The following is a 57671-nucleotide window of genomic DNA, read 5'->3' on the forward strand; positions in this document are numbered from 1 at the left end:
GTTAATAGGACAAAACAGTTGGTTAACAGGAGCGTTTATGGCCACAATTAAAATTTTGGTAGGAACCGTCTACGGTGGGTCCCGTGACGTTGCAGAGCATGTTAAACCAGAGCTTGAAGCAAAAGGTTGCCGCGTTGATATTTCAGAAGACCCGAGTATCGCTGATTTAGAGAATAAAACACTAGAAGGGATATTGATCGTTTGCTCAACCACTGGGTCAGGTGATTTTCCGCCAAATTTTGATAAGTTTTATCATCAGCTGCAAGAGAATGGTGCAGCATTATCTCAGCTTAAATACGGCATTATCTCATTAGGTGATAGTTCTTATGATGAGACATTCTGCGATGCTGGTAAAAAAATGGATGCCGTCTTGGCAGAATATGGAGGCCAGCGTATCGGCCGACCACTAGAGATTGATTCTGCAGAACATTTTGATGCCACAGAACCTGCCGGTGACTGGATTGGCCGTTGGATTGATCAGCTGCAGCAGACTGAAATAGCTTAAAGATAGAAAAAAACAAACAGCCTCACCAGTGGGCTGTTTGCTTATCACCATTTGTTTTATGGCATCATTCTTATTAATACACTACTAGCCAAAGTTACTGATCAGCCACCAACCAAGAGCCGAAAGCAGGGCGACCACAATCAAGAACCGGATAGCGGGCAGCTCTGACTGTCGTACCGATTGAGCCATTGATAACGGCACTTTTTTAACGCCGGTGACCATCGCTTTAATCAAACGCTCCCGCTTGAACGCATCATGAAACAATACAGCGGCCACGTGCAGTACAACTAATCCAATAAGAAAATCAGGCAACAGCAGGTGTATCTCACTAAGGCGCGAGATCCATTGGTCACTCAAGTATGGAACTAAAGGGCCGTCAATAAAAATGTCGTCCGTAGTGCCAAGGCCACTAAAACCCTGCGCAAGTAAGATAAGAATTAACGCAACCACCATCCATCCGCCAACCGGATTATGACCAACGTAGTGAGAATCGCTATGCACAGACATCACATCAGGTATCGATTTAATTGTTTTAATCGGAGAACGAATAAAATTAATAAAGCGCGCGTGATAACTGCCTAAAAACCCCCAAACAATGCGATAAATAATAAGGCCTAGCACGGTATACCCAGCCAGAACATGGTTATCCATCTCGACCCCTTCCGTGCCGCTCCACCATAAAAAACCAATAAGAACGACCAGAGACCAGTGAAAAAGTCGGATACTAATATCCCAAACTTTTACCGCCTGTTGTGCTTTATCTGGTGTCGATTCCATGCTCACTTCTCCTACTTGTATTCACTTATATTAAATAGCTGTTCACATTGAATAGCTTTTACTTGATGGGCCTATCTCGCGATCAGTTTAACCCTTTGGCCCGCTCAATAGCCGACAGTAGCGCGGCTTTACTGAGTATTTCACCCAGAAGGATTCCGTTTGGTGCCCCTGGGCCATAAACAGCATTAAAAGGGATGCCAAAGCGTTGATGGTCACTGAGATACTGGCTAATCACAGAGTCAGGGCGCGTCCAATCACCTCGCATAGGAACAACCCCTTCAGCGCTTAAGGCTTGTTGGATAGGATCGGTATTGATCACCGCAATCTTGTTCGCCATGCAGGTAACACACCAACGCGCGGTTATATCGATAAAAACAACATGGCCATCAGCCACGTAGGCATCGATGCGGGAAGGTTCAAAGGCTACCCACGACAAGGTGTCCTCTGCATCTTCAACAGCAAGAGTGTTTGTCGTTGATGGTGGCAACCAAGGGATTAAAGCTAAGGCGATAATCGGCAAAGCCCAAAGAAGACGATGACGTTTTATCAGTAACCACCAAAGCAACGCCAGGCTTATTATTGCAACGACACCGGTCAGCACGATTAAGTCAGACAACACCCAAAACAACCATCCCGCAGTAATTAACAGCCCCGTACCAAGCACTCGCTTTAAGGTCAGCATCCAACGACCTGGCTTAGGCAGTTTATAAACCCACGTCGGTTTTAAGGTCATCAAAAGATAGGGCAAGGCCAAGCCAACGCCAAGAGCAAGGAAGATCAGTAACAAGCTTTGATTGTCTTGGGAGAAAGCAAAGCCAATAGCGGTGCCTAAAAAGGGTGCAGAACAGGGGGTTGCCAGCAACGTTGCCAGCACACCTTGGGCAAACGAGCTTGTGAGTGAGTGCTCGTTATGCGCCGCGGTCGAATGGCTTTTATTGCCGATTTGAGCGACCCATAAAGGCAAACGAAACTCAAACAACCCCCAAAGATTACCGGCAAAAGCCACGACGATAAGCGCCAAGGCACCAATAAACAACGGTTGCTGAAACTGAATCCCCCAGCCAATGGCTTGTCCACTTGCTTTTAAAGCGATCAAAACGGCAGCTAGCAGCATAAAAGAGCTGACAATACCGGCTGCGGTGGCGATAAAACTGCGGCGAATTTGACCTTGAGAAAGCTCACTATGCTTAATTAAATGCAGCACCTTAATCGACAGTACCGGCAACACACAGGGCATGAAGTTAAGAATAAAACCGCCCACTAGCGCCATTAGCAGCATCAACCAAAGATCTGTATTCGGCTCACTGACAGCAGAGCCATGACTGGCGGTAACAGGGTTACCCTTAATAAGGGTTAGAGCTTTCTGCAAGGGCTGCCAGTCCACATTAAGAGAAAAATCACCCTGCTGCGTGCGTATCACTAAATGAGCGGGTTCTGTTTCACTGGGTAGGCGCTTGCGCTGAATAGGGAATTGGGCACGCCATAATTGATCGGTACTGTCTTCAATGGCTTGAGGCGCTGCGATAATCGGTGCATCTAGCTCTGGCTCCGGTGTCAGCTCGGGAAATAAATCTAAAAGCTGCATCGTTTTAGGCAACTGTAGCTGAATCTCTACACGTTTTTGCGCGGCATCCAATTGAATCTGAGACGTGTGAACCCCTGCGGTCGAGGCCTTGCGAGGTATTTGACTGATAAACTGACTGATTTCAAACGCCGCATCAACATCAAGCATACCGTTTTGGCTTAAATCACTTGGCAGTGCGTCCCTAGGAATCACGGGCTTAAAACTGACAGGGATACATAGCTCACGGCAGATTAAAATTCTAACATCCAGGGCAATATCGCCACTTCTTTCTTGGGTAGCAGGATCAAGAGAAAGAGATTCTAGGGAAAGTAACTCAAGTGTTAAATCAAGAGGAAAGATAACCCGTTTCTCATAACCGTAGAGCTGAAATCCTTGAAAATCGAGCCTTAATGGCGCGGGATAATACAAGGCTATATTTTGAACAACACTATTGTCTATCGCGATAATTTTTGGCGGAATACCAGCGGCTCCCGGCGTACGCCAGTACGTTTTCCAGCCATCATCCATGGTGATTTCAAGACCCGCTTTTAATGTCTTTGTCGAGGCCGTAGGCCCATCTTCAACAGCGGCAATAAGCAGGCGAGCTTTAGCTTGCGGTGTTTCTATCCAGTCACTTTTCGCCCCGTAGGCAAGGCTACTCTGGATAATAATAACTAGAAACAACACCCAAAAAAGGATGACCGAAGGATAGGCGGAAAAGCCAGAAGAGTGTCTCAAAGTCGATTCCTATTAAATAAAATATTATGTCAATAAAACAGCATGGCAAGCATAGCAAACTTGCAGCGGTGAGACAGTCGTCGGTTAAGCAAGTTCATGTTGAAGCTTTTTTATTAGATAGATGATCAACAGTTTGATGGATAGGCCAAGTACATGGAATAAAACAGGTTGAAGCGGACAAAAACATAAAACCTGACGCGATGTCAGGTTTTATTCACACTTTTCTTAACGTAAACGAAGACTACTCGTCATCACACTTCTGTTTAAAGGCTTCATGACCTTTTTTCGTGTGTTTACCAATTTGCTGCATCAGATCCATAACTTTATCAGAATCTTTAGCTTTTTCAGCCTCACCCAGTTGAGCTAAAAGGTCTTCAAGCTTTTCCATACCTTTTTGGTAGTTACCTTTCATTTTGGCTTGCTCACTTTTAGACTTGCCCTGAGCCTTGAAAGGTGTCTCTTCTTTTGAGCTAGCAGACAGCTCTAAAAGAGCTTCACGGCTATCAGCCATAACAGCCCAATCATCCGATTTAGCTGCATTTTTATAGGCTTTAAGGTGATCTTTCATTTCACCCATATGATCAGCCAATTTAGTTTCGCCACACTGACCCATTTGACCTTTACCGTGAGTATCGGCCATGACATTGTTCGCTCCTAGAAAAAGAGCTGACGCCATAGATACCGCGATTAAAGATTTTTTTAGTCCCATTGCCATCATTTTTTTATCTCCAGCTAATCATATTTATAGGTTCCATTTTATAAACAGGACACCTTTGTTCCATTAAAATCTAACGAATTCCTGCCCTAATCATAAACGAGCCATCCATAAGAAAGGACTTATATATCACAACAGAAAACCATTAGTCCAGTTAAGTAAGGTAAAGTTCCCTTCTTGTATTTTCTACTGATAAAAAAACTAATCAAATGTATTTTATTGATAGAAAACAATGAGTAAGACTAGCGTTCTAGCGTCGAACATTTTGCACAAAGGCCTCCACATACTCATCTGCAGGATTATGCAATATATGTTCCGGTGTTCCCTGCTGTACCAAAATACCATCTTTTAAGATGGCGATACGGTCGCCCAGCTTGACCGCTTCATCTAAATCATGGGTGATGAAAACGATTGTTTTGCGTAACCGGCTTTGCAATTGCTTTAGCTGATCCTGCATTTCGGCTCGAATCAACGGATCAAGAGCTGAGAACGCCTCGTCCATAAGCAAAATATCAGCATCGGTACACAATGCACGGGCTAGACCAACGCGCTGCTGTTGCCCACCAGAGAGCTGATTAGGATATTGTGCATCATATCCCTCCAAGCCCACTTGCTTTAGCCAGTAACGGGCTTTTTCCCGACGCTTGGGTTTATCAACCTTCTGAATTTCCAGTCCATAGGCGATATTATCCAATACCGTTCGGTGCGGTAGCAAGGCAAAGCGCTGAAACACCATAGACAGGTGTTGCTGGCGAAACTGTTCTAGAGCCTTGTTTTTTAGCTGGGTAATATCGGTGCCTTTAATCCATATCTCGCCCTCAGTTGGGTCGATCAAGCGGTTAAAGTGTCGTATTAACGTGGATTTCCCAGAACCCGACAGGCCCATAATGACAAAGATCTCACCGGGTAGAATATCCAGATTGATATCCCTTAGCCCTAGCGCATGTTCGTGCTCAGCTAATAAAGTGTCTTTGTGAATGCCCTGACGAACTAAAGGCATCACTTTTTGCGGTTGTTTACCGAAAACCTTAGACAGATGCTTAATGCGGATAATAGGCTCAGTCATGCTGCGCCCTCTGAAGATGACGCTGACTACGGTGGGCATAAGATTGGGAGATACGATCAAATACTATCGCCAATACAACAATAGCCAAGCCATTGAGTAATCCCAAGGTAAAATACTGATTAGTGATCGACTTAAGCACCGGCTGCCCCAATCCCTTCACACCGATCATAGAAGCCACAACCACCATCGAAAGCGCCATCATAATCGTCTGATTAATGCCAGCCATAATAGTTGGTAGCGCCAAAGGTAGCTGCACGCTGGTTAAACGTTTTAAATAACCGGCCCCAAAAGCAGTGGCGGCCTCTAACACATCTTTATCCACCAAACGTATGCCCAAATTAGTGAGGCGAATCACTGGAGGAATCGCATAAATAATAACCGCAATAACCCCAGGAATACGACCGATCCCTAACAACATAACCACGGGAATAAGATAAACAAACGCGGGCATCGTCTGCATCACATCCAGCGCAGGCGTTAACAAACTTTGCAGACGGTTTGAACGAGCCATCAAAATACCAACGGGAACACCAATAGCGATAGCCAGTAACGTACAGACCAGAATAATACTCATCGTCTGCATGGTGTCTTCCCACATACCAAAGTAGCCAATAGCAAAGAAAGCAATTGCGACGCCTAAACAAAGTTTAATCGAGCGGCTAGCCAAATAACTAATCGCCGAAATCACCAAAATAACCAGCCACCAAGGCGTGGTTAACAAAAGATGCTCAAAGCCGATTAATAAAGAGAGTAGAGGATCAAAGAAACTTTCGATCTGGTCGCCATACGCACGGGAAAAATCTCGGTAGGCGCCGTCCAGTGCTTTACGGATAGCACGTAGATCTGCACGCTCCATTTCAGGGAATTCAGAGAGCCAAAGGGCGTCAGCCATGGAGCATCCTGTAGGGTCTAGGAGTAAAAAATTAAGAGAATAAGGCCGCCCACGCGGCCCTAATCATAGCGAGATAACATCATGAAATAGCGAGGCTGTTTGAACATTGCCGCTTTTTTCGAAATTAAGCGCTTTAAAGTCGATCAATTAAAGGCGATCAACCGCGCGTTTTAGGTTTTCAGCCCTATCCGCTGGCAACCACTCTTGCCAAATATCAGGATAGGTGAGCATAAAATGCTCCATGGCGTATTCGCCATCAGCCTGATTATCTTCCATCCAAGCCAAAAGAGTGCTCATCTGCTGATTGGTAAAGCTGCGAGTGGCGATATATTGATAAGCAGCCGGTGCTTTCTTGGCAAAATCGGTAGTGGTAATACTATGTACTGGTGCAGCGGGGTATTGCGTCACGTGAGGACTCGTACAATCCGCTTGGGTGGTGCAGTTGCGGTAATGCTCCAAATCAACACCGGTGCCAAAATCAACCTTGACCATTGGATATTTACCCATCACCGGCGTTGGAGCCCAATAGTAGCCAAACCAAGGGGCCTTACGATCATAAGCTTTAGCCAAAGAACCCGTTAAAGCAGCACCAGAGCCGGGGTCTACCATCTCAAACCCCGCATCCTCTAAATTGAGGGCGTTAAACAAATGCCCTGCCGTAATTTGACACACCCAACCCGCAGGGCAGCCATAAAAGGCCGAACGGTCATCATATTCTGGGTGATCAAATAAATCAGCATGTTTACGGACACCGTCAATCGTTGCAAGCTCTGGATACTGATCAACCATATATTTTGGCACCCAAAACCCCTCTTCACCGCCTTCCGATAACACCTTACCGGCATAAAGCAAGCGACCCTCTTTTACACCTTGGTCCAGCTGCGCCTTTGACGAGTTAGTCCAGAGCTCCGGCGCAATATCTGGTTCTCCTTTCTCTATCATAGAGGTACTGGTCGGCACAGAATCACCGGGCACTAATTCAGCAGTACAGCCGTAAGCATTTTGCAGAACGAACTGATCAATATGCGCCATTAACGTGGCCGTATTCCAGTTCATATCCGCGATAATAACCTTACCGCAAGACGTGTCGTCAGCGGCTTGAGCCGTAAGCGGCACGCTGAGCGCTAATGCCAGAGGAAGAGAAGTGAGCAATGCTTTCATAACGGAGTCCGTTTTTTGAAGGTATGGATAAATTTTACAGACCTAAAGATTAGTGTCCAATCTAAGATAGGGTTTCATACGAAAAAATAACAAGACAGAGCTGCCACCGGTAATAAAAAAGCATTTTTTACCGACAGGGGATCTCGTGCTATAACCTATTGAGTCAAAAGGAGATACATAACATGAATACAAAATCATTAATAAAAGTAGGTGTATTACTATCAGGGCTAGCTTTGGTGTCAGCCTGTAGCTGGGTAAAACCTGTAGAAGGTAGTGATCAAGTTGCCTTAGTAAAACAGATGAATGTAGCGGGTTGCCAAAAACTGGGGCACACGGTTTCATTTGTAAAAGACAAGGTTGCAGGCTTAACCCGTAACCAAGAAACCGTTCTTGAAGAGTTAATCACCTTAGGTAAAAACCAAGCTGTTGATATGGGTGGGGATACCATCGTCCAGACTGATGCAGCTGAAGAGGGAAAAATCGGTTTTGATATCTACAAGTGCTTGCCATAAAGCAAAAGTACAAAACGAAAATACAAAATAAAAGTATAGGACAAGGCGGTTACTTAACCGCCTTTACCCCTAAAAATCAATCCGCTACAAAGTGCTTACCGAGTAAGGCGTAGTAAAAGTTATTATCATTGAGAACACCGGTAAACTGGCCGTCCTCCTGTAACAGCACCGGCAGGCGGCTGCTAAACCTTAGATTGATGGCGTCACGCATACTGATATCCGGTGTGGCAATGGCGAATTGGCCTTTAACGCCGTCGCCTTCCTGCCATTCACCAACCGGCAGTATGTCATCACCTTTCCCTGCTTGCTCAACCTTGCCGTTTTGTAAACGCACCCAGTAATGGTGATTGCGGTCAATAATAATGCGGCGCTCATCATTTTTTTGTTCTGTCGTAAGCAGATCAAGGCCTGTCATTAGCGTGCGTCCACCAAGAACATTCAGCGGGTTGGTATGGGCAACAAAATCTTCGACGTAAGGGGTTTTAGGATGCAGCACAATATCTTCTGGCTTGTCATGCTGGATGATTTTAGCCGATTCCATAATGGCAATATGACTACCAATCTTTAGGGCCTCATCCAGATCATGACTCACAAACAGGATGGTTTTTTTCATCTTGCGTTGCAGTTCGATCAACTCATCCTGTAGCTGAGCACGAATCAAGGGATCAAGGGCGGAAAAAGGCTCATCCATCAGCAGGATATCGGTATCCATTGCGAAAGCGCGGGCAAGACCAACACGTTGCTGCATACCGCCGGATAGCTCATGGGGCTTGGAGTGCGCCCAATCACTTAAGCCCACCATATCAAGCTGCTCCATCGCACTTTTCTGGCGCTCTTTTTTACCGATGCCTTTCATCTCTAAACCAAAGGCAACATTCTCTAGCACCGTCAACCAAGGCATCAGGGCAAACTTTTGAAACACCATAGAGATACGATGGGTGCGCAGGTGCTGCAGGGTGTTTTCATCGCAATTAGCCAGATCGATAACATTATCGCCGTCACAGACCTTCAAGCTGCCACGGGTGATCGGATTCAAGCCGTTTAAGGTGCGTAAAAGACTGGATTTACCCGAGCCAGATAAGCCCATCAGTACGCAAATCTCACCCTGTTTAACACTTAAGTTTGCATTGTGTACACCAACTACAGAGCCGGTTTGATCAATAATTTCCTGACGTGACAATCCCTTATCTAGCAGTGCTAAGGCTTGCTCTGGCTTTTCGCCAAACACCACGTCTAGATTTTTAATCTCTATCATATTTTTTTCTGTATTTGTGCTCATGGTGTCAGGCTCCTTAGCGATCACGGTTCGGTTGCTTGCACAGGCGATCTAACATAATAGCAACCAAGACAATGGCTAAGCCTGCTTCAAAACCCTGGGCGATATTAACAGTGTTAAGCGCACGAACAACGGGCTTACCTAAACCGTCAGCACCAACCAGCGCAGCGATAACCACCATCGAAAGTGACAACATAATGCACTGGGTAACGCCTGCCATAATATTTGGCATGGCCGCGGGCAGCTCTACTTTAAACAGTAACTTCGAGCGCGTCGCACCAAAGGCTTTTCCGGCCTCTAATAGCTCTTCAGGCACACTGCTGATACCCAACGCGGTTAAGCGAATAGGGGCTGCAATGGCGAAAATAATGGTTGAGATTAGCCCCGGCACCACGCCTAGACCAAAAAGAATCAAAGTAGGGATCAGGTAAACGAAGGTTGGGATGGTCTGCATCAGATCCAACACAGGCCGAATAGCAATATTGAATTTTGGATAGTGAGCCGCAAGAATACCGATCGGAATACCAAAGAGAACACACATAAAGGTCGCCATAAGCACCAATACTAGCGTTTCAATCATCTCTGACCAGTAGCCTAAATTGGCAATAAAGAGTAAAGAAGCGACCACAAAAATCACTAAGCCGATGGAGCGTTGTAGCCACCAGCTCAGTATGGCAATACCGGCGATTAAAATGCCAGCGGGGGTGAAAAGTAGAATATCGGTGACACCTAGAATCAACCATTCTAAGGAAAAAGCGATAGCATCAAAAAATCCGGCGGCATTTCCAGTCAGCCAGTCAACAAAGGACTCCATCCATTGGCCCATGGGAAGCTTGTGTTCAGTGATCCAGTTCATATCGGGTTACCCGAGTGTTGTTTACAACATACATGCGGCTGACAAAGGCAGCGAGGGATAGTTCAGAGGGTCTTACTTTAAAGCGTTACACTTTTTACGGCGTTAGACTTTCAAAATATTAGACCTCAAGGCTTTAAACGGAATGCCCATGATTCAGGGTGATCATTCAACAACCGTTTAAAGCCTAGGTCTGCTTTTCTAAAATCTAAACCAATTACAGTTTTAAGTATTGCTTAACCGCAGGCAGACCCGGTTTGCCATCCAGTGTTTTGACACCGTTTAGCCACTGTTTCAGTACCTCTGGGTTGTTACGCAACCATGCATTAGCCGCTTGCTGAGGTTTCTTACCATCGTCCAAAATCGCACCCATCACTTGGTTTTCCATGCCTAGGGAGAACTCAAGATTGGTCAGCAGCTTGCCCACATTTGGGCATTCTTGGCTGTAATTTTTACGGGTGTTGGTGTGTACGGTTGCACCGCCAAAGTTGGGGCCAAACCAGTCATCGCCACCATCAAGGTATTCAATATCAAAATTGCTGTTCATCGGGTGTGGCTCCCAACCTAGGAAAACAACCCACTTGTCACGGCGTTCCGCCCGTTTCACTTCAGACAACATACCCGCTTCAGAGGACTCGACCAGCTTGAAGCCGTTTAGATCAAAGGCACCTTTGTCGATCATATCTTGGATAAGACGGTTACCATCATTACCCGGCTCAATACCGTAGATACGACCTCGGAATTTGCTTTTGAATTTAGCAAGATCAGCAAAAGTGCGTACGCCACCATCAAAGGCCGCCTTGTTGACCGCCAGCGTGTATTTAGCGCCGGTTAAATTGGTTTTAACGGTTTCCACCGTGCCGTTATCGCGATATTTAGCGATGTCGCCTTCCATCGTTGGCATCCAGTTACCCAGAAAAACATCCAGCTCACCAGAGGCTAAAGATGTATAGGTAACAGGTACCGATAGCAGCTGGGTTTTTGGCGTATAGCCTAAGCCTTTAACCAGTTCAGAGGTAATCGCCGTAGTAGCGGTGATATCCGTCCAGCCAACATCAGAGAAGCGGATCGTTGAACAGTCTGCAGCATGGGCACTACCAGAAAGCGCAAGGGAAAAGGCACTGGCAGAAAGGGTTGCGGTAATGGCCGCGAGCGTTTTTGCGAGTGTCTTCTTAGCTAGGGTGGGCGTTTTCGTATTAACTTTCATTATTGCTTCCTTCTCTTATCTTTTTTTAGTCACTTAAGAATGGCCAGCAGGACGTTCCAGAGCTTGCCAGAACGTCCAAGAGCTTTTTAGCGCTGGCTGTTTTCATAGTCAGGATGAATCCAGACCGGCACATGGGCTTTAGAGAGCGGAGCCTTGTTTAGAATCATATCTGCGGCTTTTTCCGCCACCATAATCGTCGGCGCATTCAAGTTGCCGTTGGTGATGGTTGGAAATATAGACGAGTCCACCACTCGAAGGTGCTTAATGCCCCGCACGTTACAGCCCGCATCCAGTACCGCCATAGGGTCGTTATCATGACCCATTTTGCAGGTGCAAGAGGGGTGATAGGCACTTTCTACATTGTCTCGAACCCAAGCATCAATTTGCTCATCGGTCTCAATAGCGTAACCGGGCTGAATCTCGTTACCACGGTACTTTTCCAACGATTTTTGATTCAGAATTTCTCGGGTCAAACGGATACAGGCGCGCCAATCTTCAATATCTTGTGGCTCAGAAAGATAATTGAACAGAATGCTGGGTGCTTCATAGGGATCAGCGCTTTTAATATGAATACGGCCTCGGCTAGCGGGTTTATTCGGGCCAACATGCACTTGAAAGCCGTGGCCTTTAAAGGCTGCTTGGCCGTCATAACGCATAGCGGCGGGCAGAAAGTGATACTGAATATCCGGCCATTTCAGCCCTGCACGGGAGCGGATAAAAGCACAGGATTCAAAGTGATTTGTCGCACCCAAGCCATCTTTTAACAGAATCCAGCGGGCACCGATTAAGCCCTTGCTGATGAGGTTCAGCTTAGAGTTCAAAGAGATTGGCTCTTTACATTGGTACTGGAAATAAACTTCAAGGTGATCCTGTAGATTCTCTCCCACACCGGGAAGATCTTTAACCACCTGAACGCCTGCTTTCTCCAATATTGCTTTAGGGCCGATGCCGGAGAGTTGTAGCAACTGCGGCGAGCCAACGGAGCCTGCGGCAGAGATCACTTCCCGATAGGCATTAACGGTTTTGATTTGGCCTTTATGCTCAAACTCTACACCGGTGGCGACAGGGTTGTGGCCTGTTGTATCGGTAGTAATCTTACGGCTGTGCACGCCGGTTAGCACCGTTAGGTTAGGGCGCTGCATGGCCCGGCGTAGATAGGCATTCGAGGTTGAACTACGGACACCGTTTTTAACCGTCATATGCATGGGGCCAAAGCCCTCTTGACGGTAACCGTTGTAATCCTCGGTATAGCTGTAACCCGCATCAACACCAGAATCAATAAACGCCTGATATAATGGATTAAGGGACATATTATTGCCGTTACAGGTTCCTACAGGGCCGTTACCGCCACGATAATCATCCGTGCCCTTTTCCCATGTTTCGGCGCGCTGAAAGTAAGGTAGGCAGCTTTGATAGTCCCAGCCATCAGCGCCTTGCTCCGCCCATTGATCAAAATCACAGGCGTGACCCCGAACATAGACCATGCCATTGATCGAGGAGGAGCCACCAAGGGTTTTACCCCGAGGCGTGTGCAATGAACGATTGTTGACCCCAGGCTCTGGCTCGGTATGAAACTGCCAGCAAAGGCTTTCAGTGTTCATCGGGAAAGAAAGCGCCGTCGGCATCTGAATAAAAATGCTTTTGTCACTGCCGCCTTTTTCCAATAAAAGCACGGTATGTTCGCCGCTTTCGGTCAAACGATCAGCCAGTACGCAACCGGCTGAACCTGCCCCTATAATGATGTAATCGTATTCTTGCTTCATATCGTTACAGATCCTGCCCTAATAAGGACGTTCCAGTTCACCGGTTTCAACAAAAACGCTTTTGGTTTGAGTGTAGTGGTATAGGGTTTCGATACCGTTCTCACGACCCACACCCGATAATTTATAGCCCCCAACAGGCATCTCTGCTGGAGAAGCCCCCCATGTATTAATCCAGCAAATACCGGCTTGAAGTCGATTAATAACCCGATGGGCACGGCCTAGATCTTTGGTAAATACACCCGCCGCAAGGCCAAATTCGGTGTTATTGGCACGGGCCACAACCTCATCCTCATCGCTAAAACGCAGTACCGACATCACAGGACCAAAGATCTCGTCGATCACTTGAGGCATATCATCGGTGCAATCAGCAAAAACGGTTGGCTTAACAAAAGCGCCTTGATCAAGACCGTTTTCTGTGGCTTGCTCGCCACCGCAGATTAAGCGTGCGCCAGCTTGTTTGGCCGCTTCGATATAACCAAGAACTTTCTGCATATGGTCTTTGGAGATTAAGGCACCCACCTGAGTATCAGGGTGTGTTGGATCACCAATAATCATCCGCTCGGTACGGATTTTTAACTCATCAAGGAAGGTATCGTAGAGGCTGTCGTGGACAAAAACGCGGGTGCCGTTGGTGCAGACTTCACCCTGAGTATAGAAGTTTGCCAGCATAGCACCGGATACGGCTTGCTCAACCGGAGTGTCAGGGAAGATGATCAAAGGCGATTTACCGCCTAGTTCCATCGTTACCTGTTTCAAGGTTTTAGCAGAATCTCCCATCACCGCTTTACCGGTACCGCATTCACCGGTGAAGGATACTTTTGCAATCTCAGGGTGAGCGGTCAACATCTGACCAACGCGAGCATCCCCTTGAATCACATTAAAAACACCATCCGGTACGCCTGCTTCCGTATAGATTTCTGCCAACTTTAATACGCTTAACGGGGTTTCTTCCGAAGGCTTAAAGATCATCGCGTTACCTGCTGCCAATGCAGGAGCTGATTTCCAGCAGGCGATCTGAATCGGATAATTCCAAGCACCGATACCGGCACAAATACCCAAGGGTTCTCGGCGGGTGTAGAAGAAGTTTTGCTCATTCAGCTGCTGATAATCACCCTGAATTTTATCCGCCAGACCGGCGTAATATTCGATCACATCCGCACCGGTGACAATATCTACACAGTTCGCTTCTTGAATCGGCTTACCGGTATCCAACACTTCCAACAGAGCCAGTTCATCATTGCGCTCACGCAGTAGCGCAACGGCTTTATGTAAAATACGGCTACGCTCAATACCGGTCATCGCCGCCCACTCAGCCTGACCTTTTTTCGCCGATTCAACGGCTGCGGCCATCGTACCGCTATCAGCTTGAGCAATCGTTGCGATAACATCGCCATTGGCTGGGTTGATACTGTTAAAGGTTTCCGCTGGCGCTTCTGTCGCATAGCGGCCATTGATGTAGTGCTGTGTTAGCGATGCAGTCATAGGATCTAAACCTGATAAGTCGATGTGAAAATAGATGTTATATACGCCGTTACGCAATAGAGGCTAACAGTGACGGATAACCGATCAACGTCGCTTTAATTATGCGGGTCGCAACTGCTTAAGTAATCTTGCCAAACAGAATCCGGTAGCCGGTGCTTGAGGTAATCCAAAATCAAGCGTTCCGCCAATGCCTTGTCGATACCATTAGGGGAAAGTGCGCCCCGTAGCCAAATTCCGTCGATTAACGCCGCAACGCCTTGGGCGATAAAAGCCGCCTCATCATGGCTAACCACTTGCTTAAGCTCATAACGCAAATAAGAGAGCAGTCGTTGCTCATTAACTCGCTGTAAGCGATGGAGCTGAGGCTTATGCATGGAATGAGACCAAAATGTCAGCCACGTTTTTACAACCTTGCTATCTAATTGCTTAGGGTCAAAATTACCTTCTACCACCGCAATAATACGGGTAAGCACATTGTCATTTTTAACTTGAGCCAGCCGCTCACTAATCGCCGCAGCAAGATCCCGTAGCACAAAGCGCATGGTTGCTTCTAGCAAACCATCTTTTCCACCGAAGTAATGATTAATAATCGCAGGGGATACGCCCGCATATTTCGCGATCATCGCGACACTGGCCCTGTGTAAACCCACATCGTTAACCGCTTCCATCGTGGCATTAATCAACTGTGGCCTACGGATTTCAGGCATGCCTACTTTTGGCATTTAACCGGCTCCCTGTTTTTTCTTAAATGAACGTTTAATTAAAAATGACAGATTAACGGCAACCCTGCAAGCAAAAAATCATTAGTGGTCTAATCTAATAAAAAGCAGATAAAGTAAAATGAAGACAAAATCTGGAAATGATCAGCTAAAATCTTAAAAATGTGGTTATGGTGGTAAATATTAGAATTCGTATCTTTTAATAGATACTTTTGCGATTAAAGGATTTTATAAGTACCTTAATACAAAACAAGATAAGACAGAGCAGGGTAAAAAGCCTAACGGGACAAGAAAAAACAGAGGAATAGAAGATCATATAATGAGAGAAAACGAGAGAAGACATGAAAAAAAGCGAGAAAGAGAAAGCCTATAAAAAAGGCCTGAATATTCAGGCCTTTGATAGGGTAGAAAAGATATGGCAAAAAATCAGCCCCGACGAGCGGGCTTTTTACCTTTAGATACAGCGCCGCCTACTCGCTTAGCTTTAGCAACCCCAGCTCTACCACCAGCAGCAGGTCTACCGGCGCTTTTTACGGTAGGTCTACCCGCACCTTTTCCGGCAGCAGGCCGCTTGCCTTTTGCTGCAGTTTTTCCAGCCCCCTTTACAGCAGGTTTGCCCGCACCTTTGGCCGTACCCCTTCCGGTAACAGGTCGCTTACTTGTTCCTTTAGCGTTTTGGCCCTGACCGCTTCCGCGATTGCCTGAATGACGGTTACTGTTCTTACTATTATTACTGTTACTACTAGACGGTCGCTGCTTACGTCTACCTTCCGGTGCTTCTGAAGAGGAGTTCTCGACCGATTTCAGTAGGGTGCTAAGTTCTTCTTCGGTTAGATCACGCCAGTCACCAACGGCTAGCCCTTTCAAGCTAACGTTCATAATACGTACCCGCTCAAGCTTGACCACATCATAGCCAAAGTATTCACACATACGACGAATCTGGCGGTTTAACCCCTGAACTAACGTCATGCGAATCACGTTAGGCGCTTCCTTGATGACTGGGCATTTTTTCGTCATGGTTCCAAGAATCGGCACACCATTACCCAATCCCAACACCGCTTCGTCACTAATAGGGCGATCCAGTGTTATGAGGTATTCTTTCTCATGATTATTGCCCGCCCGCAGCACCTTGTTAACCAGATCGCCATTACTGGTCAAAAAGATTAAGCCCTGGGAGTCTTTATCAAGTCGGCCTATGGGGAAAATACGGGTACTGTGATTTACAAAGTCGACGATATTGTCTTTTTCTGTACTCTCGGTCGTACTGACAATACCGACAGGTTTGTTCACGGCGATAAAGATAAAGTCATCGTGCTCTGGCGGTTCAATAAGCTGACCGTTGACCTTAACCGTATCACCGTGACTCACTTTGTCTCCGATTTGAGCACGCTTACCATTAATATAGACGTTACCTTGCTCAATAAAACGATCCGCATCTCGGCGGGAGCAGATACCGCTTTCACTGATGTATTTATTTAATCGGGTCAAAGAAAGATTCAGCATATAAAGTCATCTTAAAACAGTGGAAAATGCAGGCTTAGCGACAGAAAAATAGGACAAGACACACAGCCAGAGCGAAGACGGCTAAGGATATAGCAGTTGCGATAAATTGCCAGTCTGGCCGGTGCCTATATTGATTCTGTCAAAAGATGCATTTTTTGGCTATTTGATCGATTTAGTCAAACGCTAAACTCCGCCAACAGCTTTCGGGTTTGGCCCAAATTTATTATCGTCATGGCTATCTTTAACAAAGAAAACAATGAGTACGATAGCGCCAATTAAGGGAACAAGTAAGATCAACTGCCACCAGCCAGAGCGACCAGTATCGTGCAGCCTTCTTGCTCCAACACTGATCGTTGGAACAAATAAACCAAGAGCAAAAATAGTTGAAAATACCGGCGCACCTATAACCGTATCGACTACCGTTAATACGATATAGAAAATAAAATAGAAGAGATAAAACATCCAATATTCTTTTCTTGTGCTACGCCCGTTAAAATCTGCGTACTGCTTAAGTGCTTTAATAAAATATTCCATTTCTAATTTTCCTTGCCTTTAACAAATAATGTTTAGAACCTAAAGCTACAAATGGTTGTAGATGAAACGATCTTCTTTATGCGGATATTGATCCATGCACGAAAACAAATAAAAATTTGTATATCGAGACAGACACAAGGAAGGGATTGATTAGAAAGGAAAATTCCATTTTCTGATCTCACGGCTTCCATGCTAAACGCGCTATTTTGTTCTCTGCCTTAAGAACGTCTATGAGCTTATTACCTTAAGCACATACTCCATAAATCCTTTGCCCTGTATACTACACTAAGCCTAATTACTAGGACAGTTGTGAAAAACAATAGACTATAAATTAGTTATAAATTAAAAAGCCGAATATCAAATATTCGGCTTTAAATAAGAACTAACAAAGTCATCAACATCATGCACTGACATCAGTGTAGTGCTTTAATGCTTATGCGCTAGGATTATGGAACCCTATAACTAATGCAGTTTCATCTTAGGTCGTACTACTTTGCCTAACTTTTCTGCCAAAATCACCATAATGGCTTTAGGCCAGCCGTGAATTGCAATTTGATGCATACGGTACAACGAAATATAAACAAACCGTGCAATCCGCCCTTCAATAAACATACGATCACCGGTTAGGTTACCCATCAAGCTGCCAACCGTGCTATAGCGACTTAAGTTAACCAATGAGCCGTGGTCTTTATACAGATACGGTTGCTGAGGTTCATTTTTATACACGGCGCTAATATTACGAAATACGCAGCTGGCCATCTGGTGGGCCGATTGCGCCCTAGGAGGCACAAAGGAGCCATCCGGCAGTTCACAGGCACAGCAATCACCAATAACCCAGATATCATCAAAACCTTTTGCTTGCAGCGTCGGATGCACTAAAATTTGATTATTGCGAGTGGTCTCAAAGAGGCCCAACTGACGGATAAAATCAGGGGCTTTTACTCCCGCCGCCCAGATCATCATATCGGCGCTAATGGCTTCACCATCAGCGGTAACAAAGCCGTCTTTGTTAGCAGAAGCGACTCGCACCGATTCCCTTACTTTTACGCCAAGACGAACAAGCTCTTTGCGGGCAGAAAGGGAGATACGATCGGGCAGAGCGGGAAGAATCTTTGGCCCTGCTTCAATCAGGCTGATCTTAAGCTGCTTGGCAGTCATTTGCGGCAAACCATAAGATTTTAGTAGGTCAGTCACGTGATAAAGCTCTGCTGATAGCTCCACCCCTGTTGCACCGGCACCAACAATAGCGATATTTAACTCTTCATCTGTCGCTTTCTGATTAATACGCAAAAAATTGTTGATCAGCGCATGATGGAAACGCTCCGCCTGAGCATGGGAGTCTAAGAAATAACAGTGTTCGGCAACACCTTCGGTGCCAAAATCATTGCTTACGCTACCGATACTCAGCACTAGCTTATCGTAGGAGATATGCCGTTCGGGCAAGACTTGATCACCGTCACTATCAAAAGAGGCGGCTAACGTGACCCTTTTTGCAACAGCATCAAGCTTACAGAACTCTCCTAGCTGAAAATTATAGCTGTGCCTTGCAGCATGTGCGTGGTACACAACACCATCGATACTGGTATCCAGAGACCCCGTCGCAACTTCATGCAGTAGAGGCTTCCAAATATGAGTCCTGTTTTTATCGACTAGGGTTACTTTTGCCTTACCCTTGCGCCCAAAACGACGCCCCAACTGCGTTGCTAGCTCTAAGCCGCCAGCACCGCCCCCGATAATAAGAATATGTTCCATGATTTTTTCCTTACTAATGATATGGGGCTAAACAACCTTATGTTATTTACGCCCATATCATCAATGAGTTGCCGCGTCTCATTAAAGATCAGGTTCTAGCTGTCGATGGCCTGCGGACTCTATATAATAGCGCCTATTGATGGTCAGACTGATATACCTTTAACCGGATTTTCATAGCCCTATGCCAAAAACGATATTCACGACTCCTGTTGTTCGTCATTTATTTTACGGACTATCCGTTATTATTTTAAAACTGGCGGGGTGGAAGGCTATAGGAAACCGCGACAGCATTCCCGATAAAGCCGTATTTGTCGCGGCACCTCATACCACTAACTGGGATCTGCCCTTTGCTTTAATGCTGTCTTTCCAACTAAAGCTGCCTATTTACTGGATGGGGAAAGCCTCTATCTTTAGGTTCCCATTTGGCCGCTTAATGCGCTGGTTTGGAGGGATTCCCGTAGAGCGTAATCGGTCAACTAATTTGGTTGATGGGATGATTGCGCAATTTGATCGGACAGAATCGTTATTGCTGGTTATTGCACCAGAGGGGACGCGCAAAAATGTTGGCGAGTGGAAAAGTGGTTTCTACCATATGGCTCACGGTGCAAAAGTACCGCTGGTGTTAGGTTTTGTAGACTACCCTAATAAACAAGGTGGCGTAGGGCCGTTGTTTTATACCACCGGAGATTACAACGCAGATTTAAAAGAGATTAAAACCTTTTACCAGCCATTCAAGGGCAAACATTAGGTTCTGTTATTACCTTCCAAATTAAATATCACCTTCACATTAAATACTAAAACCCCAAATTAAGACGACTTCTGGCGGTTCTCCAGTTTACGGTGATACTTGAACCAGTATTGACGGTACAGTCGGTAATTAAGCGATAAAAAAAGACAGATACCACTTGGTAATAAAAGCGCCTGAAAGCCGACATGCTCAAACAGCAGGCCACCGCAGGCACCCCCGAGCATAAAACCAGTGATTAAGAGCAAAAACAGTATGGCCTTGCGCTGGTCAAAGCCTTTACCTTTTAAAAAGCGTCCTAGCATAATACCCAAATCAGTCATGATACCGGTTAGGTGCGTTGTGCGAATCACCGCACCACTGTAAGTAGTGGCTAGCGCATTTTGCAAACCGCAAGCCGCCGATGCCAAATAATGCCCATACAGCTGCCCTTGATTCAAAAAGTAGATGGTTGCTAACAGCAGCAGTGCCTCAATCAATAGTAAAGAATCATAATGGCGACCTAATTTAAGCGAGTTACCATGAAGAAAAATCCCCGAAATCACAGCCCCGATAAGAAAGCTCACTAACACCCCTAAAAGATGGATCGCATCTAAAGGTGAGGTTGACCAATGGGTTGCCATCAATGTGGCCGTGCCGGAAACATGGGATACAGCCTGATGCTTAAAACCTAGCAGGCCAACAGCATTAACACTGCCCGCTATAAATGCCAAAATAAAGGCACCATACTCAACCCACTTGGGTAATCGAGAGATCAAAACTACCTCCACAAATAAACATTACACCACCAGAGCTTGCGACAATATCCTATCAGGTGAGCGTTGTTGTAGCTTTGCCTTACCTAAATTCCTGTCCTGACAGCTATTTCTAGCGTAACGCTACGTTTTGAGTGGGCTCTACGCTTTTAGCATGACCCTAGCTTTGGCGCCGTATCGGTATAAATACGGTTTCGACCGGCATGCTTAGCGGCATACAAGAGTTTGTCGGCTCGCTCCAATAAAATATCTTGGGGTTCTGCCTGTTTGGCCGCTATAAGGCCGGCACTAAAAGTAATAGAGCCATGGGCAAGCTCTGCTTCATTCAACTGGTCTGACAACTTTTGGTAACAGGTTAATGCCTGCTCTGAGCCAAACGGCAGCAATAAAACAAACTCCTCACCGCCTAACCGTACGGCAAGTCCCTTATGTTCTAGCGCGATAGTATTCAATAAGCTTGAAAACTGACAAAGCACTTCATCCCCGTAACTATGCCCCCACTGATCATTCAACTTTTTGAAATGATCAAGATCCAATATACCTAAGGAAAATACGAGGCTTTCCTGTTGATAGTTACGAATATAACGGTCCATAGCTCGACGATTATGTAAACCTGTTAACGCATCTTGTTCCGACAGAACCCTAAGCTGTTGCGCCAAAGACTCTGCCTTATCGCGCTCTAATCGGTAGCGTTGAGAATAGCTTTTCATCATCAGCAACAGCAATAAACAAGTAACGACAAAACTAAAGCTTAAATCCAACGCTTTAGCTAACCCGTTAGGGTAGGTAAACACAAGTTCAGGCCGGTACAAATCTAGAAAAACTAAAGCTAACGGTGTGACAATGGTTAAAACTTGCCCGATTGTCCGGTAAACGCCAAAATCTCTAAAAGCAACACTAATATAGGCAAGGGTACAAAGGTTCAGAAAATAGGTTGGCCCAGAAAGTCCTGCATTATAAACCCAGTTGAAAGGCAAGGCGACTAGGGCCGTTAAAAAGATAAAAACGATCGCCATTGTATGGTATTGACGTTGCCATCGAGAAAAATACCAAATAACAAGAGTTGTTAAAAAGACTGAAAACTGGATATAGACGAGTATAATATCAGAGGTTTTTAACAGAAAATTAAAAACACTACAGGCTAAGTAACCCACTCCGCCCAATAATAATACGCCGTGGTGAGTATGCTGGTAAGGTGAGAGTTTACTGCCTAGTAAAAAAAATAAAACTCGATCCTTGAAAGATTTTTGCATCTTAAAGCCTTGCTAAATCGATGTCCGGTGAAATGCATCAACGGATCATCCTATTTTGAATGGCACCGGTTCATGCTGATGCTTAAAAAGCAAAAAACTATATCATAAATAAATGAAAAACCTAATACTCAACGTTCCCCTTCGCCTCTAACTGCAATTTCCGGTGAATATCTTTTACTACAAGCTCTAAGGCCTGTTCAGCGACCTTATTGCTAATAGCATTTTTTTCAAGTAGTTCAATTAAATCAACGGCAAGTTTTACATGGTCGGGAGCTGTCGACAATGACATATCGGTTCCTGCTTAAAATTCACTGATCGGTTAGTTCGGTTGGCTTATCATGCCGATGCTACCACAAACATCAATAATGCTTTACCGCTATTAAGCATAAAATAATAAGCAAAAAATAGGCAAGGAAAAGTAAGAGGAGAAAAGAAAAGAGAAAACCCAACAAGCCAGCTAAGCTGACTTGTAGGTTTTATTACGGCGATTAAATATTACCAAGCATCACGGAAAATTTGTTCAATCTGTTCCTGAGAGGCTTGAATAGGATTGGTCAAACTGCAGGCATCTTTTAAGGCATTTGCAGCTAAAAGCGGAATATCATCTTCTTTAGCGCCAAGATCTTTTAGACCTCTTGGAATATTAACCTTATCTTTCAACGCGTTAATTGCCTTAATTGCAGCAGATGCACTCGCATCTTGCTCTCCAAGGGCCGTAGCAATATCGGCTAAGCGTGCTCCAGCAACTTGAGCATTAAAGGCTTCAACCGCAGGTAAAAGTACCGCATTACAAACGCCGTGGGGGAGGTCATAGAAGCCCCCTAGTTGATGAGCCATCGCATGCACATAGCCTAGCGATGCGTTGTTAAACGCCATACCCGCTAAAAACTGAGCATAGGCCATCTGCTCCCGTGCTTCCATATCACCCCCGTGCTCTACAGCTCTAGGCAGATACTGAGCAATAAGCGTGATCGCTTTGAGCGCACAGGCATCGGTAATAGGCGTTGCAGCGGTGGAAACATAGGCTTCAACGGCATGTGTTAACGCATCCATACCGGTCGCAGCGGTAAGATGACTGGGCATCCCCACCATAAGATCAGGGTCATTAACCGACAGAATAGGTGTGACGTGCTGATCAACGATCGCCATTTTAATATGACGCTCTTCATCGGTGATAATGCAGAAGCGTGTCATTTCACTAGCGGTTCCGGCGGTGGTATTGATCGACACAAGCGGAAGCTGCGGAAGAGCTGAACGGTTAAGGCCTTCATAATCATGGATTCGGCCGCCATTGGCGGCCACCAATGCGATACCTTTGGCGCAATCATGGGGCGAACCGCCCCCCAGTGAGATAACCAAATCACACTGGGCTTTCTGTAACAGCGCCAGCCCTTCTTCAACATTAGAGCTGGTTGGATTAGGTTTAACATGGTCGTAAATTGTAACACCAACACCCAGTGCCTCAAGCTTCTGTAGTAGATCCTTCGCACTTGGCGTCGCAACAAGAACTTTATCCGTCACCAAGAGTGCGTTTTTAAAGCCTCTCTTGCCTAACAATTCAATCGCTTGGCCTAAAGCACCCTGTCCCATTAAATTGATTGCTGGAATATGGAATTCTGTAACACTCATCATCTATCTCCTTTTTGATAGGTTGTTGGCATTCCTTGATAAAGAGAATGCTGACATCCCTTGATAAGCTGCCCGCTTAGCGGGCTATCTGGCAGACTAGAAGAAGCCTAGTGGGTTGATGTCGTAACTGACGAGCATATTTTTTGTCTGCTGATAGTGATCCAGCATCATTTTGTGGGTTTCACGGCCTACACCAGATTTTTTATAACCACCGAAGGCTGAATGAGCAGGGTATAGATGGTAGCAGTTAGTCCATACACGACCCGCCTCAATACCGCGGCCCATACGGTATGAAAGATTCATATCACGGGTCCAAACACCAGCACCTAGGCCAAATTCAGAGTCATTGGCAATAGCTAGTGCTTCAGCTTCATCTTTAAAGGTGGTCACAGCAACGACAGGGCCAAAGATTTCCTCTTGGAAAACCCGCATATTGTTCGTGCCTTTCAATAGGGTTGGCTGAACATAGTAGCCACTGCCCAGCTCTTCCGGTAACTGCTCTTTGTTACCACCGATCAACACTTCTGCGCCTTCATCACGACCAATATCAAGGTAGCCCAGAATTTTTTCGTACTGTTCTTGGGAAGCCTGAGCGCCCACCATCGTTTCTGTATCTAACGGATTACCCCGTTTAATTTGACCGGCACGCTCTACGATTCTCGCAATAAAGTCATCATAGATATCTTCTTGAATCAGTAGACGAGAAGGACAGGTACAGACTTCACCTTGGTTAAAGAAGGCAAGAACCGCCCCTTCAACGCATTTGCTAATAAACGCTTCTTCCTGATCCATAATATCGTTGAAATAGATATTAGGTGACTTACCCCCTAGCTCAACGGTTGAAGGGATAATATTCTCAGCGGCACATTTCAGAATATGGGAGCCAACAGGGGTGGAGCCAGTAAAGGCAATTTTTGCGATACGGGTAGAGGTTGCTAAAGCCTGGCCTGCTTCGGCCCCAAAACCATTAACAATGTTTAGCACCCCTGGCGGTAGAAGGTCTTGAATCAGCTCCGCCATAACAAGAATCGATGCCGGAGTTTGCTCTGCAGGTTTTAGCACTACACAGTTACCCGCCACAATCGCTGGAGCCAATTTCCACGCCGCCATTAATAGCGGGAAGTTCCAAGGAATAATCTGACCCACAACACCTAACGGCTCATGGAAGTGATAAGCAACGGTGTTACCGTCAATTTCACCCATGGTGCCTTCTTGGGCACGAATACAACCGGCATAATAGCGAAAATGGTCAACACATAGCGGTACATCAGCTGCTAGGGTTTCACGAACGGCCTTGCCGTTATCATAGGTTTCAGCAACAGCAAGTAACTCAAGGTTTGCTTCTAAACGATCTGCAATTTTCAATAAAGCATTAGAGCGTTCTGTTACCGAGGTTTTACCCCAAGCCACTTTTGCCCCATGGGCGGCATCAAGCGCCAAGTCGATATCTTCTGCTGTTGAGCGGGGAATCTCACAAATTTCCTGACCATTAACAGGGGAGGTATTGGTGAAATATTGACCTTTAACCGGTGCAACCCATTCGCCACCGATAAAGTTACCGTAACGTTTTTTGAAGTTTACAATAGCGCCTTCTGTTCCAGGTTGTGCGTAGATCATCTTAATCGCCTCTATTTTGTTTTTGTCGTTAAAGGTCTTAGCAAAAAACTGCAGTAACACCTTTAGGGCATCATCGTTATTCATTAACAGCCTGTGTGCTGCTTCCTAAATATGTCTTCATCATGGTGGATAGTCTTCGTCTCAAACATGGCACTTTAGGGTTTAAGAATTAGTACTTTAGTACTGCTTTTATAGGACAGTGCTAATTTGCCACTTTAGATAAAGAGGTCTACAGTCCCAAGTGACAAAAACAATGATGCTAAATTGATCTGCTTTTTAGATGATCGACAGCTTAGCGATGTAGGAGTTAACTAAATGAAACTGGTTGGATCACACCCATCCCCTTATGTACGCCGATTGCGATTATGGCTAGACGGCCATCAGTACGAATTTCTTCCGTTAGATATATACAGCGAAGCAGGACGCGCAGAACTGGAAACGTACACCCCTGCGATGAAAGTTCCCATGCTGGTGGATGAGGAGCACTCGATTTATGACTCCAGGGTTATTCAGCGCTATTTAAATCAGACTCTGAAAAAAGAAACTCTGAGCTGGGAAGAAGAAAACTTGATGTCGTTGGTCGACAGCCTGCAGGAATCTTTTATTATTCTTTTGATGAACAAGCGTAGCGGTGTTGATATCGAACAAAGTGGCTTTATGGTTGATCTACAAAGAGAGCGTATCAGCCGAACAATGCCTGTATTAGAACAGGCAACCAAAGATGGTGACTTTAGTCGGTGGGGTTATCCCGCTATCTGCTTGTTTACACTACTTGACTGGATTCAATTTCGTGAACTGTTTAGCCTTGAAGGCTACCCCGCTCTGGCCGCGTTCCATTTGGCACAGCTAGGTAAGCCTCTTGTGCAGGAAACAGATCCAAGAAAATAGCTAATGTTATAGCGAGATAAAGCAGTACATTGCAGATTAATTTTTTGCAGGTGCTGTTTTTTTTCGACGGAACAGTAGGACAATCAACTTCCAGCGGTTGATTAGCATCGCGCTAAAGATAAGAGCACACCCCATAAACTGCAGCCCAGACATGGTTTCATTCAGCCAAATACTGGCAAAAATAGCCGCCCAGATCGGCTCTAATGTCATAATAATCGCCGCATGACTGGCAGGGGCCATACCTTGAGCCTTTGTTTGAAATAGAAAACGTCCGCTAGTTGCGATAATGCCACTTGCGAGGATCCAGCCCCATATTGAAAGGTCAAAAGACCACTGCCATTCTTCAATAGCAAGGGACACCGCAAAGGCCATGACCGTTGTAATAACCATCTGAATAGTGGTTAAAGGCAGTGCAGGAATAGCCGCTGCAAAGCGACTATTCAGCACAAAGAAAAGAGCAAAGAGCAAGGCGGCCACCAAGTAAGAAACCTCTCCCCAACCAAAATGGAAGCTGGCATCCAAAGATAAACAGGCCAACCCCGCAACCACTACCGGCATAGAATACCAAAGGCTTTTACTCGCTTTTTCACCAAAAAATAACGTTACGATAGGCACTAGAACAGCGCCTAAACTCGTAAGAAATGCCCCCACACCCACATGATTACCGTAATAAAGCCCTAAAATCCAGAAGGTCATCGCCATCGCGAAAATCATTCCCACAAGAATACTTTTCTTAAGTTCCTCTTTGGTTAAGCGTCTTAATGCCCCTGTTCCCATGCCGCCAAGAAATAAGCTGGCGATAAAAAAGCGTATCGATAGAAAGAGTACGGGAGAAAATGCCACCATCGCATTTTTAGAGAAAATCCATCCTGCACCAGCTAGCAATGTGACTAAAACTAAGAGTAGATCCGCCTGGGTGTGACGGGAAAGTGATGCCGCTATATTGCGCATGTTGTGTCCTTGTTAAGTCGGTTAAAAAACCAAACTCTTGCAGTATTTGAATAGAAAAAGCGGTGACACCCTGATTTTTCAGTAATTTTTATAGGGTTGTTCTGATTTTTATACGTAAAAAAGGCATAATAGCGCCTTCCACCGACTGGGAACATAGAAATGAGTATTGAACAAGCATTGATGGAGCGTAGTGGCTCTAAATGTGAGCTTTGCAGCTCAGAAGACAATCTGGCTGTATTTGAAGTGCCGCCTGTAGAAGCGCACTCCGATAAGTGCATTCTGGCATGCGGTACTTGCCGTGATCAGATCGAAAGCGAAGAGCTAGATCAGAATCACTGGCGCTGTTTGAACGATAGCATGTGGAGCACCACGCCTGTTGTACAGGTTGTTGCTTGGCGTATGCTAACCCGTCTGAATTCTGAGCCTTGGGCCCAGGATCTTCTGGATATGATGTATCTGGATGAAGAGATGGAAAAGTGGGCTCGCGCAGGCTTGCCAGCGGATGATGCTGTCGCCACACGGGACAGTAATGGTGCAGTGCTTGCCGCTGGCGACACGGTTACCCTAATCAAAGATCTTGATGTAAAAGGCACAGGTTTTACGGCTAAGCGTGGTACTGCAGTTCGTGGTATCTCTTTAACCGATAACCCAGAGCATATCGAAGGCCGTGTAAACGGTGTTCGTATTGTTATTTTGACTAAATTTGTCAAGAAAGCTTAATGTTTTCTGCGACAGACAGGTCATAATAAAAGCCTGTTACCTGTTATAAGAACGAAGAACGGCGGTAGCGTTAATACGCTACCGCCGTTTTTTTATTTATAGCAACGAGTTACCCTTTAACTAGACTAGACCTTAAAACCAGACATCAAGCGGCCAAGATTATCCGCCATAGAGGCAACTTGTTTACTGGATGTTTCAGCTTCAGACACACTCAGCGTGGCTTCTTCCAAAGTATCCGATAGCTCTGTCATATTACGGGCAATCTCATTGGATACTGCAGACTGCTCTTCAACCGCTGCGGCCACATTGCCATTCATGCTGGCAATTTCGACAATAGCCTGATCAATATGGTGTAACGCTTGATCCGTTTCTTGGGAACATTCGACACTTTTTGTGGCTTGGCTGGCACACTCTTCTATCGAAGTTACCGCCCGTGAGGTACGGTCTTGTAGCTCTTGAATAATCGCTTGAATTTCCGTGGTGGAGTCTTGGGTTTTCTGAGCCAGCATCCGCACCTCATCGGCCACAACCGCAAAACCTCGACCTGTCTCTCCGGCTCTGGCCGCTTCAATGGCCGCATTGAGCGCCAATAAGTTCGTTTGCTCTGAGATACTTTGGATGGCCTCAACCACACTGCCAATTTCAATGCTTTTCTGTTCAAGCTCTTGAATATCTGTCATCGAAATCTGTAGTTTCTCAGCTAATAGCTGAATGGACTGCACGGTTAACTCAACGGATGCTCGACCACGGGATGTTTCTTCAAGACCTGTTTCAGCTTTAGTCGCAGAGTCTGTGGCATGCTGAACAACCTCGTGGATGCTCTGACTCATCTCTTCAATAGCCACCACCACCTGATCGGTCATCTGCTTTTGTTGTGCAATCATCTGCGTGTTATGACTGGCGGCATAAGCACCTTGATCCGCACTAACTTCAAGTTGTCGTGTGGTTGAAGTAAGGCCTGCAACCAGCTGTTTTAATTTATCTGACATCTCGCAAACCGAGCGATAGATCCCTGTGTCCTTTGATGTCAGCGGCAGTTGTTTACTCAAATCGCCATTCGCGACCGCAGCCATAATCGCAGCAATCTCTTTAGGCTCACCGCCTACAGGTTTTTGAACGACTTTAAGCATAACCAAAGAGAGCAATATAGCCCCAAAACTTGAGATAACAGCCAGAGTCGTAACGAGAATAACGCTAGATTTAGTCTCTGTTTGAACCTGTGCCCCCAGTTGATCCTGCTGATCTTTAACGGAAAGCTTAACTTGCTCAACTTTCTCTGCCACAACAGGGCCGATGATATTTAGTGTGTTATTAACCAAATCATTGCTCTGTTCAACCGTGCTTTTAATATCTTCAAAGGCCGCAATATAAGCGGCTAAATGTGTTTTAAGCTGGCCAAAAATAATACGGCGCTGAGGGTTCTGTAATTCTGCATCAAGACGGCTAATAGCATGGGGCAAAACATCAACTAACTCTTTTAAAGCTCGTTCTGCATCCTCGCTTTTATTGGTTGTTAAGTATTTAACGGCATAAAGCCTACCCAAAAGTAGGTGCTCTTCAACGGTTGCCGCGTAAAAAGTGGCTTCTGCATCTTGGTCGGTATGGGCAGAATTAATAATGTCGGTTATAGCTTGACGCATAGCTAGACCATTAGGATCGAGCCGCTGACCGACAATATCATGACGTTGATGATACAAGCCGATAAAAGTGTTAAAACCCTTGTCATAATCTTGGATTTCACTTTGAATCTGGCTTATTAAACGTGCTCTTTCTGAGCTAGTGATCTCCTTTTTTGCTTGATCTAAAAACGTATCCGTCGCCTGTTTTCTCTGCTGATATTCATTAATTCTTTTGCTGTCACCCGTGTTGATAAAGCCAAACGCAGCTAAACGCATACTCAGCATATTGGCTTGTACACGACCTGCAAGATTGGAGTCCCTGGCCAGTTCACGATAACCGGTAAAGCCGTCGTAGGTTTTGGTTAAACCTTGATAAGCAACAAGAGAGAGCAGTACGAGTACAGCAATTAAGCTACCAAAAGCAAGGTTGAGCGTTGCTTTTAATGTAAGGTTTTTGAGCATAGAGTCATCTCTTTTATTTTGATATTGAAAGGGCAGGTCCATTGCTCAATTTGAAAATTGGCTTTTGGCTATCATGTTACAGGATATTGTAATTTCATTGGATCACAAAACATATAATAAAATTACATTAATTATACATTATAAATCACATTCCCTATGAGATTAATGATAAGGCATTTTTAATTAATTATAGGGTATTTTTAAATAGAGGGCTTTCGAGGGTTACGGAGGAAATCAATTTGAGAACGTTTAAGGGAAAAGTCAATGGCTGTTCAGGCAGAGCATTAGCCCTGCCGCCCATCGCAATCACCTTGGATCAAGCAAGAATTTCTTGTGCCTTAGGCTGCTGAAGAATTCGGCCAACATAGCGCCGGAGAACACTGTCATCTTTAACCAAGGCTAAACCACCTTTAAGGCCACAAGCGTAGTTGGCTAAAGGCGCGATTAAGGCATCCGCCAGAGTAAAACAATCACCACAGATGTAGTCTTTTCCCTTCAACTGCCCTTCAAGAGTAGCAATCGCTTTTTCCGCCATTGGCTTATTCTGCATCATCCTTTCAATATTGACTGCACCATCGGCACCTGTTGGCACAACAAACTCAATCATATAATGACGAATTAACGCTTGGTCAATCTGAGTGATCGCCATTGAGCACCAAGCATCATGCTCCGCCTGAGCATTAATATCTTCTGGCTGTAGCGGGTTTTCTGGAAATTTGTGATCAAGATACCGACATATCGCAAGTGTCTCCATCAGCGTAACCTCGCCATCGTAAATAACGGGGACTTTACTAAAAGGGTGCAGGCTTGCATGACGATCACTGCCAAACGTAATCTCCTCGCCTTTCAGTGACCAGCCTATTTGAAAGGCCTGAGACTTTTGTGCGCATATCAAGGCAACACTGCGTACAAAGTTACTGTGGGAAGGGCCTAGAATCTCAATCATCGTTATATCCTGTGAAGCGCTGCTTCTGTAGTTGTTCATTTTTATTTGTAAGACCACTCTAAGCAGGCTGACAATATGATCAAGAACATCTTTTGGCTTTATGGCATGATGGTTTATCACATATTACTGAGAATCGCTTTATGCCTTGGGTGCCAGAACATAAAGAGAAAACCCGAAATAAAATACTGCAAAGTGCCGCACGTTTATTTACCCATCAAGGTTTTGACCGGGTTTCGATCAATCAGGTTATGCAGCAGGCAGGTTTAACTCGGGGGGCTTTTTATAAATACTTTTCCTCAAAATCTGAGCTCTATTCCGAAGCCATTATTTATGGTGCAACACAAGCGGCAGGAAAAAGGTTAACAGATGCCATAGGGGTGCAGCAGGTGATTGATCTGTATCTCTCCTCAGAGCACCTTAATTCTAGCCGTGATGTTTGTCCGCTGGCATTTTTGGTATCCGATATTACTCAGCGTGAGCCAATGCAGCAGGAGACTTACAACAAAGTTTTACGTGGATTTATTCGTCTGTTAACGAAGGAATCAGGACAACCAGAAGAACAGGCTATTTTATCCAGTGTACTTATGATTGGCGGTGTAGCCTTAGCCCGCGCAGCAGGAGATAGCGCCTTGTCAGAGCAGATTCTGAGCGCTGCCAAACAAGAGGCTCAGCGACAACTCAAGGCAATCTAGCCCAACAGGCTAGCGGCAGACCATTGCAGCTAAGCGGCAAGAATAGTGGAACAAAACCTTGTCATCTGAGATAAATCCCAGATAGATAAAATATCTCGATTGCCTTTTATCCCACAGCCTATAAGCTACCGCCTGTCGACTCTTTCCATTCTCTTGTTTAAGCATATTATTGATGAAAGGCTATCTATGAAAAGCTGGTTGTTTCTTGCAACGGCCATCGTGGCTGAAGTGATTGCTACCTCCGCTCTAAAGTCTAGCGAAGGTTTTACTAAACTTTGGCCATCGGTCATCGTGGTGATCGGTTATGGTCTTGCTTTCTGGCTGTTATCCATCACCCTTAAAACCATTCCCGTGGGGATCGCCTATGCGGTTTGGGCCGGTGCGGGTGTTGTCTTAGTGGCGCTGATGGGGTGGTTTTTCTTTCAGCAAAAACTGGATGCGATGGGTATTTTAGGTATCGGTCTGATACTGAGCGGCGTGTTCGTTCTGAATGTTTTTTCAAAAAGTAGCGTGCATTAAGCTATTAAAAAGGCAGCCCGTAAGCTGCCTTTTGACTTCTAGGTTGGCTCCATTCAGATAGCGGGCCTAGTGGTTATTACCGGCTGGGCTTTTTGCTGACCTGTTTGGCTTTTTTTCCGCTACTGCTTTTCCCAAAAGGTTTGCCTGTGGGTTTACCGGCGGCCACCGATTTTTTTACCGATACTTTGGTATTTTTCTTAACCGCAGGTTTACTGCTGCCATTAGCGGATTTTACTTGGCCGTTTTTCAATGTTGGTCGATTAGTTGTATGGGACGCGCCGGTCTGCTGACCTGGCCGTGCTTTACGTGGCGAACGAGGATTAACCGGATCTTTATCTTCATTCGGTACCAACTGATTTTTACCATCACCGATAAGGTCTGCACGCCCCATATCTCGTAAGGTTTGACGCAGGGCTGGCCAATTCTTTGAGTCATGATAGCGTAAAAAGCCTTTTTGAGTCCGGCGTTGCTCGTAATCTTTTGCCGTGTATAGCGTTTCACTTTTATAAGTAACCTGCTTCAGCGGGTTCTTATTTGAGTGATACATGGCGGTAGCCAGTGACATCGGCGATGGATAGAAGTTTTGTACCTGATCAGGCCTAAAGTCATTGGTTTTCAACCAAAGTGCAAGGTTGAGCATGTCTTCATCTTCAGAGCCTGGATGGGCGGCAATAAAGTAGGGAATCAGGTACTGTTTCTTACCGGCTTCCTTAGAATACTTATCGAACATGCGTTTAAAGCTGTCGTAAGTTCCCATTCCCGGTTTCATCATCTTGCTGAGAGTGCCCATTTCTGAGTGCTCAGGGGCAATTTTCAGATAACCACCCACGTGATGCGTGACGAGTTCTTTCACGTATTCAGGATCTTCTACCGCTAGGTCATAACGCAAACCCGAGGCGATAGACACCGTATGTACGCCTTTTACTTCGCGGGACTTACGGTACAGCTCCGTTGTAGGGCTGTGATCCGTATTCAGGTTTTTACAGATCGTCGGATAAACACAGGAAAGCTTACGGCACGAAGCCTGAATCTCAGCATCATTACAGTTCAGATGATACATATTAGACGTAGGGCCACCAAGATCAGAAATATGACCCGTAAAAGCAGGCAGCTTGAGTTTAATATCTTCGATCTCGTTAATGATTGATTCTTGAGAACGACTTTGAATAATACGACCTTCATGCTCGGTAATAGAGCAGAACGTACAGCCACCAAAGCAGCCACGCATGATATTGATCGAGAAGCGGATCATTTCATAGGCGGGGATTTTAGCGCCCTTGTATTTTGGATGAGGCACGCGTTGGTAGTTAAAGCCGAATACCTTATCCATCTCTTCAGTTTCAAGAGGAATTGGCGGCGGGTTAACCCAGATCTCTTTCTTGCCGTGCTTCTGAATCAAGGCGCGGGCGTTGTGAGGATTGGCTTCTAGGTGCAATATACGAGAGGCGTGGGCGTATAAAACAGGGTCTTTGTTCACCTTTTCAAAGGATGGCAGACGCACATAGGTTTTACTCGCATCCAGTTTGCCTTGCTTTCCTTTAAGAGGCGCGGGAATAACGCGAATCGGCATAACGTCTGGATCTTCTTCCCCATCCTTACATTTGCTTTCGGGGATGTATTCGTAGGGGCTGGGAATCTGTTCAACCTTACCGGGCCAATCCACACGACTGGAATCGATCTCGGTATAACCCCCTGGCGGCGTGTCACGCACAATAGTGGTACCGCGAATATCCGTTAATTCCGCAAGATCTTTACCTAGCGCCAGCTCATGAGTCAATTCGATAAGCGCACGCTCTGCGTTGCCATAAAGCAGAATATCAGCGGTAGAATCGATCAAAACAGAGCGCCGGACTTCGTTACTCCAGTAATCGTACTGGGCGATGCGCCGTAGACTAGCTTCAATACCGCCAATCACAATAGGTGTATCGGAGTAGGCCCGCTTACACAATTGTGAATACACAATGACCGCCCGATCTGGGCGCTTACCGCCTTCACCATGAGGCGTATAAGCATCATCATTACGAACTTTTAAATCAGCGGTGTAACGGTTAATAAGAGAGTCCATATTACCCGCGGTAACACCAAAATAAAGATTTGGTTTACCCAGTCGCATCATCTCTTTTGGGTTACGCCAGTCAGGTTGGTCGATAATACCAACACGAAAACCCTGTGATTCTAACAGGCGACCTAAAACCGCCATACCAAAGCTGGGGTGATCCACATAAGCATCACCGGTGACGATAATAACGTCACAGCTATCCCAGCCCAGTTGATCCATTTCCTCACGGGTGGTTGGTAAAAAAGGCGCTGTACCAAAGCACTCGGCCCAGTACAAAGGATAGGAAAACAGATCGGGGGCGGTTTTATGTTTACTGCTCATGGCGCTCTTCAGGTTTTACAGTGGGTGACCGTTACAGTGGACGGAGAATAATAGCCCGCGCGCCGCTGATTTATAGTCAGAATCTTTAAACAAAATAGTTCAAAAAAATAGATAGATAGGATGATCGAACCGCGTATTCTCCCAGAAAAACAGTCGGGAATACAGAGCCAAGTCAACTTTCACTGTAAATATTGATAAGTATTCCGTTAACGATCTGAGATAATGGGCAAAGTTGGTTCCATGTGCAGATCCGCAAAAAGCCATAATCACGAAGGTCTGTTCTACAACGTTCAAGCTTTGATGGATGGTTTACGGGGTCTTAATAGATAGTTCACCTATCTTCGGATAGACTGAAATCTGCAAAATCCTCATAATAAAATATTCAAATTAACAGCACTTTATAGCCTATTCGTTGCCTCATAAAGAGCTAACGCTATGAATAACATAGCAATACTATAAACATGAAAAAGGATAATGATTGTGGCAATTAATCTACAGAAAGGCCAGCGCATCAATCTTGAGAAAGATAACGGCTCAAAGCTGAACGATATCTGCATTGGTGTTAACTGGGGCGCCATTGAGAAAAAAGGCTTTTTCGGGGGCAGTAAAAAAGAGGCCGTAGATCTGGATGCTTCCGTTGCGGTATTCGATGCCCAGAAGAAATTGATCTCTCTGGTGTATTTTGGTGAGCTGACCGCTCCTGGTATTCGTCATTCCGGGGATGATCGCACGGGAGATGTTGATGGTGATGACGGCTTAGATAATGAAGTCATTCAGGTAAAACTGAGTGAACTTCCTAAAACGGCAGAGCAAGTTGTGGTCGTTCTAAACAGCTATAAAGGCCACGATTTTAAAGTTATTCCATTTGCCTCCATTCGACTCTACGAAGGAACACCTAGTCGAGTTGATAGTGAGTTTGCTCGTTATGATCTAGCCAATGACGCTACCTTTCATGGTTCTAAAGGGATGATTCTGGGCAAATTCTACCTTAAAGGTGGCGAATGGAAATTCGCAACGATTGGCGCGCCAGTATCAGAGCACCGCCTTGAAGCTCTTGTTCAACGTGTCGTAGCAGAGCAGCTATAAGATACTGAAATACCAAAAGACCGTGTAAGGAAATCTCATGTCATTAATGCTGTGGTTATCGTTATTATTAATCTGCATGTTGGGGGCGATGTCTCCGGGACCAAGTTTAGCGGTGGTGCTACGTCAAACCGTGAGCAATGGTCGCGGGCACGGCATTGCCGCAGGCTGCGCCCATGCTATTGGCGTGGCGGTTTGGGCTGCGGCAACAGTATGGGGTTTGGCCCTACTGGTTAGCCGACATGAACTGATATACACGATGATTACTTGGGCTGGTGCAGCTTACTTAGCATGGTTAGGTTTCAACGCCCTACGCTATGCGGCTACTCCAGATCTTAAAGCAGAAAGTGGCAAGCAAGAGAGCTATGGTCAAGCGGCCCGCTCTGGCTTGTTGATTTCTCTTATGAACCCTAAACTCGCCGTGTTTTTTACGGCACTGTTCTCGCAGTTTGTTTCCGTTGACCAAGGTTTAGAGGCTCAGCTAATCATGGTGCTAACAGCGGCCATTGTTGATGGTCTTTGGTATACCCTAGTGGCTTTGCTGTTCTCTCAGGCGAACCTTTTGGCATGGCTGCGTCGCCATGTAAAACGGATCGAACAACTCACCGGTGTCGTTTTAATCGGCTTAGCGGTTAGGGTGGTTATGCCATAATGTAATCCACCACCATAGTACAATCCACCATAGTACAATCCACCCTATACAAGCCGCCGGAATTATTTTCCGGCGGCTTGTTTCAACAGATCATCCAATAAGGCTTTTCACCCGTAATTTTCAGGACAAAATTACGACTCCCTCGTTAGATGTTACCGCTAGTGTGACTCTTTATTTAGCAACGCGTCGCTTTAGTTCTCTGCCCGCACGGGTAGAAACCGTGGCTGTCGCTACGATTAAGATGATCAACACGAATTAGGAAAAAAATGACCACACCAGCAGAAATAGCCTCCATCGTTGAAGCGCTACATCGCCCGCAGTTTGCCACCGTACTGGCTAATTTTTTGCGTACCAAGTTGACTTGCAGTCACCTGCTTATGCTCGGATGTCGTGATGGCAAGCATCCTATCTACCTGTACGATGCCATAAGCGATAATCGAGACTACCTATTTCAGCGCTATCTAACTGACTCGTATCTGAATGATCCTTTTTATTGCCATGCTCAAAAAGCACTGTCCGGTGATATCTTACGCTTGAAAGACGTCCTTACGGAGCCCGCCCAACAACAGGATTACAAACAGCGTTTTTGCCAGCAAACCGGTTGGTATGACGAGCTGTGCTTCGTAACACGACTGAATCAAAACCGTTGGATTCTGCTTTTTATCGGCCACAGGAATGAAAGCCCAACCCGCTATCAACAGAATGTCGGTACATTAAAAGAGCTTCAACCTTTGCTTTCAGCCCTCATTCACCAACAATGGGCGGACGATCATTTACTGCAATCTGCAGCAGGGGCAGGGATAGAAGGAGAGACAGCAATAGAAAAAGAAGCGTTCAAAAGCGCCTTAAATCAGGCGATGGCCAGCTTTGGTACGGCCTTACTAACCACAAAGGAGCGGGAGATCACCTTGCTAATACTGCAAGGCTACGACAGTCAGGATATTGCCGCGTTACTACAGATCGCCCTTGGCACCGTCAAAAATCACCGTAAGAACATTTATCGCAAACTTAATGTCAGCTCGTTAAGTGCGCTACACCAACTATTTATGACACATCTACTGGCCAGCTAGCGGTTGCTTTACCGCTATTAATGAAATCTATCCCTATAGGGATATCGGCCTTAGGGGCATCAGCACATAAGCTTTCCACCATTGTGATCTAACGGCTAATTGCCGGCATTATACAGAATGGAATGTTATGAGTTTATTTGATGATCTAAACCTACGCGGCCTTATCGCCCAGACCTCTAACGCTGACACCCTAAAAGATTTTTTACAACATCCACAAACCGTTTACTGCGGCTTTGATCCCACCGCGGGTAGTTTGCATATTGGCCACCTAGTACCTCTGTTAATGTTAAAGCGGTTTTACGATGCAGGGCATAATGTGATCGCACTAGTAGGCGGCGCTACCGGTGCCATTGGTGATCCTAGTTTTAAAGCCACAGAACGCACATTAAACACCTTGGACACTGTTGCAGGTTTTGCCGGTGAACTGGAAAGCCAAATAGAACAGCTAATGCGACCGCACTTGGGATGTGAGCTTAAGTTGGTGAATAATAACGACTGGTTTCGTGATATTAATATTATTGCGTTTTTTCGAGATATCGGTAAACACTTCTCGGTGAACGAAATGATGCGGCGTGAATCCGTTAAACAACGTTTAGAGCGCCCCGATGTTGGCATCTCCTTTACTGAATTTAGCTACACCCTGCTGCAGTCTTATGATTTTGTGCGGCTAAACCGTGATCATAGCTGCACACTACAGATTGGTGGCAATGATCAATGGGGCAATATTGTTAGTGGTATCGACCTAACACGGCGTATTAACCAAGCTAAAGTTGATGGCTTAACTCTGCCCTTAATCACCAAAAGCGATGGTACCAAGTTTGGTAAAACGGAGACTGGCACGGTTTGGCTGGATGCTAAAAAAACATCACCGTATAGCTTTTATCAATTCTGGCTGAATATCGCAGACAGCGATGTTTACCCTATGCTGGGTTACTACACTTTTTTAACGCCAGAGCAGATAGCATCGATTAAACAGTGCGATAAAAGCTCTAACCACAAGCCTATTGCGCAACGAATATTAGCTGAACAGATCACCGAATTTGTACACGGCAAGGCCGCATTGCAAAGTGCCCAGCGAATGAGTCAAGCGCTCTTCTCTTCAGATGCAGGCGTGCAAGAACTCACCTTAGAAGAGTTCCAGCAATTAGAATTGGATGGTCTACCTTGTGTTCGTATTGATCCTCATGAAACGGTTGCCAATGTATTGGTTAAAAGCCAGTTCGCCAGCTCCCTTACCAAGGCTCGCGACCTAATCAAAGCAGGAGCCATTCGGATTAACGGTGAACCTGCGGAAGATAAAGCACTAGGGCATTTTTTCGCGTTATTTGATCAGTACTGGTTATTACAACGGGGTAAAAAGCACTTTTATTTATTGAAGAAATAGGCAACCAAACAACCGTTCAGCTAAACACTCTGAACGGTTGCTTTGGAGTCTGTGAGCTACTTCATTTCAACTTCAATTAACACGATATCTTCATCGCTATTGTTTAGCACGTTGTGCTCAACACCAACAGGACGGTAGTAGCATTCACCAGCTTTCATCTCTACAGGCTTAGCACCTTCGCCAGTATCAATATGCAGCACACAGTTCTGCATAGGCACAATCACGTAATCGCGCTCATGACGATGCCACTGGCTTTCACCGCCCGCAGGAAACAACAGGTGGTTGGTGCAGGTGCGTTCGTTATCAATCTGCTGGGTAATTTTTAAAACGGGACGTTCTGACATAAAATTTCCTCACCTTCTCATCATTTATTATGAATCGCCTAATACGTTTAGGCGTGAGTCTTAGCTTATCAGCACGTGCTGATTATTGCGGTTGCGAAATTCTGGCGCTGGGTTTGATTCCAATCAATCTAAACAATATAAGTAATTTGATTAATTAGTAGATCATTTAGCTCGCCCTGAAAGCCCCATCATCCCTAGCCGCTCTATTACGCCATAAGATCACGATTACCCATCAGCCCTTGTTATACTGTTTATCATTGAGTGTTATACTGCCCACCATTGAGTCAGCCTAATAACAGGCTTGGCCACCCTCTATATTTATTTAGTTGAGATCTCCGTGACTGATAGTGCCTTTTCCAGCCTTAATCTGCCGACCGCCCAAGTACAAAACCTAACTGATTTGGGTTATGTGCGTATGACCCCTATTCAAGAAAAAAGCTTACCGCTAATTCTTGAGGGTAAAGACCTAATCGCCAAAGCCAAAACCGGTAGTGGTAAAACCGCCGCCTTCGGTATCGGCTTGTTGGAAAAGCTGAATGTGCGTTCTTTCGCCTGCCAAACGCTTGTTATGTGCCCGACTCGGGAACTGGCCGGACAAGTCGCCAAAGAGCTGCGTAAACTAGCTCGCTATCAGCACAACATTAAAATCATAACCCTGTGTGGCGGTATGCCAATTGGCCCACAAATTGGTTCATTAGAGCATGGTACTCATATTGTTGTGGGTACGCCGGGGCGTATTCAAGATCATCTGCGTAAGGGCACGTTGGATTTAAGTCGTGTGAATACGGTCGTACTGGATGAAGCTGATCGTATGTTGGATATGGGCTTTGCGGAATCAATGGAAGGCATTTTAGAACAAACACCTGCACAGCGCCAAACCCTGCTATTCTCTGCGACCTATCCCGACACCATCAAAAAAATCAGCAGCCGCTACCAGAATAAGCCGGTGATGGTTGAAGCGGAATCCATACAATCCCCACTGAATATCAGTCAGAAATTCTACTCGGTAGAACGTGGCGCAGAAAAAGAAGACTTACTTCTGCAAGTGCTAGGGCATTATCAGCCAGAACACGCCGTGATCTTCTGCAACACCAAACAAACCTGTGCCGATTTAGCCGCCATGCTAAAAGATCAGCATTATTATGCTCAGGAACTGCACGGTGATATGGAACAGCGTGACCGTGATCAGGTGTTGATTAAATTTGCGAACCGAAGCACTCACGTACTGATCGCCACCGATGTCGCCGCACGAGGCTTAGATATTGATGACCTACCGATGGTTATCAACTTTGACCTAACCCGAGACTCCGAAGTACATGTACACCGTATCGGTCGTACTGGACGCGCGGGAAAATCAGGTCTAGCCATCAGCCTGTATACCGAAAAAGAGAGCTATAAGCTAGCCGATATCGCCGATCAGATGCAGGTAGAGATTAAGCCTTCCAGCAGTGATGAGCTGCATGATGGGGATATGAGCGGCCACCGCGAACCTAGCATGGTAACCCTCGCCATTGATGGCGGCAAAAGAAGCAAAGTCCGCCCCGGTGATCTACTCGGCGCACTGACCAGTGCCGGTGGCATTAGCGGTAGCCAAGTGGGAAAAATTGACATTAACGACTTTAACGCCTACGTCGCTGTCGAGCGCAGCGTTGCCAAACAGGCACTTAACCATTTAACGGAAAGCCCGATTAAAGGCCGTAAGTTTAAAGTACGTCGCGTGTAAGTTTTTTAACCTGATGATAAGCCCGCCTTAAAGCGGGCTTTTTTGTGGTTTTCAAAAGCACATAGGCCTTTTAACTAACGTCGTGCACTAATAGAATGGCAGCCACGTAGTATTAGGATCTGACCACCAAAAGGAATTCACCACTCATGTTTCTCTCTATATCTGCAGCAACTGCACGCATTATAACCATAGCTTCGGCAACAGCTATATTGGCAAGCACCTATGTCCTCGCTGAAGAGTCTGAGCGTATTGTTATTCCTATCGCGTTTAGCACGCCGGATACAGGTTTTGCAGGTGGGGCCGCGATTATATGGGTTATACCGAATCCAGAGGCAGGAGAAAATAAAAACGACACCGCTCGCACCTTTGGTTTTATTTCCCAGAAAGGGCAAGTAATGCTGGCTCTAAGTTCGAGCCTTTATCGTAGTAACGGTAATTTGCTGTTAGAGCCATCAATATCCTTGGGTAAATCATTTGATTCTAGTTATGGTTTTGGTAGTGATAGTAAGGCCTCTTCCGAAGAAAATTATCAATCTAAGTTTATCGATATTCGTTTTAAATCCGGCTGGAGTGTATTACCAAACAGCTACCTTGGCCCACAGGTACAGCTGAAAACTCTTGAATACACCGATTTATCAGAAGCCACCCAGCTTAAAGGAGTTCTTGCCGATAATGGCGAGTCACTTGATTCTCTCCAAGTAGGCCTTGGTATTCAGTTAAAGCGAGATACTCGCAACAGTAGTTTTTATAGCCAGAGTGGCGTGTTTAGTGAAGCAAGCTTGATGCGTTACGATACATCCTGGGGGAGTGATTATGACTTCACCAAATTTGAGCTGGAGCACCGTCGCTTTATTTCTCTAGATACGGTTTCTGTACTGGCTTTCCAAGGCAGTATTAAAGCCGCTAGCGGCCAAGTGCCTTTTGATAGCCTACCGTCCCTTGGGGGTGCTAAAAGTTTACGGGGAGTACTGCAAGATCGTTATCGTGATGAGCTAGCACTTTCAGGCCAAGTTGAATGGCGTCGAATTTTGAATGATAGTTGGGGTATGGCAATGTTTGCAGGCTTGGGAGATGTCTTTCCTTCGGCGAATGAGATAACCGCCTCTGAATTAAAATACGCCGTTGGCGTAGGTGGTCGATACTCCCTAAGTAAAGAACAGCGTATTAATCTGAGACTCGATTTAGGTTATAGCGATGCTCTAGGTAATGCTGAAGCTGACGGTTTCAATATTTATTTCCAAGTGGGCGAAGCCTTTTAGCTAGGTTAGGCGGTTTGGTGTTGACTTTCTAGCATCATTATTAAATGACTATGTTGCGCGACTGAAACCTATGACTAAAATCCACTACCGAGACGACAAAGGACACTATGAATTTTTCATCATCAGGCATCGATAGTTTATGGATAGGAGTGGCAAGCGGTATCGCTTTGCTTGCGATTATTCAAGCGCTTCGTCATGCTCAGTGGAAACAACTCTTTGCTGACCAAGAATTCCAACACCTGTATCTTGGTGCAACGGTCTTTGTCACGCTCCTGTGGCAATTAAAAGCAGACATTACGCCACTGGTTAGTTTGCACTTTTTAATGGCGATGACGCTAACCGTTATGTTTCGATGGCCCTTTGCACTATTAGCCTCAGTATTGGCCCTTACAGGATTAACCTGGACAGGTAAGGCACCATTCGAGCTTTTTGGTGTTAATGTACTCATCTCCGCCGTTGTCCCCATCGCCGCCAGCCACTTTATTTATCGCTGGGTTGATGAGAAGCTGCCGAATAATTTCTTTGTGGTGCTTTTTGTCGGATGCTTTTTTGGTAGCGCAATAACGGCCTTGGCGTCAGGTCTTTCATTGATGCTAATTCTTTGGCTTGGTTCTTCCGATTATGATTTCGCCCGTATCTCCAGCGAGTATTTTCTTTTTCTCCCGGTGATCCTGCCCCCTGAAGCCGTGGTTAATGGTATGTTGCTAAGCTCTTTAATGGTATTTAAACCCCAGTGGACCCAAAGTTTTGATTATCACCGTTACTTTGATGATCAGTAAAAGCCGATAATCCAAAGTAATAGATATTGGTAAACCGCGCTCTTTTTGATATTATCTGCGCCGTCCCGGGGGAGTAGTCGCTCTTCTATACGCAGAGGTTTACATCAACATAGTTGGCCCCCACGGCCATGGTGTAGACAGTAATATTGAATCGCCAATATTGCCTGACGAGACCTGTGACACAACATGCTGAACCGAGGCCGGAGCAGCGTGATGTGTCATAGTGTTTATTCTCTACCGGCCTCTAAAGTGAATCATGTGGATGCTTTTCTTTTTTCTACTTTATCAGTTGCTTTCGCAGAAATTGGCGATAAAACACAACTGCTTTCCTTCTTATTGATTTCTCGTTTTCGTAAACCTTGGCCGATTATCTGGGGTATTTTGGTAGCAACTTTAGCCAACCACGGTATTGCAGCATGGTTAGGTGCGTATGCAGCGGACTGGCTTACCGGAGAATGGTTAAACTGGGTTGTTGGTGGTTCGTTTATTGCGGTAGGTCTTTGGATTTTAATCCCCGACAAAATAGATGACGATAACGGGAGTTCTTTTGACCAATACGGCGCTTTTGTGGCGACATTAATATTGTTCTTTATTGCAGAGATTGGCGATAAAACACAGGTTGCGACCGTTATTCTTGGCGCTCAGTTTGAATCGCTGTTTTGGGTCGTGATAGGAACAACCGTTGGTATGATGCTGGCGAATGTTCCTGTCGTTGCTATTGGCCATTTAGCCGTGGATAAACTCCCGTTAAAATGGATTCGCCTAGGGGCCAGCTCGGTATTTATTGCTCTGGGTTTGTGGGTTGCTCTAGTAGAACAGGCGTTAATGTCGCCTTAAGACACCCCCTTAGCCTAGACGGCTTCTTTCATTATCGAAAGCCGTCTTTGTTAATACGTTTCAAACAGCTCTATTCACGAACAGGGCGTTTTTGTAGTTTGCGCTGCAAGGTGCGCCGATGCATACCTAACTGACGGGCGGTGGCTGAAATATTGCCATCGTTCTCGTTGAGCACCTTCTGAATATGCTCCCATGTCAGGCGGTTCACACTCATAGGTTTGTCTGCAATAGCATGATCTGGATTAGCGCTTGTTTGTTGAAGTGCCGCTAAAATCTCATCGGTATCCACGGGTTTTGGCAGGTAGTTAACAGCACCTAATTTAATCGCTTCCACAGCGGTGGCAATACTAGAGTAACCCGTCAAGATAATGACTTTGCACTCTGGCGCAAGCTCCAATAGACGAGGCAGTAGAATTAAACCCGTATCACCTTCCATCTTAAGGTCAAGGGTGGCAAACGCCGGTTTATGCTGTTCGATAAGGGGTAACGCGGCTTCGGCGGAATCCGCAACAAGCGTTTGATATCCGCGACGCGTCAAAGAGCGTGACATCACCTGAGTAAAAACAGGATCGTCATCCACAATCAGAAAAATATTATTCTGTAGGGGTTGGCTGCTCATTGCCGGTATCCTCTTATTTTAATGGTGGAAGATGTTCTGTCAGATGTTCGGGAAGATGCTTGAGTAGCGGAAGAGTAACTTCGGTTAAGGTACCGCCCTCTTTGTTCGATGCTTGGCCTAAGGCAGTATCTGCACTTTTCATATTATACAGTCGCACCGTCCCCTTAAACCGGTTAATTGTAGCGTGGGTCAAAAATAGACCAATGCCCATACCTTCCTCTTTTGTACTGACAAACGTTTCACCCAGCTGACTGGCTACATCTGGATCAATGCCGGGACCGTAATCTCGAATACGGAGAATACACTCAGCCCCATGCCATCGAACCGTAATATCGACCTTATCAGGGCTTGCATCTGCAGCGTTATTTAATAGGTTCAACAATGCCTGTTCAAGGGTTTTATCACTTTCAATAAGCGGCATAGGTTCTATGGCGGGGCAGTCAAGGCTGAACTTAATACTAGGCCTTAACACTTTCCAATCATCAATAATAGGGGTTATAAAATGGCATATAGGAATACAAGTGATTTTATCAATTTCAGCCTGCTGGGTTAATAATTGCAGCTTAGCCTTGCAACGGTCAACCTGCTGACGCATTAGGGCTAAATCATCCTGCAACATCAAATCATCAGGGTACTCTCGGCTAAGGTCCTTCAGCATAACAGCGAGAGTTGATAAAGGCGTGCCTAGCTCATGGGCCGTCCCTGCGGCTTGAGTTGCAACCGCTAGAATTTGTTCATCCCTCAATACTTTTTCTCGAACATCCCCAAGCATCTTTTCCCGATGACGCAATGTGTGGGCCATTTTAAAAACAAAGGTTGTGATTAAGCCGGTAGAAAGTAGAAAGTTAAGCCACATGCCCAGTAAGTGTAAATTAATACCCGCCCCGACATGGGTTAACTCTGGCACGACAATATAAAACTGCATTAGGAAGGTGTAAGAGCTCAGAATTGCAGCCGCAATAATCCACGTAAAAATCCAAGGTAACGTTGCAGCGCTAATCGTTAGGGGTACGAGAAAATAAGAGATAAAAGGATTGTTCGCACCACCAGAGTAATAAAAGAACAAGCTTAGGCCGATAATATCGGCCAACAAATGAAATAAATACTCTGAATCGGTCACTCGATAAGGTAACCCTAGACGCCACCACGTCAGCATATTCAGTCCAGCCATAACAATAATGACAAGAATGAGAGGCACCGCCAAGAGGTGAATTTTCAATACCTCGGTACCGATAATCACCGCCATAAGAAAGCCTGTCCATGCAATACCTCTAATTAGCGTTAAGCGGATCAAATTACGGCCCGGGGTTGAAAGTGGCAAGGGTTGATACATAAGGCGATAAGGCTCTTCACGAATAACGATAAACGGCGATAGCTGATACCAGAAATGGCATTAACACTCTGAATATAAAAAGAATATAAGAAGCATTATGCCCTTTTAGCATCGTAAACGGGAGCTTTTGCTTCGTAGCAAAATGTCGCAGGGCAATGAGTGAAATCAGTGATCTGGCTAGTCATGCCAAGCGTATAGAGATACAGATTCGACAAATGGCCACTCTGCTATGAACAACCATACTCATTCTATAGATGTGAGAAACAACGACCCTAGCGAACAATACTCTTGGTCGTTGGAGGAATACTTTCAGGGGAGAACCTATGCATGGGGCTTGTTTGAAGATCGCTTTGGCAAGGTAAGACGTCAGTTTACTGTTCAGGTTGATGGCCACTGGGACGGTGAAATCCTAACCCTTCATGAATATTTTCTTTATGACGACCAGGAGACAGAGACTCGAACATGGATCATCCATAAACATGACAATGCCTGCTATAAAGGGGCCTTTGGTGAGATTATTGGTGATGCAAAGGGACGAATTAAAGGTAACACCTTAAACTGGAAATACACCATGAATTTAAAAGTAGGCGAAAGAACATGGCGTGTTAACTTCGACGACCAAATGCTTCTGCAGCCCAACGGTATCATGATCAATCGTGCCACCATGAGTAAATGGGGCTTTGAACTGGGGCACGTGACGCTATTTTTTACCCCAGAGAAAATGCTTAGCGCACCGCCATTTCTATTGTCACCTAAGCAACCTTAAGCATCTACACCGCATTAGGCCTCAGCAATAGTAGACTCAAAAACAACACAGCGATTTCGCCCTTGATGCTTAGCCTCATAAAGAGCTTGGTCTGCTTGCTTTAAGATCTGCTTACTGGAACACAGCCCCTTGGTATAGCTGGAAATACCGATGGAAACATGAATAGAACCGATATTCGGTATAATCATCTGGGCAACTTGTTCCCGTAAACGCTCTGCAATAGGCAGTGCTGTCTCCGACAATAGTCCAGGCAAAATCAATACGAATTCTTCCCCCCCAGTTCTGGCAACAATATCCTGCTCTCGGCTAAGCTGTGTCATCGTTTCAGACAGTTTGATTAACGCTTTATCGCCAACGCTATGGCCGTAGGTATCATTCACTTTCTTAAAGTGGTCAATATCCAAAGCCAGCACCGAGAAAGGAGTGTGTTTAGCTTCAAGCTTGCTCAGCAACAGGTCAAGACTACGGCGGTTAAAAACACCTGTCAGGGGATCTGTTGAAGCATCATGGCGTAACTGACCAATCTGGGAGTGTAACAAGCCGATGCCTTTTAACATGGCCTGCTTTAACTCAGCACTTTCAAAATACCAAGACCGTACGTTGTTTAGCTTCAAATGAGTATTGGGCCGATCCATTGTTTTTGCGGTATCAGCCAACTGCTGCAATGGTCGAGCAATCATTCGAGCCAACAGCCATATCAATAGAAATGTCACAACGCTTAGGGGTAGCGTACGGTAAAGAACTTGCCCCATTAAGTCATCCAGAGAGGCTAATGTCGCGTTAACGGGTCGCTGAGTAACAACCCCCCAATTGGAAAGAGGTATAGGTGCATACCCTGCAAGCATCTCAACACCTTGACTATTAATCGTGGCTGTGGAGCCTTGCTTGCCATCCAGCACATAGTCAATAACACTATTATCATTAACGATAGAACCGATACGATGGCTGTCAGGATGGTAAATAATGCGTCGATCTTGATCCACAACATAAATATAGGAGCCGTCTTTATAGTAGTGAGTACCAAGCATATCATCAAGAATACTATGCTTCTTTAGATATATAGATCCCCCGACGTAACCGATATAGTTACTCTCTGTATCGTAAAGTGGGTGCGAAATAAAAATTAAAAGATTATTGCTTGCCGAAATATAAGGCGCACTAATTAAGGGGCGTTTCTCTTTAATGGCTTGCAGAGCCCCCTGTGATTTGAGTTGCCGGCCTTTAATGTCCAGCGTATCAGGGGAAGTCGATAGCACAAAACCCGTATTATTGGCGATAACGATCGAGTTAAAACTATCCGTCTGTAAGCGTAAGCGGTTCGCTTCGTTATCAAGATACTGGGAATCATAAATATGGAGCTGGATATTGCTGGCAGCATAGGCCAATTGCTGTTTAGCCGTACTCAAAAAGCGCCCTGTCGCAGAGGCGAGTTTAACAGCATAGGCGTAGTTACTATCAAGAGAGTGCTGGATCAGCTGCTTTTTTTGCACCTGATAATTGACGTAAAAGCCATTAAGTAAGGTTATCACTGTAGCGACGCAGGCTAAGACTAAAATAAGATGCCTTAAAGCCAACGTTTTATTTTTTAAGTGAAGGGCTTGTCTTTTTGTCGCTGCCGCTTGCTGGCTGAACCAAAGCGCAATAGATCTAAACATAATGAACTCTTCCCCTTTTTATAACGACTCGCACTAAGCCCTACCGTATCTCATCCATGAGCACCGCCTTAAATAAAAGCCTACCTAAAAGCTAGGCCATAAAAATTTAAGCCCCTGCCTCTATTTAAACCTTTGCCTCTATCTAAATTGATGAGTATCTCATTCATTAGAATGCAACACTCTTGCGGGCAACAAAACGCAGTATCATACCCCCTAGCGGGAGAAAAGCGAATGGTAATACCTATTTTTTGTGCGCTGCGATATATATCTCAACCCTTTCCCATTAGCCCCAGCCTCAAATTCAGCATTTAATGTTATAGATGCAGCGAGACAGTAAATCCGATGAGTTAATGGCAGGCTGGTGTCTATTTCTATTATTTAAAGATGGTGCGAGTTGATTTTTAGTCATATGGCCGCACTAAGATGGGATGCATTTTTTTGCATGTGATTGTTTGAGCAAATTTCAATACAGAACAGAAACAGTGTTTCTAATTAATATCTGTTATAACGTGATGAATTGAAAGTGCTTTTATGCCGCTTATATTAGAAAAGTAGGAAGACAACCATGATAAAAAGAATTCGCCGACTCATTTTTGCTACCAGCGCCACCTTGATGCTACTAACCAGTACAGAAGTATTTGCCCATGCCGAGCATTGTGAAGACACCGAACTTGGCGATCTAATGAAATCAATGAAAGATGATCTAAAGGGTTACGTCAAAGGCTTTAAACAATCCGACCAAAAGACCATGCAAAAGCATCTAAATGAGCTAATTGCTGACTCCAAAAATGCACGCACCCTGATGCCGCTTAAATACGAAAGCCAGTCGGAAACCTCAGTTAATATTGTGCGCTATCAGGAAGGAATGGATAAGCTTGTCGAACTACTATACGAGCTAAAGCAGGCCGGTGATGACAACAGTGCGATTAAGCCGCTGCTAGCCGAGGTTAAAAAGGCCTCTAAAAAAGGGCATGATGCTTTCCGTAAAGATTGTGACTAAGCCCAGACAAAACCGTCAAGGGGATTAAGCGCTTAAATAAGCCTTTAGCTTAACGTCATATTCCAGTAGGGCGCAGGTTGTACCTGCGCACCGCAAGGCTGTAAATCTCGTATAACGGTAGGTCGCCACACCAGATCAGTCGGCAACGATGCTCAGGCAAGCTCCATCAATATCCTCATCAATATACGCCATACCAAGCAGGGTTAAGTAGTCCATACGATCAGCTTTCATCAAGTCGATTTCAGGCACACCAAAGCCATTATTCTGATAGATACCGGCCAGATAGGCCATGTAGCGCTCCCCTTCACTAAGCAAGAGTAGGCTGGCAGCACCAACATCGGGTTTTACTCGGCTGTTCTGGGCTTCCGGTAGTGTTACCGCTAGAACAACAGGGGTTTCCTCGCCTTCAATACGTACGCTGCGGTTACGAACGGCTTGTTCGGCCCAGTAATACGCAAGCTCTTTACTGGGGGTCAGAAAAACAGGCTCCGTGGTTTCCGTGTAGTCATTACCAATGGTCGCCATCGTTTTTTTAGCTGCATCTCTTAAAGCCTGATCACCGGAACGCTTTAAGCCTTGCGCTGTAATGGCATCGACTAGCGCAGATGATGTCCCGTGATACCAAGTACGGCCGGTTATAAACCCTTGTTCGGTTAATTGTGTTTGAGCATCTTTAAGGAAGGCAGGTGTATTTGTCATATTCAAATCACTTAGTCAGTTTAAGGTGAAAGCAGCTTGCCATTCTAACGTAGAAAATCTGTTTATAAAAAAAGGCGACACCTTATTGCAAGGGGCCGCCTTTTATTTCAAGCCGTACCGTCAATCTGATGATCACTTGAGCGATCATCAGATTGCGTACTTAAAGCCTGTTCAACTTAGTTGAACTGGTTAGAGGTGTTTTTCGCACCGCCCGCTTTAAGCGCTGCTTCACCGGCGTAGTATTCTTTGTGATCATCACCCATGTCAGAACCGGACATGTTCTGGTGTTTCACACAAGCGATACCTTGACGGATCTCTTTACGCTGTACACCTTCAACATAACCCAGCATACCTGCGTCACCGAAGTACTCTTTAGCCAAATTGTCCACGGACAGTGCAGTGGTGTGGTACGTCGGCAGAGTGATCAGGTGATGGAATACGTTCGCTTCACGTGAGCAATCCGCTTGGAAGGTACGTACACGGGCATCAGCTTCAGCAGACAGCTCAGTGTCGTCATACTTAGCGTTCATTAGGTCTGCACGATCGTAGGCAGAAACGTCTTTACCCGCTTCAACCCATGCATCGTAAGCCTGCTGGCGGAAGTTCAGCGTCCAGTTGAAAGAAGGCGAGTTGTTGTAAACCAGTTTCGCATCAGGATGTACTTTACGTACGCCATCCATCATCTCTTTGATTTCATGAACCGTCGGTACAGCCGTTTCGATCCAAAGCAAATCTGCACCGGCATTAATCGCTTCGATACAGTCAAATACGCAACGCTCGTGGCCAGTACCCTGACGGAACTGATATAAACCAGAAGCTAGGCGCTTAGGACGAACCAGCTTACCATTACGGCTGATCAGTACGTCACCTTCAGCAGTATCTTCTGGAGCAACTTCTTCAACATCCAGGAAGGAGTTATATACGTCACCTTGATCACCTGGTTCACGTACAACAGCGATCTCTTTAGTTAGGCCGGCACCTTCAGAGTCAGTACGAGCAACGATCAGGCCATCATCAACACCTAGCTCTAAGAAGGCATAACGCAGAGCGCGTAGCTTAGCGTGGAAATCAGCGTGCGGTACGGTTACTTTACCGTCCTGGTGGCCACACTGCTTCTCATCAGCAACTTGGTTTTCGATCTGCAGGCAGCAAGCACCGGCTTCGATCATCTGCTTAGCCATTAGGTACGTTGCTTCAGCGTTACCAAAACCGGCATCGATATCGGCAATAATCGGTACAACGTGAGTTTCGTAGTTGTCGATTTTGTCTTGGATTTGTGCTTCCAGAGCAGAATCACCGGCTTCACGAGCCGCATCCAGTTCACGGAACAAACCACCCAATTCACGGGCATCCGCTTGACGTAGGAAGGTGTAAAGTTCTTTAACCAGAGCCGCTACCGTTGTCTTTTCGTGCATAGATTGGTCAGGAAGAGGACCAAACTCAGAACGTAGTGCCGCAACCATCCAGCCAGAAAGATATAGGTATTTACGTTCAGTTGTGCCGAAGTGTTTTTTGATAGAGATCAATTTTTGCTGACCTACAAAACCATGCCAGCAGCCTAGAGACTGGGTGTACTTGGCTTTATCTTTATCGAACTCAGCCATGTCACGACGCATGATGCCGGCAGTGTACTTAGCGATATCCAGACCTGTTTTGAATTTGTTCTGGGCACGCATACGTGCAACAGATTCTGGGTTGATCGCGTTCCAAGGAGAGCCGTTAGTTTCTTTCAGTTTTGCTACTGCGTCGATATCTTGAGTGTAAGTAGACATGCTTAATCCTCTACAGAGTGTGCCTGTTAGGTTTTGTTGCCTAAAGCATCCAAAGTTTGGTTATCAACTTTGTGCCTGAATGCTTAGGTATTCTTTGTTCTGCTTCGATGTGCCGTCAAAGCAGGCCATGTATATGTGCCTGCGATCATTTGTAAGCAAATTGTGTCGATCTTTCTTTGCTTGATCACATCAGCAATCGTTGCCGTCTTAAAAGATAGTGCCTTTAACTTTGGCTGAATAAGCCTAAGTTAAAATTTATCCAGCGCTTAAAACGAGCGTTTGCCGTTGGTGTGTTTTTACTATGCCTCAAGCAGCAAACCCTTTGCAAACGCTACTTTGGGCTATATAAGTCGTTGTAAAGAAACTACAAATTGATTCCTGTAGTCAGACTACCGTTTTAATCTATTTTGCATGCTGCACCGCACCAGTGTTGTAGTTTTACTTTCAAGAATGACCGTATGATGACGCCTATTTTCAACGTGATTATCACAGGATTGTCGACAATCTTAAGGTGTAACAAGAATAGAGCCTTGTCTTTTTTTAGGCACAGGGGAGTGATAGGCCATTTTAAGCCCATGTTTACGGGGTATTATCGTTTATTGCTTAATAGGGGAGAGGTAGATTTTGTTGATCTGTTTTAAGAGGTTAGTGACAGTCACAGGACGATCCCTGTGACTGTCTACAATGGTTTAGTCACTCAAATAAAGAGTACCACGATTTAACAGTTCCAAAATAATTCCGATAAAATCATTTGAAGATGAATATAATTCACTTTCGTCCAGAGATTTTTGCTCCGTTAAACGCAACAAAATCAGCTTATCGGCAACAGAAACATCAAATCCATCACCATCAGCGAATAATAAAAGGCCATTTTCTGCTTCAGAGAAGGCTAAACGACTACCTTCACTGATACAAATCACCACACCTTGAGCCATTTCTTTGATCAACTCAGCTTCCGTTAATGGTTTTTCTGCGGCAATAAGCTGGTCATGGTATTTGGGTTGTGTCATATAGCGGCCAAACCAAGCCTTAATCGTGGCTTCATTGGACAGTTTTTCCGTAATAATAGCCTTAACCCGTGCAATAGCCTCGTCACTAATCTCGCTGGTATGGGCCTGCAGTGTAAGGTCGGGGTCTTTATAACGGTCATCTTCGCACAGAGACTCACCAATAAAGTCCGCAAGCGACGTTACAATCTCGTCGGCAGAGGGCGCGCGAAAACCCACAGACCACGTCATGCAATCATCGGTTTGCGATACACCATAGTGGGCCAGTTGCGGCGGAAGATAGAGCAGGTCACCGGGTTCGCAGACAAAGGTTTCCATCGCATCAAATTCTTGCAAGATACGCAGAGCTACATCAGGAATAAATGGCGTTTTATCATCGGCAAAACCGCCGATTTGCCAGCGACGAGAGCCTTGGGCTTGCAGTAGGAAGACATCATAATAATCCAGATGTGGCCCAACACTCCCCTCTTTGGGCGCATAACTGATCATAATGTCATCAACTCGCCAGCTTGGGATAAAGTCGAAGGCTTCCATCAATGCCGCCACTTCTGGTACATAGTGATCAACCGCTTGTACCAGCAGTGTCCAATGGCTTTCAGGTAGACTGTTAAAACGATCCTCTTTAAAAGGGCCGTTCTCTAGGTGCCATTTTTCACCGTTTGGGCCAGTTTCCATCACCAAGCGAGACTCAACCTGCTCTTCCAGGGCAAGACCCGCTAGCTCATGCTCATCAATCGGGGATTCAAAGTCAGGAATCGCATTTTTGATAAACAAAGGCTTCTTCTGCCAGTAATCCCGCAGAAATTCTTCATAGCTGATAGAGCCCAGCAGGCTTTCAGGGAGTTGTAACATGATAGTGTCCAGATACTTGAATGATTTTGCCAAGATAACGTATGCGCTATAGAGAAACACAAGCCAAAGAAAAAGGCCCTGACAAATATCAGGGCCTTCTCTTGTAGGGTAAAGCGCCAGCGAATATAAGGTAAAAAAACCGCTTAGATAGCCTTAGCCTGATCGATAGCATTGCCGATGTAGTTATGCGGTGTTAGCTGCATCAACTCATCTTTGGCTTCCTGTGGCATATCCAGAGTTTGTACAAACTCTTGCAGCGTCTCTTTCGTGATCGCTTTACCACGGGTTAGCTCTTTCAGCTTCTCGTAGGGCTTTTCAATATTGTAACGACGCATAACGGTCTGAATCGGCTCAGCCAAGACTTCCCAGCTGTTTTCCAAGTCCGCATCCAAGCGCTCTGCATTGGTTTGCAGTTTGCTGATACCTTTCAAGGAAGACTGATACGCGATAAGCGATTGACCAAAACCAACCCCTAGGTTACGCAGAACCGTAGAATCGGTTAGGTCGCGCTGCCAGCGAGATACCGGTAGCTTAGCCGCCAAATGCTGCATAATTGCGTTTGCGATCCCCAAGTTGCCTTCAGAGTTTTCAAAGTCAATCGGGTTAACTTTATGGGGCATCGTCGAAGAACCAACTTCACCAGCAATCGTACGCTGCTTGAAGTAACCCAGAGAGATATAACCCCAAACATCACGATTAAAATCGATCAAGATAGTGTTAAAACGCGCAATAGCATCAAATAATTCTGCGATGTAATCGTGCGGTTCAATCTGAGTGGTGTAAGGGTTAAAGGTCAAGCCTAAGCTTTCCACAAAGACTTGAGCGTTGGTTTGCCAGTCGATTGCAGGGTAAGCCGATAGGTGAGCGTTATAATTACCAACGGCACCATTAATTTTACCCAGTAACTCTACGGCTTCAACTTGCTTGATTTGGCGTTGCAGGCGCGCGGCCACATTCGCCATCTCTTTACCAACAGTCGTAGGAGACGCGGTTTGGCCGTGGGTGCGAGACAGCATAGGTTGCTCAGCATTAGCTAAGGCAACGGCACGAATCGCTTCAACTACTTCCTTCATGCTCGGCAACATAACGTTGTCCAAAGCACCTTTTAACATCAGGGCGTGAGACAAGTTGTTGATGTCTTCAGAGGTACATGCGAAATGAACAAATTCAGTAATCGCTTGTAACTCAGCATTGGTTTCGATGCGCTCTTTGATAAAGTACTCAACCGCTTTTACATCGTGGTTGGTTGTACGTTCGATATCTTTAATACACTGAGCGTCGGCTTCGGAGAAGTTCGCCACAAGATCATTCAGTAACTGGTTAGCTTCTGCGCTTAATGCAGGTACTTCAGTGATTTGATCGTGATCGGCTAAACGCTGTAACCAGCGGATTTCAACTTCAACACGGGCACGGATCAGACCAAATTCACTCACCCAAGGGCGCAGGTCAGCGGTCTTAGAGCCGTAACGGCCATCAACGGGGGATATTGCGGTAAGACTGGAAAGCTGCATCGTTGTTACTGCTCTCTTAATAAGCGGATTTTGAGAAAGAGCCAATCATACCTGAAACAGAAGTTTATTACAGGCTAGATTGCTCTAATAATTTGCTGGAATAGTTTCTTTAACAAAACCAGTTCGTTCGTAGCAACTAAATATTTAGCTACTGGAAATTTCTAGTGGCGGGAAATCTCATCCAGTGCCCGTGAGATTTTCTTGCGGCCTAACAAAAGCTTCCAACGTCGGCCACCCAACTGATGCCAAAGAATCGCGGAGCGGATACCTGCAAACAATAGGGCGCGGACTTTTTCTGCGTTACTGTTTTGACGCAAAATATTAGGTTCGCCCTGCACTTGGATTCGGAAAGAGAAGGTGCTAATCGTATCTTGGTAGAGACTGGCAATATTGGCGATCACATTCTCATGGGTTGTTGAAAAATGATGGCTCTGTATTTTTACCTGTTCAAGCCGCTGACCAATGGCACTTAGCATCTGCGGATCTTTACGCAGGCGCTTTTCTAAATAGAGAATCGACATGGCATAGCGCAGTATATGGGCGGAGGTATCAGGCTCTTTATTAACAAAGCTCTGTAACGTTCGGATACCCAGAGCCATACCTTCCGTTGACCCACCATAAACCGCTAACGTGCTATCGGGAGAGGTTTCAATAATGCTGCCGATACTGGTTTCAAAGCTGTCTTGAGACACCATACCTTTATTGGAAAGCTGATGAACAAGCGCTGCGGCTTGAAAAACACCGGCTAATGCAAGAGCTTGTTCTTTATCCTGTTGGCTTGAACTCATAATCTTCTCTATTATTCCTATGGCCAGATTATCCCAGATGGCTCAAATTATGGCTGACAGCTTAGGTTATGGCTGGTCGCTATCTCGCTCATTATCACGCCAAGTTGCTTCAATAACAGCACCACCTAGACAAACATCATCCAGATAGAAAACAGCGGACTGCCCCGGCGTTACCGCCCGTTGAGGCTCATCAAAGATCACTTCAAACTGATTATCACCTAACGGTTTAACCAAGCAGGCCTGATCATCTTGGCGGTAGCGGGTTTTAGCTCGGCAGCGGAATTCACCCGTCACCGGAGGCTGACCGGCAACCCAGTCAACGCTTTCGGTTTTAAGGCCTCGGCTAAACAGTAAGGGATGATCCGTACCTTGAACAGCCGTTAGAATATTGTTATCAAGATCTTTACCGGCCACAAACCAAGGATCTTCGGAATACTCTTTTAGACCGCCAATCCCCAGCCCCTGACGCTGGCCAATGGTGTAATACATCAGGCCGCTGTGCTGACCAATAAGATGACCTTCTGGCGTACAGATATCCCCCGGTTGCGCGGGCAGATATTGCTGTAAAAAGTCTTTAAAGCGGCGCTCACCAATAAAACAGATACCGGTGCTATCTTTTTTACGGGCGGTGATCAATTCATGGGCTTCTGCGATACGCCGTACTTCAGGCTTTTCAATTTCGCCCACAGGAAACAGCGTTTTTCCGATCTCGTTATGGCCGACCGCATGAAGGAAGTAGCTTTGATCTTTGTTGTTATCCAGACCTTTTAACAGCGTGGCTTTACCGTCTTGTTCGCCCCGGCGAACATAATGACCGGTAGCGATTAGGTCTGCGCCCAAGGCTTCTGCGTATTCCAAAAAAGCCTTAAACTTAATCTCTTTATTACACAAAATATCAGGGTTAGGGGTGCGGCCTGCCTTGTACTCTTCCAAGAAATGTTCGAAGACATTATCCCAATATTCAGCGGCAAAGTTAGCTTTGTGCAGTTTAATACCGATGCGATCACACACCGCTTGAGCATCCGCTAAATCATCTTTAGCGGTGCAGTATTCCGTGCCATCATCCTCATCCCAGTTTTTCATAAACAGGCCTTCAACCTGATAACCCTGCTGCATCAATAAGACTGCGGATACGGATGAATCAACACCACCGGACATACCCACAATAACCTTGGTTTGGCTATTATCTTGAGAGGCTTTTACAGCGTCAGTCGCTGGTGTATCGGTTGTTGGCGCATGGTTAGAAAAATGTTGGCTATGGGACATGATGCTTCACTAATCGGGTTGTTTGGGACGCTTTATCGCATAAGATTAAAAACGTATTGCACTGGATTAAAACGCAGCTCACTACTCATTAAAACGTAGTTCACTACTACTCACTACTAGGTGGTTTAACATGAGCTTAACTTAAAAAAGTTAAGATTAATCAGTGTTTGAGCACAGTATTTTTTGGAGTAAAACCAAGCTCAACATTATACCGGATGTTGCTTCTAAGCGCAGTTAAAGTCGCTTAATCCGTCTACGCGTTATCTGCTTTAGCATGATCAAAATCCACAATTAAGTCTAACGGATAGTGTTTGCCTGCTCGAAAATCAGCAAAACATTTAAGCACCGCTACACTGCGCATTTTATCTTCCTGTTCAAGCAATTGTTCCCATGTTAGCCAATGTGCATCAATGATACCTGTATCGAGAGCGGCCTCAGGGTGATGCGCCACCGGTTCAGCAATAAAGCAATGCCGATGATAGGTCAGCTGTTCCGACGCCTTATTGATATACAGCCCCATATAACCGGTAACGCGCACTTCCCAGCGCGTTTCTTCTAGGGTTTCACGGACAGCGGCCTCAATCAGGCTTTCATCTTTCTCAATGTGCCCCGCCGGTTGGTTAAATACAGGGCGGCCTTGGCTCCACTCTTCAACCAACAAAAAGCGATTATCTTTAACGACAACGGTGGCGACGGTGCAGTTGGGTTTCCAGACATCATTGCGTGAAAGCATAGAATTCCTTGAGTATAAAACACTGCGATAAGACTCATCGATCGCAGTAGGCAATGGTTAATTGAACATAAATTGCTAAATTATTCAGCGATTACGGGGCTTTTTAAAGATATTAGGGCGCTTAGTCGATTTTTCACCTGTTGAAGCTAAACTTCTTGGTTTTCTCGCCTGCGATACTGTTTTTCTAGGGGGCTTTTTTGTATTTTTCTTCGGGCTGTTAACAACCGGAAGGTTAACCTCTAGCACGTTAACCTCACCACTTTCTATGCCCTCTAAAGACCAATGACCAATACGAGTGCGGATCAAACGAAGCGTAGGAAAACCAACCGCAGCACTCATACGGC

Annotated in this window: 52 protein-coding genes, 1 pseudogene and 1 riboswitch (1 of these 54 only partly in view); of the genes and pseudogenes, 17 read left to right on the forward strand and 36 right to left on the reverse strand. The window is 45.6% G+C overall.

All coding sequences use genetic code 11. The features are described 5' to 3' along the window. Positions 1–37 precede the first annotated feature (37 nt). Entirely contained in the window at positions 38–505 is a 468-nt protein-coding gene (locus G517_RS0100245; RefSeq protein ID WP_028302719.1) for a flavodoxin domain-containing protein, read from the forward strand. A gap of 84 nt (positions 506–589) precedes the next feature. On the opposite strand, the gene G517_RS0100250 is transcribed toward G517_RS0100245, so the two are convergent. From G517_RS0100250 to G517_RS0100275, 6 genes and pseudogenes are all read right to left on the reverse strand, one after another. Next, on the reverse strand, positions 590–1282 hold the full coding sequence (locus tag G517_RS0100250; RefSeq protein WP_028302720.1) for a cytochrome b/b6 domain-containing protein: 693 nt from the start codon (positions 1280–1282) through the stop codon (positions 590–592). 82 nt (positions 1283–1364) lie between these two features. Beyond that, positions 1365–3584 carry a protein-disulfide reductase DsbD family protein gene (locus G517_RS0100255; RefSeq protein ID WP_028302721.1) on the reverse strand — a complete coding sequence of 740 codons (2220 nt, stop codon included), beginning with the start codon at positions 3582–3584 and terminating at the stop codon, positions 1365–1367. A gap of 241 nt (positions 3585–3825) precedes the next feature. Further along, complete coding sequence (locus G517_RS0100260; RefSeq protein WP_028302722.1) at positions 3826–4302, reverse strand: cytochrome b562; 477 nt, start codon at positions 4300–4302, stop codon at positions 3826–3828. Positions 4303–4552: 250 nt separating this feature from the next. Then, positions 4553–5365: pseudogene (locus G517_RS17145) on the reverse strand (quaternary amine ABC transporter ATP-binding protein); the annotation flags it as partial. Next, positions 5358–6257 (reverse strand): ABC transporter permease, encoded by a 900-nt coding sequence (locus tag G517_RS0100270; protein WP_028302723.1) that lies wholly within the window; start codon positions 6255–6257, stop codon positions 5358–5360. The pseudogene G517_RS17145 and the gene G517_RS0100270, both read right to left, overlap by 8 nt. A 147-nt stretch (positions 6258–6404) precedes the next feature. Then, complete coding sequence (locus tag G517_RS0100275) at positions 6405–7418, reverse strand: ABC transporter substrate-binding protein (protein ID WP_028302724.1); 1014 nt, start codon at positions 7416–7418, stop codon at positions 6405–6407. A 182-nt stretch (positions 7419–7600) separates the two neighbouring features. Here G517_RS0100275 and G517_RS0100280 point away from each other — a divergent pair, with 182 nt between their 5' ends. Continuing rightward, positions 7601–7930 carry a DUF4156 domain-containing protein gene (locus tag G517_RS0100280; RefSeq protein WP_028302725.1) on the forward strand — a complete coding sequence of 110 codons (330 nt, stop codon included), beginning with the start codon at positions 7601–7603 and terminating at the stop codon, positions 7928–7930. A 76-nt stretch (positions 7931–8006) separates the two neighbouring features. Here G517_RS0100280 and choV read toward each other — a convergent pair whose 3' ends face one another. The 9 genes from choV to G517_RS0100325 form a co-directional block, all read right to left on the reverse strand. Next, on the reverse strand, positions 8007–9209 hold the full coding sequence (gene choV, locus G517_RS0100285; RefSeq protein WP_028302726.1) for a choline ABC transporter ATP-binding protein: 1203 nt from the start codon (positions 9207–9209) through the stop codon (positions 8007–8009). A 13-nt stretch (positions 9210–9222) separates the two neighbouring features. Then, entirely contained in the window at positions 9223–10062 is an 840-nt protein-coding gene (choW, locus tag G517_RS0100290) for a choline ABC transporter permease subunit (RefSeq protein ID WP_028302727.1), read from the reverse strand. A gap of 214 nt (positions 10063–10276) precedes the next feature. Next, complete coding sequence (locus G517_RS0100295) at positions 10277–11266, reverse strand: choline ABC transporter substrate-binding protein (RefSeq protein ID WP_036589958.1); 990 nt, start codon at positions 11264–11266, stop codon at positions 10277–10279. Positions 11267–11352: 86 nt separating this feature from the next. Then, entirely contained in the window at positions 11353–13029 is a 1677-nt protein-coding gene (gene betA, locus G517_RS0100300) for a choline dehydrogenase (RefSeq protein WP_028302729.1), read from the reverse strand. A gap of 18 nt (positions 13030–13047) precedes the next feature. After that, complete coding sequence (gene betB / locus G517_RS0100305; RefSeq protein ID WP_036589963.1) at positions 13048–14511, reverse strand: betaine-aldehyde dehydrogenase; 1464 nt, start codon at positions 14509–14511, stop codon at positions 13048–13050. Positions 14512–14606: 95 nt separating this feature from the next. After that, entirely contained in the window at positions 14607–15233 is a 627-nt protein-coding gene (gene betI / locus G517_RS0100310) for a transcriptional regulator BetI (RefSeq protein WP_028302731.1), read from the reverse strand. A gap of 423 nt (positions 15234–15656) precedes the next feature. Then, a complete protein-coding gene (gene rluF, locus G517_RS17150; RefSeq protein ID WP_051205764.1) occupies positions 15657–16733 on the reverse strand; it encodes a 23S rRNA pseudouridine(2604) synthase RluF in 1077 nt (358 codons plus the stop codon). Between the two features lie 183 nt (positions 16734–16916). Then, on the reverse strand, positions 16917–17267 hold the full coding sequence (locus G517_RS0100320) for a DUF805 domain-containing protein (protein WP_028302732.1): 351 nt from the start codon (positions 17265–17267) through the stop codon (positions 16917–16919). A gap of 462 nt (positions 17268–17729) precedes the next feature. Continuing rightward, positions 17730–19019: an NAD(P)/FAD-dependent oxidoreductase gene (locus G517_RS0100325; RefSeq protein WP_028302733.1), complete on the reverse strand. Its 1290-nt coding sequence runs from the start codon at positions 19017–19019 to the stop codon at positions 17730–17732. A 181-nt stretch (positions 19020–19200) separates the two neighbouring features. On the opposite strand from G517_RS0100325, the gene G517_RS0100330 reads away from it, so the two are divergent. Continuing rightward, positions 19201–19767, forward strand: coding sequence for a 1-acyl-sn-glycerol-3-phosphate acyltransferase (locus G517_RS0100330; RefSeq protein WP_028302734.1), 567 nt, complete (start codon positions 19201–19203; stop codon positions 19765–19767). Positions 19768–19826: 59 nt separating this feature from the next. On the opposite strand, the gene G517_RS0100335 is transcribed toward G517_RS0100330, so the two are convergent. From G517_RS0100335 to exaC, 5 genes are all read right to left on the reverse strand, one after another. Beyond that, positions 19827–20522, reverse strand: a complete 696-nt coding sequence (locus G517_RS0100335; protein WP_028302735.1) for a YoaK family protein — start codon at positions 20520–20522, stop codon at positions 19827–19829. Between the two features lie 146 nt (positions 20523–20668). Further along, entirely contained in the window at positions 20669–21772 is a 1104-nt protein-coding gene (locus G517_RS19870; protein ID WP_051205766.1) for a GGDEF domain-containing protein, read from the reverse strand. A 121-nt stretch (positions 21773–21893) separates the two neighbouring features. After that, positions 21894–22061: a DUF2496 domain-containing protein gene (locus G517_RS20385; RefSeq protein WP_084631984.1), complete on the reverse strand. Its 168-nt coding sequence runs from the start codon at positions 22059–22061 to the stop codon at positions 21894–21896. A 206-nt stretch (positions 22062–22267) separates the two neighbouring features. Beyond that, entirely contained in the window at positions 22268–23401 is a 1134-nt protein-coding gene (gene yiaY / locus G517_RS0100350; RefSeq protein WP_028302736.1) for an L-threonine dehydrogenase, read from the reverse strand. A gap of 96 nt (positions 23402–23497) precedes the next feature. Beyond that, positions 23498–25018, reverse strand: a complete 1521-nt coding sequence (gene exaC, locus G517_RS0100355; protein WP_028302737.1) for an acetaldehyde dehydrogenase ExaC — start codon at positions 25016–25018, stop codon at positions 23498–23500. A 315-nt stretch (positions 25019–25333) separates the two neighbouring features. Here exaC and G517_RS0100360 point away from each other — a divergent pair, with 315 nt between their 5' ends. After that, positions 25334–25906, forward strand: a complete 573-nt coding sequence (locus tag G517_RS0100360; RefSeq protein ID WP_028302738.1) for a glutathione S-transferase family protein — start codon at positions 25334–25336, stop codon at positions 25904–25906. A gap of 36 nt (positions 25907–25942) precedes the next feature. On the opposite strand, the gene G517_RS0100365 is transcribed toward G517_RS0100360, so the two are convergent. Next, a complete protein-coding gene (locus G517_RS0100365; protein ID WP_051205769.1) occupies positions 25943–26857 on the reverse strand; it encodes a DMT family transporter in 915 nt (304 codons plus the stop codon). A gap of 159 nt (positions 26858–27016) precedes the next feature. Here G517_RS0100365 and G517_RS0100370 point away from each other — a divergent pair, with 159 nt between their 5' ends. After that, positions 27017–27577 carry a PhnA domain-containing protein gene (locus tag G517_RS0100370; protein WP_028302740.1) on the forward strand — a complete coding sequence of 187 codons (561 nt, stop codon included), beginning with the start codon at positions 27017–27019 and terminating at the stop codon, positions 27575–27577. Positions 27578–27702: 125 nt separating this feature from the next. On the opposite strand, the gene G517_RS0100375 is transcribed toward G517_RS0100370, so the two are convergent. Both G517_RS0100375 and G517_RS0100380 read right to left on the reverse strand, forming a co-directional pair. Beyond that, a complete protein-coding gene (locus tag G517_RS0100375; protein WP_028302741.1) occupies positions 27703–29658 on the reverse strand; it encodes a HAMP domain-containing methyl-accepting chemotaxis protein in 1956 nt (651 codons plus the stop codon). A gap of 316 nt (positions 29659–29974) precedes the next feature. Next, on the reverse strand, positions 29975–30604 hold the full coding sequence (locus G517_RS0100380; protein WP_036589965.1) for a glutathione S-transferase family protein: 630 nt from the start codon (positions 30602–30604) through the stop codon (positions 29975–29977). A 92-nt stretch (positions 30605–30696) separates the two neighbouring features. Between G517_RS0100380 and G517_RS0100385 the strand changes: the two genes are divergently transcribed. Both G517_RS0100385 and G517_RS0100390 read left to right on the forward strand, forming a co-directional pair. Beyond that, the gene (locus G517_RS0100385; RefSeq protein WP_051205771.1) at positions 30697–31296 is read left to right on the forward strand and encodes a TetR/AcrR family transcriptional regulator; all 600 of its coding nucleotides are present in this window, start codon (positions 30697–30699) and stop codon (positions 31294–31296) included. A 186-nt stretch (positions 31297–31482) separates the two neighbouring features. Continuing rightward, complete coding sequence (locus G517_RS0100390; RefSeq protein ID WP_028302744.1) at positions 31483–31815, forward strand: DMT family transporter; 333 nt, start codon at positions 31483–31485, stop codon at positions 31813–31815. A 76-nt stretch (positions 31816–31891) separates the two neighbouring features. On the opposite strand, the gene G517_RS17160 is transcribed toward G517_RS0100390, so the two are convergent. After that, on the reverse strand, positions 31892–34195 hold the full coding sequence (locus tag G517_RS17160) for a YgiQ family radical SAM protein (RefSeq protein WP_084631987.1): 2304 nt from the start codon (positions 34193–34195) through the stop codon (positions 31892–31894). Between the two features lie 474 nt (positions 34196–34669). On the opposite strand from G517_RS17160, the gene G517_RS0100400 reads away from it, so the two are divergent. The 4 genes from G517_RS0100400 (at position 34670) to tyrS (ending at position 38384) form a co-directional block, all read left to right on the forward strand. Further along, the gene (locus tag G517_RS0100400; RefSeq protein WP_425413762.1) at positions 34670–35281 is read left to right on the forward strand and encodes a TerD family protein; all 612 of its coding nucleotides are present in this window, start codon (positions 34670–34672) and stop codon (positions 35279–35281) included. 37 nt (positions 35282–35318) lie between these two features. Next, a complete protein-coding gene (locus G517_RS0100405) occupies positions 35319–35930 on the forward strand; it encodes a LysE family translocator (RefSeq protein WP_028302746.1) in 612 nt (203 codons plus the stop codon). 266 nt (positions 35931–36196) lie between these two features. Next, entirely contained in the window at positions 36197–37000 is an 804-nt protein-coding gene (locus G517_RS0100410) for a response regulator transcription factor (RefSeq protein ID WP_028302747.1), read from the forward strand. A gap of 127 nt (positions 37001–37127) precedes the next feature. Then, complete coding sequence (gene tyrS, locus G517_RS0100415) at positions 37128–38384, forward strand: tyrosine--tRNA ligase (protein ID WP_028302748.1); 1257 nt, start codon at positions 37128–37130, stop codon at positions 38382–38384. Positions 38385–38440: 56 nt separating this feature from the next. On the opposite strand, the gene G517_RS0100420 is transcribed toward tyrS, so the two are convergent. After that, positions 38441–38728, reverse strand: coding sequence for a cupin domain-containing protein (locus G517_RS0100420; protein WP_028302749.1), 288 nt, complete (start codon positions 38726–38728; stop codon positions 38441–38443). Positions 38729–39065: 337 nt separating this feature from the next. Here G517_RS0100420 and dbpA point away from each other — a divergent pair, with 337 nt between their 5' ends. The 4 genes from dbpA to G517_RS0100440 all read left to right on the forward strand — a co-directional run bounded on the left by dbpA (position 39066) and on the right by G517_RS0100440 (position 43326). Further along, a complete protein-coding gene (gene dbpA / locus G517_RS0100425) occupies positions 39066–40451 on the forward strand; it encodes an ATP-dependent RNA helicase DbpA (protein ID WP_028302750.1) in 1386 nt (461 codons plus the stop codon). 146 nt (positions 40452–40597) lie between these two features. Next, positions 40598–41710 (forward strand): BamA/TamA family outer membrane protein, encoded by a 1113-nt coding sequence (locus tag G517_RS0100430; RefSeq protein ID WP_028302751.1) that lies wholly within the window; start codon positions 40598–40600, stop codon positions 41708–41710. Between the two features lie 107 nt (positions 41711–41817). After that, entirely contained in the window at positions 41818–42489 is a 672-nt protein-coding gene (locus G517_RS0100435) for an energy-coupling factor ABC transporter permease (RefSeq protein ID WP_028302752.1), read from the forward strand. 54 nt (positions 42490–42543) lie between these two features. Beyond that, a riboswitch (yybP-ykoY riboswitch) is annotated at positions 42544–42655 on the forward strand. Between the two features lie 47 nt (positions 42656–42702). Further along, on the forward strand, positions 42703–43326 hold the full coding sequence (locus G517_RS0100440) for a TMEM165/GDT1 family protein (RefSeq protein WP_245543155.1): 624 nt from the start codon (positions 42703–42705) through the stop codon (positions 43324–43326). A 70-nt stretch (positions 43327–43396) separates the two neighbouring features. Here G517_RS0100440 and G517_RS0100445 read toward each other — a convergent pair whose 3' ends face one another. Both G517_RS0100445 and G517_RS17165 read right to left on the reverse strand, forming a co-directional pair. After that, positions 43397–43945: a response regulator transcription factor gene (locus G517_RS0100445; protein WP_028302754.1), complete on the reverse strand. Its 549-nt coding sequence runs from the start codon at positions 43943–43945 to the stop codon at positions 43397–43399. Between the two features lie 13 nt (positions 43946–43958). Further along, a complete protein-coding gene (locus tag G517_RS17165; RefSeq protein ID WP_051205773.1) occupies positions 43959–45278 on the reverse strand; it encodes an ATP-binding protein in 1320 nt (439 codons plus the stop codon). Positions 45279–45507: 229 nt separating this feature from the next. On the opposite strand from G517_RS17165, the gene G517_RS17170 reads away from it, so the two are divergent. Continuing rightward, the gene (locus G517_RS17170; RefSeq protein WP_036589967.1) at positions 45508–46044 is read left to right on the forward strand and encodes a DUF3833 domain-containing protein; all 537 of its coding nucleotides are present in this window, start codon (positions 45508–45510) and stop codon (positions 46042–46044) included. A gap of 14 nt (positions 46045–46058) precedes the next feature. Here the strand turns inward: G517_RS17170 and G517_RS0100460 are convergent, their stop codons facing one another. Then, on the reverse strand, positions 46059–47699 hold the full coding sequence (locus G517_RS0100460) for a sensor domain-containing diguanylate cyclase (RefSeq protein ID WP_084631988.1): 1641 nt from the start codon (positions 47697–47699) through the stop codon (positions 46059–46061). A 565-nt stretch (positions 47700–48264) separates the two neighbouring features. Between G517_RS0100460 and G517_RS0100465 the strand changes: the two genes are divergently transcribed. Continuing rightward, positions 48265–48699 (forward strand): cytochrome b562, encoded by a 435-nt coding sequence (locus tag G517_RS0100465; protein WP_028302756.1) that lies wholly within the window; start codon positions 48265–48267, stop codon positions 48697–48699. A 135-nt stretch (positions 48700–48834) separates the two neighbouring features. Here G517_RS0100465 and G517_RS0100470 read toward each other — a convergent pair whose 3' ends face one another. From G517_RS0100470 to G517_RS0100510, 8 genes are all read right to left on the reverse strand, one after another. Further along, positions 48835–49398, reverse strand: a complete 564-nt coding sequence (locus tag G517_RS0100470) for a hypothetical protein (protein ID WP_028302757.1) — start codon at positions 49396–49398, stop codon at positions 48835–48837. A 176-nt stretch (positions 49399–49574) separates the two neighbouring features. Continuing rightward, the gene (locus G517_RS0100480; protein WP_028302758.1) at positions 49575–51170 is read right to left on the reverse strand and encodes an isocitrate lyase; all 1596 of its coding nucleotides are present in this window, start codon (positions 51168–51170) and stop codon (positions 49575–49577) included. A gap of 689 nt (positions 51171–51859) precedes the next feature. After that, complete coding sequence (locus tag G517_RS0100485) at positions 51860–53029, reverse strand: cupin domain-containing protein (RefSeq protein WP_028302759.1); 1170 nt, start codon at positions 53027–53029, stop codon at positions 51860–51862. Positions 53030–53172: 143 nt separating this feature from the next. Further along, the gene (gene purB / locus G517_RS0100490) at positions 53173–54540 is read right to left on the reverse strand and encodes an adenylosuccinate lyase (RefSeq protein WP_028302760.1); all 1368 of its coding nucleotides are present in this window, start codon (positions 54538–54540) and stop codon (positions 53173–53175) included. 161 nt (positions 54541–54701) lie between these two features. Beyond that, positions 54702–55328 (reverse strand): high frequency lysogenization protein HflD, encoded by a 627-nt coding sequence (gene hflD, locus G517_RS0100495; RefSeq protein WP_028302761.1) that lies wholly within the window; start codon positions 55326–55328, stop codon positions 54702–54704. Positions 55329–55394: 66 nt separating this feature from the next. Further along, positions 55395–56594: a tRNA 2-thiouridine(34) synthase MnmA gene (mnmA, locus tag G517_RS17175; protein ID WP_084631989.1), complete on the reverse strand. Its 1200-nt coding sequence runs from the start codon at positions 56592–56594 to the stop codon at positions 55395–55397. Positions 56595–56847: 253 nt separating this feature from the next. Beyond that, the gene (locus G517_RS0100505; protein WP_028302762.1) at positions 56848–57327 is read right to left on the reverse strand and encodes an NUDIX hydrolase; all 480 of its coding nucleotides are present in this window, start codon (positions 57325–57327) and stop codon (positions 56848–56850) included. Between the two features lie 84 nt (positions 57328–57411). After that, positions 57412–57671, reverse strand: the end of a protein-coding gene (locus tag G517_RS0100510) for a pseudouridine synthase (RefSeq protein WP_028302763.1). Its footprint extends 427 nt past the window's final position; only the last 260 of its 687 coding nucleotides appear in the window; the start codon falls outside the window, past its right edge — the gene reads right to left on this strand; its stop codon occupies positions 57412–57414.

Source organism: Oceanospirillum maris DSM 6286 (assembly GCF_000422865.1).
GTDB classification, from domain to species: Bacteria; Pseudomonadota; Gammaproteobacteria; order Pseudomonadales; family Halomonadaceae; genus Oceanospirillum; species Oceanospirillum maris.

Bases quoted from the DNA above. Each gene is read 5' to 3' on its own strand.
- G517_RS0100280 (WP_028302725.1), top strand. From the start codon at position 7,601: ATGAATACAAAATCATTAATAAAAGTAGGTGTATTACTATCAGGGCTA.
- G517_RS0100505 (WP_028302762.1), bottom strand. From the start codon at position 57,327: ATGCTTTCACGCAATGATGTCTGGAAACCCAACTGCACCGTCGCCACC.
- G517_RS0100250 (WP_028302720.1), bottom strand. From the start codon at position 1,282: ATGGAATCGACACCAGATAAAGCACAACAGGCGGTAAAAGTTTGGGAT.
- G517_RS19870 (WP_051205766.1), bottom strand. From the start codon at position 21,772: ATGCAAAAATCTTTCAAGGATCGAGTTTTATTTTTTTTACTAGGCAGT.
- choW (WP_028302727.1), bottom strand. From the start codon at position 10,062: ATGAACTGGATCACTGAACACAAGCTTCCCATGGGCCAATGGATGGAG.
- G517_RS0100325 (WP_028302733.1), bottom strand. From the start codon at position 19,019: ATGGAACATATTCTTATTATCGGGGGCGGTGCTGGCGGCTTAGAGCTA.
- G517_RS17170 (WP_036589967.1), top strand. From the start codon at position 45,508: ATGAACAACCATACTCATTCTATAGATGTGAGAAACAACGACCCTAGC.
- G517_RS0100275 (WP_028302724.1), bottom strand. From the start codon at position 7,418: ATGAAAGCATTGCTCACTTCTCTTCCTCTGGCATTAGCGCTCAGCGTG.
- G517_RS0100480 (WP_028302758.1), bottom strand. From the start codon at position 51,170: ATGTCTACTTACACTCAAGATATCGACGCAGTAGCAAAACTGAAAGAA.
- G517_RS0100365 (WP_051205769.1), bottom strand. From the start codon at position 26,857: ATGCGCAATATAGCGGCATCACTTTCCCGTCACACCCAGGCGGATCTA.
- G517_RS0100445 (WP_028302754.1), bottom strand. From the start codon at position 43,945: ATGAGCAGCCAACCCCTACAGAATAATATTTTTCTGATTGTGGATGAC.
- G517_RS0100430 (WP_028302751.1), top strand. From the start codon at position 40,598: ATGTTTCTCTCTATATCTGCAGCAACTGCACGCATTATAACCATAGCT.
- choV (WP_028302726.1), bottom strand. From the start codon at position 9,209: ATGAGCACAAATACAGAAAAAAATATGATAGAGATTAAAAATCTAGAC.
- yiaY (WP_028302736.1), bottom strand. From the start codon at position 23,401: ATGAGTGTTACAGAATTCCATATTCCAGCAATCAATTTAATGGGACAG.
- G517_RS0100270 (WP_028302723.1), bottom strand. From the start codon at position 6,257: ATGGCTGACGCCCTTTGGCTCTCTGAATTCCCTGAAATGGAGCGTGCA.
- G517_RS0100375 (WP_028302741.1), bottom strand. From the start codon at position 29,658: ATGCTCAAAAACCTTACATTAAAAGCAACGCTCAACCTTGCTTTTGGT.
- G517_RS0100370 (WP_028302740.1), top strand. From the start codon at position 27,017: ATGAGTATTGAACAAGCATTGATGGAGCGTAGTGGCTCTAAATGTGAG.
- G517_RS17165 (WP_051205773.1), bottom strand. From the start codon at position 45,278: ATGTATCAACCCTTGCCACTTTCAACCCCGGGCCGTAATTTGATCCGC.
- G517_RS17160 (WP_084631987.1), bottom strand. From the start codon at position 34,195: ATGAGCAGTAAACATAAAACCGCCCCCGATCTGTTTTCCTATCCTTTG.
- G517_RS0100380 (WP_036589965.1), bottom strand. From the start codon at position 30,604: ATGATTGAGATTCTAGGCCCTTCCCACAGTAACTTTGTACGCAGTGTT.
- hflD (WP_028302761.1), bottom strand. From the start codon at position 55,328: ATGAGTTCAAGCCAACAGGATAAAGAACAAGCTCTTGCATTAGCCGGT.
- G517_RS20385 (WP_084631984.1), bottom strand. From the start codon at position 22,061: ATGTCATTGTCGACAGCTCCCGACCATGTAAAACTTGCCGTTGATTTA.
- exaC (WP_028302737.1), bottom strand. From the start codon at position 25,018: ATGATCTACGCACAACCTGGAACAGAAGGCGCTATTGTAAACTTCAAA.
- G517_RS0100485 (WP_028302759.1), bottom strand. From the start codon at position 53,029: ATGTTACAACTCCCTGAAAGCCTGCTGGGCTCTATCAGCTATGAAGAA.
- betB (WP_036589963.1), bottom strand. From the start codon at position 14,511: ATGACTGCATCGCTAACACAGCACTACATCAATGGCCGCTATGCGACA.
- G517_RS0100420 (WP_028302749.1), bottom strand. From the start codon at position 38,728: ATGTCAGAACGTCCCGTTTTAAAAATTACCCAGCAGATTGATAACGAA.
- mnmA (WP_084631989.1), bottom strand. From the start codon at position 56,594: ATGTCCCATAGCCAACATTTTTCTAACCATGCGCCAACAACCGATACA.
- G517_RS0100245 (WP_028302719.1), top strand. From the start codon at position 38: ATGGCCACAATTAAAATTTTGGTAGGAACCGTCTACGGTGGGTCCCGT.
- G517_RS0100330 (WP_028302734.1), top strand. From the start codon at position 19,201: ATGCCAAAAACGATATTCACGACTCCTGTTGTTCGTCATTTATTTTAC.
- G517_RS0100410 (WP_028302747.1), top strand. From the start codon at position 36,197: ATGACCACACCAGCAGAAATAGCCTCCATCGTTGAAGCGCTACATCGC.
- G517_RS0100435 (WP_028302752.1), top strand. From the start codon at position 41,818: ATGAATTTTTCATCATCAGGCATCGATAGTTTATGGATAGGAGTGGCA.
- betA (WP_028302729.1), bottom strand. From the start codon at position 13,029: ATGAAGCAAGAATACGATTACATCATTATAGGGGCAGGTTCAGCCGGT.
- G517_RS0100400 (WP_425413762.1), top strand. From the start codon at position 34,670: ATGATTGTGGCAATTAATCTACAGAAAGGCCAGCGCATCAATCTTGAG.
- G517_RS0100295 (WP_036589958.1), bottom strand. From the start codon at position 11,266: ATGAAAGTTAATACGAAAACGCCCACCCTAGCTAAGAAGACACTCGCA.
- G517_RS0100405 (WP_028302746.1), top strand. From the start codon at position 35,319: ATGTCATTAATGCTGTGGTTATCGTTATTATTAATCTGCATGTTGGGG.
- G517_RS0100360 (WP_028302738.1), top strand. From the start codon at position 25,334: ATGAAACTGGTTGGATCACACCCATCCCCTTATGTACGCCGATTGCGA.
- rluF (WP_051205764.1), bottom strand. From the start codon at position 16,733: ATGCTGAATCTTTCTTTGACCCGATTAAATAAATACATCAGTGAAAGC.
- G517_RS0100440 (WP_245543155.1), top strand. From the start codon at position 42,703: ATGTGTCATAGTGTTTATTCTCTACCGGCCTCTAAAGTGAATCATGTG.
- G517_RS0100260 (WP_028302722.1), bottom strand. From the start codon at position 4,302: ATGATGGCAATGGGACTAAAAAAATCTTTAATCGCGGTATCTATGGCG.
- G517_RS0100460 (WP_084631988.1), bottom strand. From the start codon at position 47,699: ATGTTTAGATCTATTGCGCTTTGGTTCAGCCAGCAAGCGGCAGCGACA.
- G517_RS0100465 (WP_028302756.1), top strand. From the start codon at position 48,265: ATGATAAAAAGAATTCGCCGACTCATTTTTGCTACCAGCGCCACCTTG.
- tyrS (WP_028302748.1), top strand. From the start codon at position 37,128: ATGAGTTTATTTGATGATCTAAACCTACGCGGCCTTATCGCCCAGACC.
- G517_RS0100390 (WP_028302744.1), top strand. From the start codon at position 31,483: ATGAAAAGCTGGTTGTTTCTTGCAACGGCCATCGTGGCTGAAGTGATT.
- G517_RS0100320 (WP_028302732.1), bottom strand. From the start codon at position 17,267: ATGGAATATTTTATTAAAGCACTTAAGCAGTACGCAGATTTTAACGGG.
- G517_RS0100470 (WP_028302757.1), bottom strand. From the start codon at position 49,398: ATGACAAATACACCTGCCTTCCTTAAAGATGCTCAAACACAATTAACC.
- betI (WP_028302731.1), bottom strand. From the start codon at position 15,233: ATGCCAAAAGTAGGCATGCCTGAAATCCGTAGGCCACAGTTGATTAAT.
- purB (WP_028302760.1), bottom strand. From the start codon at position 54,540: ATGCAGCTTTCCAGTCTTACCGCAATATCCCCCGTTGATGGCCGTTAC.